The 57,671-nt window shown below is 34.2% G+C and carries 52 protein-coding genes, 1 riboswitch and 2 other annotated features (1 of these 55 cut by a window edge); of the genes, 13 read left to right on the top strand and 39 right to left on the bottom strand.

The features are described from left to right. The 5 genes from thrS to ACQVV1_RS00875 form a co-directional block, all read right to left on the bottom strand. Positions 1-1,305, bottom strand: the 5' portion of a protein-coding gene (thrS, locus tag ACQVV1_RS00895; RefSeq protein ID WP_431168445.1) for a threonine--tRNA ligase. 615 nt of this gene lie to the left of the window's left edge; the window shows 1,305 of its 1,920 coding nt (coding positions 1-1,305); it begins with the start codon at positions 1,303-1,305; its stop codon lies beyond the left edge, outside the window. A 44-nt stretch (positions 1,306-1,349) separates the two neighbouring features. Then, positions 1,350-1,571 (bottom strand) — a binding site (T-box leader). A gap of 35 nt (positions 1,572-1,606) precedes the next feature. After that, positions 1,607-1,826: a binding site (T-box leader), on the bottom strand. A gap of 123 nt (positions 1,827-1,949) precedes the next feature. Beyond that, positions 1,950-2,657: a 23S rRNA pseudouridine(2604) synthase RluF gene (rluF, locus tag ACQVV1_RS00890; RefSeq protein ID WP_063223359.1), complete on the bottom strand. Its 708-nt coding sequence runs from the start codon at positions 2,655-2,657 to the stop codon at positions 1,950-1,952. 186 nt (positions 2,658-2,843) lie between these two features. Next, positions 2,844-3,464, bottom strand: a complete 621-nt coding sequence (locus ACQVV1_RS00885) for a YdbC family protein (protein WP_242253127.1) — start codon at positions 3,462-3,464, stop codon at positions 2,844-2,846. A gap of 121 nt (positions 3,465-3,585) precedes the next feature. Next, positions 3,586-4,404 carry a nucleotidyltransferase gene (locus ACQVV1_RS00880; protein WP_242253126.1) on the bottom strand — a complete coding sequence of 273 codons (819 nt, stop codon included), beginning with the start codon at positions 4,402-4,404 and terminating at the stop codon, positions 3,586-3,588. A 145-nt stretch (positions 4,405-4,549) separates the two neighbouring features. Beyond that, on the bottom strand, positions 4,550-4,894 hold the full coding sequence (locus tag ACQVV1_RS00875; protein ID WP_063223361.1) for a hypothetical protein: 345 nt from the start codon (positions 4,892-4,894) through the stop codon (positions 4,550-4,552). A 134-nt stretch (positions 4,895-5,028) separates the two neighbouring features. On the opposite strand from ACQVV1_RS00875, the gene ACQVV1_RS00870 reads away from it, so the two are divergent. The 3 genes from ACQVV1_RS00870 (at position 5,029) to ACQVV1_RS00860 (ending at position 8,837) form a co-directional block, all read left to right on the top strand. After that, positions 5,029-5,604 carry a hypothetical protein gene (locus ACQVV1_RS00870; RefSeq protein ID WP_242253124.1) on the top strand — a complete coding sequence of 192 codons (576 nt, stop codon included), beginning with the start codon at positions 5,029-5,031 and terminating at the stop codon, positions 5,602-5,604. 218 nt (positions 5,605-5,822) lie between these two features. After that, positions 5,823-5,942, top strand: a riboswitch (glycine riboswitch). Between the two features lie 107 nt (positions 5,943-6,049). Continuing rightward, a complete protein-coding gene (locus ACQVV1_RS00865) occupies positions 6,050-7,417 on the top strand; it encodes an alanine/glycine:cation symporter family protein (protein WP_431168444.1) in 1,368 nt (455 codons plus the stop codon). Positions 7,418-7,643: 226 nt separating this feature from the next. Beyond that, a complete protein-coding gene (locus ACQVV1_RS00860; RefSeq protein WP_242253122.1) occupies positions 7,644-8,837 on the top strand; it encodes a S8 family peptidase in 1,194 nt (397 codons plus the stop codon). 100 nt (positions 8,838-8,937) lie between these two features. Here the strand turns inward: ACQVV1_RS00860 and ACQVV1_RS00855 are convergent, their stop codons facing one another. Both ACQVV1_RS00855 and ACQVV1_RS00850 read right to left on the bottom strand, forming a co-directional pair. Then, complete coding sequence (locus ACQVV1_RS00855; RefSeq protein ID WP_431168443.1) at positions 8,938-9,462, bottom strand: DinB family protein; 525 nt, start codon at positions 9,460-9,462, stop codon at positions 8,938-8,940. Positions 9,463-9,476: 14 nt separating this feature from the next. After that, positions 9,477-10,244: a DUF3891 family protein gene (locus ACQVV1_RS00850; protein WP_431168442.1), complete on the bottom strand. Its 768-nt coding sequence runs from the start codon at positions 10,242-10,244 to the stop codon at positions 9,477-9,479. Positions 10,245-10,449: 205 nt separating this feature from the next. Here ACQVV1_RS00850 and ACQVV1_RS00845 point away from each other — a divergent pair, with 205 nt between their 5' ends. Next, positions 10,450-10,722: an HU family DNA-binding protein gene (locus ACQVV1_RS00845; protein ID WP_001043907.1), complete on the top strand. Its 273-nt coding sequence runs from the start codon at positions 10,450-10,452 to the stop codon at positions 10,720-10,722. 37 nt (positions 10,723-10,759) lie between these two features. Here ACQVV1_RS00845 and ACQVV1_RS00840 read toward each other — a convergent pair whose 3' ends face one another. The 10 genes from ACQVV1_RS00840 to ACQVV1_RS00795 all read right to left on the bottom strand — a co-directional run bounded on the left by ACQVV1_RS00840 (position 10,760) and on the right by ACQVV1_RS00795 (position 27,360). After that, entirely contained in the window at positions 10,760-11,302 is a 543-nt protein-coding gene (locus ACQVV1_RS00840; RefSeq protein WP_063223367.1) for a hypothetical protein, read from the bottom strand. A gap of 35 nt (positions 11,303-11,337) precedes the next feature. Next, positions 11,338-12,087, bottom strand: coding sequence for a 4'-phosphopantetheinyl transferase Sfp (gene sfp / locus ACQVV1_RS00835; RefSeq protein WP_431168441.1), 750 nt, complete (start codon positions 12,085-12,087; stop codon positions 11,338-11,340). Positions 12,088-12,120: 33 nt separating this feature from the next. Continuing rightward, positions 12,121-13,563: an MDR family MFS transporter gene (locus tag ACQVV1_RS00830; protein WP_309260139.1), complete on the bottom strand. Its 1,443-nt coding sequence runs from the start codon at positions 13,561-13,563 to the stop codon at positions 12,121-12,123. After that, positions 13,563-13,787 carry an MbtH family protein gene (locus ACQVV1_RS00825; protein ID WP_431168440.1) on the bottom strand — a complete coding sequence of 75 codons (225 nt, stop codon included), beginning with the start codon at positions 13,785-13,787 and terminating at the stop codon, positions 13,563-13,565. The genes ACQVV1_RS00830 and ACQVV1_RS00825 overlap by 1 nt, the downstream gene beginning before the upstream one ends. Beyond that, complete coding sequence (locus ACQVV1_RS00820) at positions 13,784-20,941, bottom strand: amino acid adenylation domain-containing protein (RefSeq protein WP_431168439.1); 7,158 nt, start codon at positions 20,939-20,941, stop codon at positions 13,784-13,786. The genes ACQVV1_RS00825 and ACQVV1_RS00820 overlap by 4 nt, the downstream gene beginning before the upstream one ends. A 33-nt stretch (positions 20,942-20,974) precedes the next feature. Then, on the bottom strand, positions 20,975-21,868 hold the full coding sequence (locus ACQVV1_RS00815; RefSeq protein ID WP_431168438.1) for an isochorismatase family protein: 894 nt from the start codon (positions 21,866-21,868) through the stop codon (positions 20,975-20,977). Positions 21,869-21,892: 24 nt separating this feature from the next. After that, on the bottom strand, positions 21,893-23,509 hold the full coding sequence (locus ACQVV1_RS00810) for a (2,3-dihydroxybenzoyl)adenylate synthase (RefSeq protein WP_309260137.1): 1,617 nt from the start codon (positions 23,507-23,509) through the stop codon (positions 21,893-21,895). A 12-nt stretch (positions 23,510-23,521) separates the two neighbouring features. After that, positions 23,522-24,721, bottom strand: a complete 1,200-nt coding sequence (dhbC, locus tag ACQVV1_RS00805) for an isochorismate synthase DhbC (RefSeq protein ID WP_309260136.1) — start codon at positions 24,719-24,721, stop codon at positions 23,522-23,524. Positions 24,722-24,747: 26 nt separating this feature from the next. After that, on the bottom strand, positions 24,748-25,533 hold the full coding sequence (gene dhbA, locus ACQVV1_RS00800; protein ID WP_431168437.1) for a 2,3-dihydro-2,3-dihydroxybenzoate dehydrogenase: 786 nt from the start codon (positions 25,531-25,533) through the stop codon (positions 24,748-24,750). A 624-nt stretch (positions 25,534-26,157) separates the two neighbouring features. Next, on the bottom strand, positions 26,158-27,360 hold the full coding sequence (locus ACQVV1_RS00795) for an L-lactate MFS transporter (protein ID WP_431168436.1): 1,203 nt from the start codon (positions 27,358-27,360) through the stop codon (positions 26,158-26,160). Positions 27,361-27,835: 475 nt separating this feature from the next. Between ACQVV1_RS00795 and ACQVV1_RS00790 the strand changes: the two genes are divergently transcribed. Continuing rightward, positions 27,836-28,021: a YkvS family protein gene (locus ACQVV1_RS00790; protein ID WP_000646788.1), complete on the top strand. Its 186-nt coding sequence runs from the start codon at positions 27,836-27,838 to the stop codon at positions 28,019-28,021. 58 nt (positions 28,022-28,079) lie between these two features. On the opposite strand, the gene ACQVV1_RS00785 is transcribed toward ACQVV1_RS00790, so the two are convergent. Beyond that, on the bottom strand, positions 28,080-28,379 hold the full coding sequence (locus ACQVV1_RS00785) for an ArsR/SmtB family transcription factor (protein ID WP_063223377.1): 300 nt from the start codon (positions 28,377-28,379) through the stop codon (positions 28,080-28,082). A 330-nt stretch (positions 28,380-28,709) separates the two neighbouring features. Between ACQVV1_RS00785 and ACQVV1_RS00780 the strand changes: the two genes are divergently transcribed. Further along, entirely contained in the window at positions 28,710-28,889 is a 180-nt protein-coding gene (locus ACQVV1_RS00780; RefSeq protein ID WP_242253107.1) for a hypothetical protein, read from the top strand. 398 nt (positions 28,890-29,287) lie between these two features. Next, entirely contained in the window at positions 29,288-29,545 is a 258-nt protein-coding gene (locus ACQVV1_RS00775) for a hypothetical protein (protein ID WP_431168435.1), read from the top strand. A 316-nt stretch (positions 29,546-29,861) separates the two neighbouring features. Here ACQVV1_RS00775 and ACQVV1_RS00770 read toward each other — a convergent pair whose 3' ends face one another. The 4 genes from ACQVV1_RS00770 to ACQVV1_RS00755 all read right to left on the bottom strand — a co-directional run bounded on the left by ACQVV1_RS00770 (position 29,862) and on the right by ACQVV1_RS00755 (position 34,803). Further along, positions 29,862-32,951 carry an SbcC/MukB-like Walker B domain-containing protein gene (locus ACQVV1_RS00770; protein ID WP_431168434.1) on the bottom strand — a complete coding sequence of 1,030 codons (3,090 nt, stop codon included), beginning with the start codon at positions 32,949-32,951 and terminating at the stop codon, positions 29,862-29,864. Beyond that, positions 32,948-34,105, bottom strand: a complete 1,158-nt coding sequence (locus tag ACQVV1_RS00765; protein WP_242251893.1) for an exonuclease SbcCD subunit D — start codon at positions 34,103-34,105, stop codon at positions 32,948-32,950. The genes ACQVV1_RS00770 and ACQVV1_RS00765 overlap by 4 nt, the downstream gene beginning before the upstream one ends. Positions 34,106-34,120: 15 nt before the next feature. Then, positions 34,121-34,360 carry a DUF2584 family protein gene (locus tag ACQVV1_RS00760; RefSeq protein WP_242251891.1) on the bottom strand — a complete coding sequence of 80 codons (240 nt, stop codon included), beginning with the start codon at positions 34,358-34,360 and terminating at the stop codon, positions 34,121-34,123. A gap of 185 nt (positions 34,361-34,545) precedes the next feature. Then, positions 34,546-34,803, bottom strand: a complete 258-nt coding sequence (locus tag ACQVV1_RS00755; protein ID WP_431168433.1) for a hypothetical protein — start codon at positions 34,801-34,803, stop codon at positions 34,546-34,548. Positions 34,804-35,119: 316 nt separating this feature from the next. On the opposite strand from ACQVV1_RS00755, the gene ACQVV1_RS00750 reads away from it, so the two are divergent. Continuing rightward, positions 35,120-36,175 (top strand): enoyl-CoA hydratase/isomerase family protein, encoded by a 1,056-nt coding sequence (locus ACQVV1_RS00750; RefSeq protein ID WP_431168432.1) that lies wholly within the window; start codon positions 35,120-35,122, stop codon positions 36,173-36,175. A 223-nt stretch (positions 36,176-36,398) separates the two neighbouring features. Then, positions 36,399-37,031 carry a LysE family translocator gene (locus ACQVV1_RS00745; protein ID WP_431168431.1) on the top strand — a complete coding sequence of 211 codons (633 nt, stop codon included), beginning with the start codon at positions 36,399-36,401 and terminating at the stop codon, positions 37,029-37,031. Between the two features lie 71 nt (positions 37,032-37,102). Here ACQVV1_RS00745 and ACQVV1_RS00740 read toward each other — a convergent pair whose 3' ends face one another. The 8 genes from ACQVV1_RS00740 to ACQVV1_RS00705 all read right to left on the bottom strand — a co-directional run bounded on the left by ACQVV1_RS00740 (position 37,103) and on the right by ACQVV1_RS00705 (position 46,803). Then, on the bottom strand, positions 37,103-38,563 hold the full coding sequence (locus tag ACQVV1_RS00740; protein WP_242251889.1) for a CoA-acylating methylmalonate-semialdehyde dehydrogenase: 1,461 nt from the start codon (positions 38,561-38,563) through the stop codon (positions 37,103-37,105). A 37-nt stretch (positions 38,564-38,600) separates the two neighbouring features. Next, positions 38,601-39,491 carry an NAD(P)-dependent oxidoreductase gene (locus tag ACQVV1_RS00735; RefSeq protein WP_063223387.1) on the bottom strand — a complete coding sequence of 297 codons (891 nt, stop codon included), beginning with the start codon at positions 39,489-39,491 and terminating at the stop codon, positions 38,601-38,603. A gap of 16 nt (positions 39,492-39,507) precedes the next feature. Then, complete coding sequence (locus tag ACQVV1_RS00730; RefSeq protein ID WP_242251888.1) at positions 39,508-41,217, bottom strand: acyl-CoA dehydrogenase FadE; 1,710 nt, start codon at positions 41,215-41,217, stop codon at positions 39,508-39,510. Between the two features lie 154 nt (positions 41,218-41,371). Beyond that, complete coding sequence (gene prpB / locus ACQVV1_RS00725; protein ID WP_431168430.1) at positions 41,372-42,280, bottom strand: methylisocitrate lyase; 909 nt, start codon at positions 42,278-42,280, stop codon at positions 41,372-41,374. An 18-nt stretch (positions 42,281-42,298) separates the two neighbouring features. Then, positions 42,299-43,735 carry a 2-methylcitrate dehydratase gene (gene prpD / locus ACQVV1_RS00720; protein WP_000598133.1) on the bottom strand — a complete coding sequence of 479 codons (1,437 nt, stop codon included), beginning with the start codon at positions 43,733-43,735 and terminating at the stop codon, positions 42,299-42,301. A gap of 98 nt (positions 43,736-43,833) precedes the next feature. Beyond that, complete coding sequence (gene mmgD, locus ACQVV1_RS00715) at positions 43,834-44,955, bottom strand: citrate synthase (protein ID WP_060630752.1); 1,122 nt, start codon at positions 44,953-44,955, stop codon at positions 43,834-43,836. Positions 44,956-45,351: 396 nt separating this feature from the next. After that, positions 45,352-45,642 (bottom strand): HesB/YadR/YfhF family protein, encoded by a 291-nt coding sequence (locus tag ACQVV1_RS00710; protein WP_063223392.1) that lies wholly within the window; start codon positions 45,640-45,642, stop codon positions 45,352-45,354. Positions 45,643-45,657: 15 nt separating this feature from the next. Continuing rightward, complete coding sequence (locus ACQVV1_RS00705; RefSeq protein ID WP_242251887.1) at positions 45,658-46,803, bottom strand: MFS transporter; 1,146 nt, start codon at positions 46,801-46,803, stop codon at positions 45,658-45,660. A gap of 237 nt (positions 46,804-47,040) precedes the next feature. On the opposite strand from ACQVV1_RS00705, the gene ACQVV1_RS00700 reads away from it, so the two are divergent. Beyond that, complete coding sequence (locus tag ACQVV1_RS00700) at positions 47,041-47,322, top strand: hypothetical protein (protein ID WP_431168429.1); 282 nt, start codon at positions 47,041-47,043, stop codon at positions 47,320-47,322. Positions 47,323-47,422: 100 nt separating this feature from the next. Here ACQVV1_RS00700 and ACQVV1_RS00695 read toward each other — a convergent pair whose 3' ends face one another. After that, positions 47,423-49,948: a transglycosylase domain-containing protein gene (locus ACQVV1_RS00695; protein WP_431168428.1), complete on the bottom strand. Its 2,526-nt coding sequence runs from the start codon at positions 49,946-49,948 to the stop codon at positions 47,423-47,425. Between the two features lie 469 nt (positions 49,949-50,417). Between ACQVV1_RS00695 and ACQVV1_RS00690 the strand changes: the two genes are divergently transcribed. Beyond that, entirely contained in the window at positions 50,418-50,624 is a 207-nt protein-coding gene (locus ACQVV1_RS00690) for a KTSC domain-containing protein (RefSeq protein ID WP_097949322.1), read from the top strand. Between the two features lie 77 nt (positions 50,625-50,701). Here the strand turns inward: ACQVV1_RS00690 and ACQVV1_RS00685 are convergent, their stop codons facing one another. The 4 genes from ACQVV1_RS00685 to ACQVV1_RS00670 all read right to left on the bottom strand — a co-directional run bounded on the left by ACQVV1_RS00685 (position 50,702) and on the right by ACQVV1_RS00670 (position 53,164). After that, positions 50,702-50,914: a YqaE/Pmp3 family membrane protein gene (locus ACQVV1_RS00685; RefSeq protein WP_242251884.1), complete on the bottom strand. Its 213-nt coding sequence runs from the start codon at positions 50,912-50,914 to the stop codon at positions 50,702-50,704. A 156-nt stretch (positions 50,915-51,070) separates the two neighbouring features. Further along, positions 51,071-51,730, bottom strand: coding sequence for a DUF6944 family repetitive protein (locus ACQVV1_RS00680; RefSeq protein WP_309260130.1), 660 nt, complete (start codon positions 51,728-51,730; stop codon positions 51,071-51,073). 193 nt (positions 51,731-51,923) lie between these two features. Next, positions 51,924-52,631, bottom strand: a complete 708-nt coding sequence (locus tag ACQVV1_RS00675) for an SDR family oxidoreductase (RefSeq protein ID WP_242251881.1) — start codon at positions 52,629-52,631, stop codon at positions 51,924-51,926. 197 nt (positions 52,632-52,828) lie between these two features. Next, positions 52,829-53,164, bottom strand: a complete 336-nt coding sequence (locus tag ACQVV1_RS00670) for a hypothetical protein (RefSeq protein ID WP_063223398.1) — start codon at positions 53,162-53,164, stop codon at positions 52,829-52,831. 200 nt (positions 53,165-53,364) lie between these two features. Here ACQVV1_RS00670 and gerPF point away from each other — a divergent pair, with 200 nt between their 5' ends. After that, entirely contained in the window at positions 53,365-53,580 is a 216-nt protein-coding gene (gerPF, locus tag ACQVV1_RS00665; protein WP_001141565.1) for a spore germination protein GerPF, read from the top strand. A 217-nt stretch (positions 53,581-53,797) separates the two neighbouring features. On the opposite strand, the gene ACQVV1_RS00660 is transcribed toward gerPF, so the two are convergent. From ACQVV1_RS00660 to ACQVV1_RS00645, 4 genes are all read right to left on the bottom strand, one after another. Continuing rightward, positions 53,798-54,133 (bottom strand): YolD-like family protein, encoded by a 336-nt coding sequence (locus ACQVV1_RS00660; RefSeq protein ID WP_242251879.1) that lies wholly within the window; start codon positions 54,131-54,133, stop codon positions 53,798-53,800. Positions 54,134-54,586: 453 nt separating this feature from the next. After that, positions 54,587-54,994: a KH domain-containing protein gene (locus ACQVV1_RS00655; protein WP_063223400.1), complete on the bottom strand. Its 408-nt coding sequence runs from the start codon at positions 54,992-54,994 to the stop codon at positions 54,587-54,589. A gap of 277 nt (positions 54,995-55,271) precedes the next feature. Further along, positions 55,272-55,490, bottom strand: coding sequence for a hypothetical protein (locus tag ACQVV1_RS00650; protein ID WP_063223401.1), 219 nt, complete (start codon positions 55,488-55,490; stop codon positions 55,272-55,274). Between the two features lie 513 nt (positions 55,491-56,003). Then, positions 56,004-56,855: a peptidylprolyl isomerase PrsA gene (locus ACQVV1_RS00645; RefSeq protein WP_242251877.1), complete on the bottom strand. Its 852-nt coding sequence runs from the start codon at positions 56,853-56,855 to the stop codon at positions 56,004-56,006. Positions 56,856-57,253: 398 nt separating this feature from the next. Here ACQVV1_RS00645 and ACQVV1_RS00640 point away from each other — a divergent pair, with 398 nt between their 5' ends. Further along, positions 57,254-57,448 (top strand): hypothetical protein, encoded by a 195-nt coding sequence (locus ACQVV1_RS00640; protein ID WP_063223403.1) that lies wholly within the window; start codon positions 57,254-57,256, stop codon positions 57,446-57,448. The last annotated feature ends 223 nt before the right edge of the window (positions 57,449-57,671 follow it).

Genomic DNA, 57,671 nt, shown 5'->3' with positions numbered 1-57,671 from the left:
CAATTTATCATCACCCATTGAATCTTCTGGACGAGTAGAAAGTTCTACTTCATATTCGAATCCAAAAGTTTTATATACGTAATCAATTTGCGCCATTACGGATTTGATTTCATCTTCAATTTGTTCTGGAGTTACAAATAAATGTGCATCATCTTGGCAGAAAGTACGTACTCTTAATAATCCGTTTAACGCACCACTAAATTCATGGCGATGTACTTGACCAAATTCACACATGCGAATCGGTAATTCGCGATAAGAATGCAATTTGTTTTTAAACATCAGCATATGCCCTGGGCAGTTCATCGGTTTTAAAGCAAAACTTTTATTATCCACTTCTGAGAAATACATATTATCTTTATAATGTCCCCAGTGCCCTGATCTCTCCCATACTTCTTGGTTCATCATGAATGGAGTACGTACTTCTTGGTAATTGTATTCTTTTTGAATTCCTCTTAAAAATGATTCTAATTCATTACGAATAATTTGGCCTTTCGGTAAATAAAACGGCATTCCCGGAGCCTCTTCAGAAAACATAAATAACTCAAGCTCACTGCCTAACTTACGATGGTTTCTTTTTGCAGCTTCTTCAACGAAATGCAAATACTCTTCTAATTCTTTTTGAGATGAGAATGCAACACCATATATACGCTGAAGCACTTGATTATCACTATCACCTCGCCAATATGCACCTGAAACGTGAGATAATTGGAAGGCTTTCAAATAGCCTGTTGACGGTAAATGTGGTCCTCTACATAAATCTACAAATTCACCTTGTTTATAAAGTGTTACACTTTCCCCATTTGGAATTGCTTCTAACAGTTCTAATTTCAGGTGATCGTTCATTTCTTGAAACAGTTTTTTTGCCTCTTCTCGTGAGACCTCAACACGTTCAATTTTTACATTTTCATTTATAATTTTTTTCATTTCTTTTTCGATTTCCGATAAATCTTCTATGTTTACACTACTCGGAAGATCCATATCATAGTAAAAACCATTTTCAATAACCGGTCCTACACCAAGGTTTACATTACTATACATTCTCTTTACAGCTTGCGCTAAAATGTGTGCCGCCGAGTGTCTAGCAATTTCTACACCTTCATTTGAATCTAGAGCAATGATTTCTACTTCCGCATTTCCTTCAATATTACGGCGTAAATCATATAACCCATCATTTACTTTCCCCGCAACTGCTTTCTTTTTCAAACTACTGCTAATGGATCCCGCAATTTCTTCTAAAGTAATTCCTTTTACAAATTCTTTCACGCTACCATCTGGAAATTTAATTTCAATCATTTGTTCTTTCATTTTTCATCTCTCCATTTCATAATAAAAAGCACACTCATCCCTAAAATAGGGACGAGCGTGCTTTTACCCGTGATTCCACCCAGATTCCCATTACAAAATGCAATGGCTTCTTTTACGGTAACGTCGTTTACACGGCACTGAATACTTGATTTCCTCAGTGCAGCTCTAAGGTGGTAAGTTATTTTTCTGCGTTAGGAAGTTCTCAGCTTTCCTTCCTTCTCTGTATAACCGGGGAAAATAACTCGTGTCCTTTTCTTCGCTTATTATGAAATTGAATACAAAAAAGCATATCCATCCCTAAAATAGGGACGAATATGCTTATATCCGTGGTTCCACCCAGATTCCCATTACAAAATGCAATGGCTTCTTTTGCGATAACGTCGCATACGGCACTAGATACTTGATTTCCCCAGTGCAGCTCTAAGGTGGTAAGTTATTTTTCTGCGTTAGGAAGTTCTCAGCTTTCCTTCCTTCTCTGTATAACCGGGGAAAATAACTCGTGTCCTTTTCTTTGCTTTTAAAAGTACATCCATTTATTGTTATTCACTATATCTTATTCATTTTATTTTTGCAAGTGTTAAAAAATATTTTTTATTTAATAAAAAAGAAACCAAAAATAGATTTTTGGTTTCCCCTTCTCAATTTTACCAATCTTGTGGTTCGTAATTTAAGTCCGAAAATAGACGTCGCTTCTCTTTCTTCGTTAAATCTCTCCACTGTCCAACCGGTAAATTATTCAACTCAATATTCATAATTCTCGTACGTTTTAACGTGTATACTTGATAACCTAAAGCTTCACACATACGACGAATTTGGCGATTCAATCCTTGTGTTAAAATAATTTTGAATTCATATTTTGATAACTGTGTAATCTCACACGGAAGCGTTTTCGTTCCTAAAATTTTCACACCAGCTGCCATTTGCTCAAGAAAATCAGGCGTAATCGGCTTATCTACTGAAACGATATATTCTTTCTCATGCTTGTTTTCAGCACGTAAAATTTCATTAACAATATCACCATCATTCGTTAACAAAATTAAACCGTCTGAGTCTTTATCGAGACGTCCAATATGACTAATTCGTAAAGGATGATTCACTAAATCAATAATATTACCTTTTACAGCTTTTTCACTCGTACATGTAATACCTACTGGTTTATTTAAAGCGATATATACGTGATCTCGAGCAATACGAAGTTGCTCTCCATTTACGCGCACATCATCACCTGGATTTACTTGGTCACCAATTTTTGCAACCTTACCGTTAATAATTACTCTTCTCTCATTAATTAATTTATCTGCTCCACGTCGAGACGCTTTTCCAGCTTCACTAATAAATTTATTGATACGCAAATTAGGCACATCCTTTTCTAAAAAAAATTTCAAGCTCACACTGCTTCTACCGTACAATACAAAAGGGTAAGCCTCCTATTATAACTTAAATATATTAACATGAAAGGGTATATAACGTCTTCTATTAATTTCTTGTTTATAAGAAATTATCTTTATTATACATTCATTTATACACTTTTTCTGCGCTTAATATACAAGCCATTCTTCCTTACATACAACTTGTTTACCTCTTATATCTTCTATGTCTTCATGAATATTAGCTAGTTTATACAACTCAGGGAAAATCTCTTCTACATAATTTCGATGCGCCGTTTCATCTTTCCAATAAGTTAACACGATGTAACGATTTTCATTTTTCAAAGACTTTCCAAGTACTCCACCTAACATCCCTTTTGCATTTTCCATTCCTTTATTCCAAATTGTTTCTTGCTTATGTAAAAAATGCTTTTCCATTTCGATCTTTACATCACATATGGCAACTCTTACGAATGATCCTTCTATAACAACGTCTTTCAAAGGCGTATCAGTAACATCATACAACGTTTGAAATAATTCAATTTCACATGAAACAAACGTATCCTCTTGTTTACTATTTACATAAATTGTATCGTGAGCACCATTCATAAATGATTGATACGCACTTCTATCTTCCCATAAAGTAAATACACATGCCTCATCTTCATACCATCCGCCAAATTGTCCATGAAAACCATCTAAATACTTTATATCACACCATTGTTCTTGTGCGTTTGAAAACAATTCCTTTTTCTCTTCTTCTACTTTACAGTAGATTGTTTTTAGTAACATATTTAATTCCCCCTCATCTTACATTCCATTTCCCATTTGCAACACTTTCTACATTTCCACCTACACTAATATTAATTTCACTCTCTATCCCTTTTCATTTACATAATATAATTATATTATCCTAGTTATCTATAGTATTCAAAAAATCAGCCGCTCTTTCTATCAGCCATTCACCAAACGTACTTAAAAATAATAAAATTTCATTTATATCATTTATCGGCTCAATTACATATTGTAATGCCTTACTCATATTTTTTTCTTGTTCGGGAAAATGCTTACTAAATAATTCATATGCAGGATATAAGTCTCTGGAGTAAAGTCCTTCTCTCTCAATTGTCAATGCTAGACCTGACCTGATTATTATCTTCATAACCCAACGACAACAATCCGCTATATCATCCACGCCTTTATTATGAATCAACTCTTTACGAGCTTGTCCAATTTGTTTCCGCAATTGAAAAAGATGTTCATAGGCTAACTCCTGACTTACTTTATATTTAGGTAAAGACAATTTTACGTCTTCACCTAGTATACAAATACCATGTGTCTGTATAATAAAGCTTATAAAAGAAAAACGATTGAGATTGGTCACTTCTTTTTCACTGTAAAAACTTAACTCCACTCCTGATATACAATTAAACTTTTGTAAACTTTGATGTTCTAGCTTCTTTCGCCAACTTAGATCTATTAATTTTGGATCCTTTCGTACTAATATAATTACATCTATATCAGCAACTCCTTCAATTCCAATCCCTCTTGGAATTGAACCTCTTATATAAACACTGTGTAAATCACTCTGTAACAATTCACAACAAGTATTTTTCACTTCTTGTATTACCTCCATAAACATAGGTTGCACTTTGTCAATATGTGCATCATTTATAATATACCCTTCATCATCTGTAGGACAAAAACGTCCTATTTTTTTTATACTTGGCAAATTATCAACTCATCTCCATACTAAATATTATTTTATACTATACACATAGCAATTGTAATTTAAATAATTCAGAATTAAAAATCAAAAGAGATAGGAAGTAAACAATCCTACAATATCATTCACTTCCTATCTCTTTTATTATCAATTATTTTTCAAATATATAATACGTAATTTCTCCCGGATAATGTAATATCGTTACCTTCCTTTCCCCTTTTTTAAAACTAACAGTATGCCCGTTTTCACCTAAGTTCTCCCATCCACTTGCCTTTGTAATAGGCATTACACTTATATATTTATAATCCTCTTCATTATCATCGTTAATATGAATTGCTGACATTGGCACTGGAAAATCTTTAATTTTAGATTCTTTATTCATAAATATGAATGCAATTAAACCAACTAATAACATAGCCATTGAAATATTTGAAACTAGTTTTCTTCTATTTAGTTTCACTAAAAACCCTCTTTTCTTACATATTGCTTTCATCATTTTACTAATTTTGATTATTTACGTACAGATAAATAAAATATATTTAATTAATTCTAGCCTATATTACCTACCTCCAATAACATTATTATTGTATATTATAATTATAAGATTTTTTAAAATGGAGGCGTTACACTTTGAAGACATGGCTTTTAAATAAATGGACAGTAGTTATTGCTATTTTTATCATTGCCAGTACGATTTTCTACACAATTAAAGATAAAAATAATAACGAAAAAACTACTGCAGAAACAATTGATACAAAAACATTCAAAACTAAATTGCAACCTAAAATTAATGAATTAACTAATAATTATAATGACATCATCGAAAAAGATTGGTTGCCTGCTTGGGAAGAAATTAACACGAGCGGAGATTCAGTAGACAGAGATAAACTATTAGTTACAATGACTGCTGTTTCCAAACAATATGAAAACATTATAAACGAAATAGACACTTTGAAAATTAAAGAAAATATATCGGAAGTACAAATACAAGAACAACTAGTTTATTTCACAACTGAATTTAGAACTGCTTCTAAATTTATGAAAAACACGGCGGATTTAATTATAGACGGAGCAAACAACTCTACTCCATCCAATGAAACAATTGAAAATACTAGACATGCTTTAGAACTTGCGGATCAGCATATTGTCATCGCTTTATCAATTTTATCTGAAGTTGAAGAAAAATTAGGAATTTCGAAAAAATAGAATGCTTTACTATTTTAAAATAAAAAATGATTGCATTTTACTAATTGTATATCTATAATGTTTTTATTGATTCTATACACATTCAATGCGTATAAGTTATTAATTTTATAATTCGGATGAACCATTCAGGAGAAGATCTATTGATCTACCGACGGGGCAAAAAGTTGCTGAATCAACTTTGAAACTCTCAGGTCTTGGTTACAAGTAGAACTGCATGGGGACGAATCTCTGGAGAGACTCCCTCTCGCTTATATAGCGCGGAGGAAAACGAGCGCCGAAGGAGCAAATCCGTTATTTTAGCGGATAATCTCTCAGGTAAAAAGGACAGAGACAAGCGAAAGAAAATGCCGATTTGTATCGGTTTATTTTTCTATTCCTTGTTTCTCCAGAGACCATTTCATTTACTTGAAGTGGTTTTTATTTTTTCTAAAAAAGGAGAATAAAGATGGAGACAGTAGGTAAAGCATTAGAACAAATTAACCATTATGTGTGGGGATTACCAACTTTGTTGTTACTCGTTGGTACTGGTATCATTCTCACAGTGCGTTTAAAAGGTTTACAATTTAGTAAACTATTATACGCTCACAAACTAGCTTTTAAAAAATCAGAAGATACATCTTCCTCTGGAGATATTAGCCACTTCCAAGCACTTATGACAGCCATGGCGGCAACGATTGGTATGGGAAATATAGCTGGTGTTGCAACTGCTGTGACGATTGGTGGACCTGGTGCAATCTTTTGGATGTGGATTACTGCTTTATTCGGGATGGCAACAAAGTATGCCGAAGCAATTCTTGCGGTGAAATACCGTGTTAGTAATGAAAATGGCGAATATTCGGGTGGACCAATGTACTATTTAGAACGTGGTTTAGGTAAGAAATGGCTTGCTGTTTTATTCGCCATATTCGGTACAACTGCTTCTTTCGGTATCGGTAATATGGTGCAATCTAACTCAGTTGCAGAGGCAATGCGAATTAATTTCTCTTTCCCTCCTGCTCTAACTGGTATATTAATGTCGTTTTTAATCGCTATTGTTATTTTAGGAGGAGTTAAAAAAATCGGGAAAGTGACAGGATATATCGTTCCTATTAAAGCTTTCTTTTATATCATTGCTGGTCTTATTATTATTTTCTATCACTACGATCAAATTCCAGAAGCATTTTCACTTATTTTTTCTGGTGCATTTACTGGTACTGCAGCTGCTGGTGGTTTTATCGGAGCAACAGTTGCATCAGCTATTCAAATTGGAATGGCGCGCGGTGTATTTGCGAACGAGGCTGGTTTAGGGAGTGCCCCTATTGCCGCGGCGGCTGCCAAAACTGATTCGCCTGCAAAGCAAGCTTTAGTTTCTATGACTGGTACTTTTCTAGATACGTTTATTGTATGTACAATTACAGGACTTGTATTAATTACTACAGGTGCATGGAAATCAGGTAAAACTGGCGTTGAAGCTACAACACTAGCGTTCCAATCTGTATTTGGCACTGCTGGTAGTATGATTCTCGGTATCGCAATTATATTATTCGCCTACTCTACTATTTTAGGATGGTCGTATTACGGAGAGAAATGCGTGGCTTATTTATTTGGAGAAAGTGCTGTTAAATATTATAAAGCAATCTTTATCGTCATGATTGCTATTGGAGCTAATTTAAAACTAGGCATCGTATGGACATTCGCTGATATTGCAAATGGACTTATGGCGATTCCAAACTTAATTGGTCTTATTGGGTTAAGTGGTATTGTTGTCGCAGAAACGAATCGCTTTTTACAGGCAGAGAAATTAAAAGACAGTCATAAAAAACAGGCAAGTTAATCTATAAAAAAGGAATGACTCATACATAATGAGCATTCCTTTTTTCGTTTTCTTACTCAGTAAATATCATTAAAAATATATTTATATCAATCTTTCCCTTTTTTATTCCACTAAAAGTTTTTCACATAAATGACATAAATCGTATGGTCTAACTATATAGTTGAAAAGGAATGCGACATTAAAGCGTCGCTGAAAAACTTATCCAACAAAAGGGAGGAAAAATCTTTTGAAAAACAAAATCATTGTTTTCCTATCTGTTTTATCGTTTATTATCGGTGGTTTCTTTTTTAACACAAATACTTCAAGTGCTGAAACATCATCTACTGATTACGTCCCTAACCAATTGATCGTTAAGTTCAAACAAAATGCATCTTTAAGTAATGTGCAATCTTTTCATAAGTCTGTTGGTGCTAATGTTTTATCTAAAGATGATAAGTTAGGTTTTGAAGTCGTTCAATTTTCGAAAGGTACTGTAAAAGAAAAGATAAAAAGTTATAAAAACAATCCAGATGTGGAATATGCAGAGCCGAATTACTACGTTCACTCCTTCTGGACTCCGAACGATCCATATTATAAAAATCAATATGGATTACAAAAAATTCAAGCTCCACTAGCTTGGGATAGTCAACGAAGTGATTCTAGTGTAAAAGTAGCTATTATTGATACAGGAGTACAAGGTTCACACCCTGATTTAGCTTCGAAAGTAATTTACGGGCATGATTATGTTGATAACGACAATGTTTCTGATGACGGTAATGGTCATGGTACACATTGCGCTGGAATTACTGGAGCACTTACGAATAATAGTGTCGGAATTGCTGGTGTTGCCCCACAAACTTCAATTTATGCTGTCCGCGTATTAGATAATCAAGGAAGTGGGACTCTTGATGCAGTAGCGCAAGGTATTCGAGAAGCTGCTGATTCAGGTGCAAAAGTAATTAGTTTAAGTTTAGGAGCTCCAAATGGTGGGACTGCATTACAACAAGCTGTTCAATATGCATGGAATAAAGGCTCTGTTATTGTTGCAGCTGCTGGAAATGCTGGAAATACAAAAGCAAATTACCCTGCATATTACAGCGAAGTAATTGCAGTTGCTTCTACAGACCAATTAGATAGAAAATCTTCATTTTCTACTTATGGTAGCTGGGTAGATGTTGCAGCTCCAGGTTCAAATATATATTCCACATATAAAGGTAGCACGTATCAATCATTAAGTGGTACGTCTATGGCAACACCTCACGTTGCAGGAGTCGCTTCTCTTTTAGCGAATCAAGGTTATAGCAATACACAAATCCGCCAAATTATTGAGTCAACTTCTGATAAAATTAGCGGTACAGGTACGTACTGGAAAAATGGTAGAGTTAATGCATATAAGGCGGTACAATACGCTAAGCAATTACAAGAAAATAAAGCCTCTTAAGAAATAAAGTAAAACTCTAATCAGTCGTTCTACCATTAAAGCGGGATAAAATTGAAAGAGAGACTTTTACAATTAAAGTCTCTCCTTCTTACAAATTATATTACTCTCCCTCTTTCTGCACCATATGTAAATAAAGTACAAAATCCATCATTATCGACGAATGCCCAAGTTGGCGAAGCATCGCTGTTATATTTCCTCTATGATATGTACCATGATTTACGACATGTTGTACCAACTCTAAAATTGAAGTTTCTAATTTCCCTACATATGGATTCTCAATAACAAATACAGCATTCACGTCTTGTATTGTACTTAAAAAGTCTTTATATTGATTTGTCATATTTTCAAACATTTTTTCTAATTCATGTAACGATTTAGTTTCGATTTGTTTTCGTAAATTTTCTCGGTCTTGTATTGCTTCATTCATACTTTTACCATGCAATATGTGTAACCACACTTGATCTGTAATATAAATATGCGCAAATGTCTCTTTGATTGATGGAAATACACTCTGTATCTGTTCATTAAAAACAGTCTCATAATTTGGTAATTCTTTTAGTCGATTGAATAATCGTATATTAGCCCAAGCATGGTAATCCACCTGTTTTAACATGTACTCTTTCAATCGAAATCGCCTCCTTATTGTATGAAACGAATAGTTTGTTTCTTCATTTCTGATTCTCTATCAGCCTTTACAATTCCTTTTTCTTCAATTTCACGTTTATCTATAGTTTTATATTTTACATACGTATGAAATTCCGTTTGAAATGGAAACGGTGTAATCCGAATTGTTTCCTCATCTATCCATTCAGCTTGAATAGGTTTCCCCTCTTTACTATTAAACATTTCTGTTCCTTCAAAACCATCTTTAAACAAATCAATTTCATCTTTCTTTTCTACCCCTGGTTTATTCATACAGACATATAAAGAAAGTTCATCGCAAAACTTTAATAATCTATAATGTTTATCGAACATCGCAAATTGTTCTTTTGTTAGTGTTTTCAATATTCTTTTTTGTCGTTCCAATTCCCCTGTATAAAATGACATCATCTCTTCATCTTCCTCATTTAATGGAAATGATAAAAAATGCTTACTACAAAGTAATGCTCCGTATGGATTGGAATCTTCAATTTCATTCAAACCAATCGTATAAAAGACAAAGCGTAATGAACTTGGACAATCCATAAATGTATATGGGATATTTTTAGCATCATTCAAAATTGGTACTTTATCAAGTTCTATCCATCCTCTATCATGCTCATATATTGCATCAATTGTCTCTTTTAAATATGTGTCATCTTCAAAAAAATCTTTTTTTATATGCTTCGCAATCTCTCCAGCTAAAAAACCATGATCATGTTGACGAATTAATATACTTTCTTTCTCATCCTTTTCACGAAAAATCATCCGTATACTCCCCCTCATCCTCATATTACAACGTTTTCTATGCATCAATTCTTAATTAATCCCTAATTATTAGCAGGGATTCAGTTTCTTGCAACGAAATTAACATAACTATATAGCATTCTTTCTAACAATATAAATAGCTTTATCTTTACTAACTATTATACTAAATCATTCATTCCAAAAAATTTTTTTATGAGGTGAAAACATGAACAAAACAGAATTAATTAAAAATGTCGCACAATCAGCTGATATTTCTCAAAAGGATGCTTCTGCAGCTGTACAATCTGTATTTGACACAATTGCTACTGCATTACAATCTGGCGATAAAGTTCAATTAATCGGCTTTGGAACTTTTGAAGTGCGTGAAAGATCTGCTCGTACGGGACGTAATCCACAAACTGGCGAAGAAATTCAAATCGCTGCTGGTAAAGTGCCTGCATTTAAAGCAGGTAAAGAGTTAAAAGAAGCTGTGAAATAAACAAGAAACCAGCCATTTTATAGGCTGGTTTCTTGTTTTAATTTAGTAATTCCTTTATATTCTCTGCATGATACACTTCACAAATATAAAATATACATTTGCAGTTACTTACAATTTGATATTTTCTTGTTGGATACACATTCGCTGCAACAGAGCATCCATCAAATAATTCAATAATATTTCCAGAAGGCTGATACCCCTCGTATAATACGTTTCTTCTTACTTTCATCCTTTCTATAAGTTTTTCAACTGGAATGTTTCCACTCTCTAATTCACTCTTAATTGTATTTGGTAAAAACGAAGTGTCCGCAAAAATTAGATTTTCAGATAACACTTTTCCTTTATAACTAACATGAGATACACGGTAAAGAAATGTTCCGTTTTTATCAAAGAAATTCTTTGCTTCTTTCGGAATGTATTGTCTATCAAGTACCTCTTGTTCGAGGACATCAAACTGAACTGTATCATTCAATAACTTTTCTAAAGCATGAATAGATGATGTATCTCCAGCAAATAAAATATTTTTAATTGCTTGTACATTATAAGTGAATTCATTTGTTCTATTTTCCGCTACTAACATGAGGAACACCTCTTCTATAAGATATTTTATTAAACTTATTTATAATTTAAAAGCTCTACTGCGTCTATCTGTGTGATTTTAGTTACTTCTTTACTAAATATTGCAATTGAAGCCATATAATCTACACTTGGTCTTATATCTTCAATCATTGTAGTTTCTACTAACTCATGTCTATCCTTAAAAACTAACAAGTTTGGAGGATCATTTGGGGCTGAGATAGTAATATCCACTGGTGGAATCATTAGTCCTTCACCTGTCGCTTTGAGCACTGCTTCTTTTCTAGTCCAATATGTTAAAAAACCTTCTATTTTCTGTTCATTAGGTAATTTCATAACTTGCGCTATTTCAATGTCTGTTAATACGCCTTCTGCCATTTTCATAACATCTACATTTGGATTCATTTGTTCAACATCAACGCCTACAGGTGCAGACTTTGTAAATGCAACAACAACCCACTCACCTGAATGTGAAACCGATATTTGTGGCATTCCTTCTGATAATTGCGGTCTGCCATGTTGTAATTTACATACTGGGCACATTCGATCAATCGGCACTTGCACTGGCGACATAGAAAGTATCTTCCCAAGAACTAATCTACTAATTACGCAACCTATTATAAAACGGGCACGATCTGCCGAATAATGATATGAATTTGCTTTCTCTCGTTCAACGTCATTTAGTAAATAGTAATGCCATGATTGTAAATCTGAAATTCTCCCCCACCATATTTGACAATCATTCTCATTCAAAGTTGGTATAGAATCTACAACTTTACTTTCTATCATGTAAACTCTCCTTTATACAACGAATATCAATTGTTATTCATTGACAAGTGCTTTCTGTTTTTTTGATACGGATAACATTTTTTCTTTCTTCTTTGACATTACCTCTTTATCAGAAATACGTAAAGAAAATAGTAATGCTACGAGTAAAAATATTGCTGATCCAATTAATGCCGCTTGATATGGCAAGAAATCTGAATGAGCATTATGTTGTGCACTGTTATTTCCAAAACCGGCTAGTATACTAGCTAAAACAGCAACTCCTATCGCTGAACCTAATCGATTTTGCACATTGAATATAGTAGTCGCTCTCCCCATAGAAGGTGGTGCGATATTGTTAAATGCAGAAAATTGAACTGCTCCAACAGACTGACCTAAGAAAATACCGATGCCAAACAATAATGCCCGAATTTGCCATGGGTTCGTATCGTGATTTACAAAACTTAATAAAACAAAGATAATCGCCGTACAAATTAATCCAATAGAAATTACCTTTCGAGCTCCTAATTTCTTATATGACCATGGCACAATCTGTGACGATATCATTAACCCAATCGCCTCTGGAAATGTCGTAAGGCCTGATTCCAGTGCGGAAACTCCTATTACATTTTGATACATAAGTGGAAAAACAAATAACATTCCTAGTAAACCAGCGGATGAAAACAATGAAATAAGGCTCATTTTTCTAAAGACTGGTTCTTTTAATAATCGTAAATCTAACATCGGTTGCTTTACTCTAAGTTCTACAACGATGAACAATGTAATAAATACAATCCCAGCTATCCCAGTACTCATAATTTCTGGAGAAACCCAGCCTTTTGATGGTCCTTGACTAAGTGCATAAATTATCATCGCAAATCCTGGTGCTGAAAGAACAAAACCGAGAGAATCAAAACGACCAGCTGACTTTTCAATATGCTCTTTTAAAAATAGAAGACCGAATAGTAACACTACGATTCCAAACGGTAAATTAATATAAAATGCCCAGCGCCAAGACATTTGATCTACAAAAAAACCGCCAATAATTGGTCCTACTGCCGGTGCGACAGCAATTGGCAATACAATAAACCGTGAAATTTTCGGCCTTTCCTCTGGCGAAAATGTTCGGAATAACATCGCCATCCCAACTGGTGTTAAAAGCCCCCCGCCAGCACCTTGAATGATACGAAAAATATTCAATGAAGTAATATCGCTCGCTATTCCACATAATGCAGACGCAGTTGTAAATACGAAAAGAGCGATTAGAAATACTCTTTTCGTACCGAAGCGATCTCCCAACCAACCGGAAATTGGAAGAAAAACAGCTAAGCTAACTAAATACCCAACATTAACCGTCCCCATCGCAGATGGCGGCACTTGTAGTTCTTTACTTATCGTTTGTAATGCTACATTTACAATTGTTGCATCCATTGCAGCCATAAACATCGCTGTAATATAAACGATACTTACAACTACTTTTGGATTTATTTTTACCTTCATTATCGTTTTCCTACTAATATTTTTTCGCCAGCTTGATAACTTTTTGGCTTCAAATCTTTCCAGTTAGTTTCAACATATTGTAAGCAAACTTGTCTACTAGCTTCTTCATGTGCGACATTCCATCCAATAGGTACATCGAGAAAGGCAGGCCAGAGAGAATACTGGCCCTCCTCATTCATTAATACTTTATATGTGTAATTATCATTTTCAAATGGATTCGTCATACTGTACTTACCCCTTTCTTATTCTGCAAATATTCCGCTAATACTTGTCCAATTTCTGTAAGTGGTCCTGGTTGACATAAATCTTTATGTCTACAATCAATATCGTGTTGTACAATTTTCCCATCTAAGTAATTTAGCCACGTATTTGGAGAAATAGGATCAAACCAGTCTGGTATAACAGTAGATCTAAAGAATAAAATATCTCCGTTATAAACTTTCGGTACATACTTCCCTAACAACCCTACCGAATTTACATATGTTTCTTTCAAGTTCAAAATAGTCTCTTCCTCAAGACTTGCTAATGCACTTCCATCTTTACGAAGTATTTCAACTGCACTTTCCATCGTAAGTGGTTTACCATCCATGTTATCTGGATCATATCCACCTAAAGCAAGTAATGCGATTAACGCCTCTTCTTCAGTTGGTGCTTCCGTATTCGGTAGGAAGTGGCCAGGATAAGAATCTAGCATAACGAGTAATTCTACTTCTTCCCCTTCATTTTGTAGTTGCGCTGCCATTGCATGAACAACATTTCCTCCGAGCGACCAACCGAGTAAACGATATGGTCCGTGAGGCTGTACTTCACGAACGTGTTTTAAATAATCCGCTGCCATCTCCTCTAAACTTTTTGGAAGTTCTTCATTTTTAGCAATACCACGTGCCTGTACACCGTAGATTGGATAATCTGTACCTAAAGATTTCATAAGTCCTGCATAGCACCAACTTAATCCACCTGCTGGGTGTACACAAAATAGTGGTAATTGGTCTCCACTTGCTCGTAATGGAAGCAACACATCAAGTGCACTTTGTCCATTTCCCACTGCAAGTCTTTCAGCAAGACCTGCAACAGTAGGTGCCGCAAATAAAGTTCCGATATTTAGTTCAACCCCAAGTGCTTCTTTAATACGGCTCATAAGCTGTACTGCAAGAAGTGAATGGCCACCTAGATCAAAGAATCCGTCATCAATTCCAATTTGAGGCACACTTAAAACTTCTGTAAACAAGTCACATAGCATTTCTTCTTGCGGTGTTCTTGGTCCACGACTAGAAGATGATGCGATAAATTCTGGAGCTGGCAATGCCTTTCTATCTAATTTACCGTTTGGAGTTAAAGGCAACTCATTTACTATAACAAAAGCGTATGGAACCATGTAATCTGGTAAACTACCACCAGCATACTGACGCATTTCATTCGTATCAATCATTTCATTATTTGATGCAACGATATAAGCAACTAACCGTTTATCTCCTGGTTGATCTTCCCTTACAATAACGGCGACTTGTTCAACTTTAGGATGTTTCATTATTACCGCTTCTATTTCCCCTAACTCAATTCGGAATCCACGAATTTTTATTTGGTGATCTGCACGTCCTATATAATCTAGCGTCCCATCTTGACCCCAACGCGCTAAGTCTCCAGTACGATACATTCTTGTACCTGGCTTCCCAAATGGATCTGCAATAAACCGTTCTGCAGTTAAGCCTGCTCTTCCTAAATATCCACGAGCAAGCCCTGCACCTGCAACATACATTTCTCCAACTACTCCAGGTGGCACTGGTTGTAAATAGTTGTCTAACACATATACTTTAAGATCAGGTATACTACACCCAATTAAACTGTTTGCTCGTAAAGAGACTATTATTTCATCTAATTCAATATAACTAACATGTACTGTCGTCTCCGTAATACCATACATATTAATAAGCTTTGGTGCATTATGAGAATGTCGACTATACCAATCTTCTAATCGACTTAGCTCAAGTGCTTCTCCTCCAAAAACAACATATCGTAAAGATAATTTTTGGCCAATCTCTTCATTTTCACGATCTGCTTGCATCAATTGATAGAACGCTGATGGAGTTTGGTTTAAAACAGTTACCTTTTCTTTAACAAGAAGTTGTAAAAATTCTTTCGGCGACCGACTTACAGTATGTGGTACTACGACTAGACGCCCTCCATATAACAAAGGCCCCCAAATTTCCCAAACCGAGAAATCAAAAGCGTATGAATGGAACATCGTCCAAACATCGTCTGCGTCAAATTGGAACCAATGATCAGTTGCTCCTAAAAGTCTCACTACATTTTGATGAGGTATCATAACGCCTTTCGGTCTACCTGTTGAACCTGACGTATAAATAACGTAAGCAATATGTGAAGGAGTTAACGGCTTCACACGCTCCATTTCATCAATATTGTCTTCACTATATTTCTCAATTTCTTCTATTACTTTTACATCATCAACTAAAATTTTCAGTTCCTCATCACATTCAATTTCCACATTTGAATTTGTTAAAACACATGATGGTTTCGCATCGTGGAGCATAAATGAAATACGATCAGACGGGTAATCTGGATCTAATGGAAGATAACCTGCTCCTGCTTTAAGAACCGCAAGTAAACTCACAACCATATTTAAAGACCTCGGCATTGCTAAAGCAGCGAGTTGATCAGGACCGATTCCTTTTGCTATTAACAAACGAGCTATTTTATTTGCTTTTTTATTTAACTCTTCATAAGTTAATTTCTTATCTTCAAAGACAACAGCAATAGAGTTTGGATTTATATGAGCCTGCTTTTCAAATAATTGTGGCAATGTCATTTCTGGTGCAATTTGAAAACCACCATTCCACTTTTCTAATACTGTATTTTTCTCTGCTAAAGTTAATATTTCTAATCTGCCAATGGATTGATCCGGATTTGTCGCCGCATCATCTAATAACAAAATGAATCGTTCTATTAGTTTTTGAACCGTTTCACGTTTATATAAATCGGTACTAAACTCTAGTAATCCATGTAAACCGTTTGGAGTACCATCACCTTCGTTACTCTCACTAATTTCAAATGTTAAATCAAATTTTGCAGAACCGACGCTTTGAATTTCAAGGCTCGCTTCTAAATCTGGTACATTAAACGTTGCTTCTGGTGTATTTTGAAAAGCTAACATAACTTGAAACAACGGGTGGCTATTTCGAGTACGTACTGGATTTAACACTTCAACAAGTCTTTCAAATGGAACATCTTGATTTTCATAAGCTACAAGATTTACCTGCTTCACTCTATTTAATAATTCTTTAAAACTTGGATCTCCTGAAGTATTTGTACGTAACACTAATGTATTTACAAATAAACCAACAATATCTGAAAGTACATCATCATTTCTTCCAGCAATCGGACTTCCAATTGGTATATCAGTGCCTGCACCTAATCTTGTAAATAGTGCACTAAGCCCTGCTTGTAGCACCATAAACAAACTAACTCCATTTTTACGTGCAAGCTCTACTAACCTACTATGCATACCTTCATCTATATGAAAATGAATTGTTTCCCCGCGGTAACTTGTCTCAATTGGACGCTGGAAATCTGTAGGTAATTCCATTTGGTCTGGTAAACCTTTAAGTTCTTCTTTCCAAAAATCTAATTGTGTTGAAATAAGACTCTCTGGTGTCGTTTCATCACCTAGCAATTGCTGTTGCCAAAGTGCATAATCTGCGTATTGAACTGGAAGTGTCTCCAGCTGAACTCTGTCACCTTGACATCGTGCTTTATACGCTGCTGTAAAATCTCTCGTTAACGGCTGTAATGACCAGCCATCACCTACAATATGATGTAATAGAATTAATAATACATGTTCGTTTTCACTCACTGTAAAAAGTTGCAAACGAACTGCCGGCTCAAAATCGAGGTTAAAACTATATCTTACCGCCTCTGAAAGTACACTTTCTAATTCATCTTTACATGTATTAGTTATAACCATTTCTAGATTTAAGTTTTCCATATCTAAAATTTTTTGATAGGAACTTCCTAATACGTTAGGGAAAATTGTTCTAAGTGTTTCATGTTTCTCAACTACATCATAAAAAGCACCTTGTAATGCTTCCCGATTCAATATTCCATTCATACGAATGACTAGCGGAATATTATAAGTAGGACTTGGACCTTCTAAACAATTTAAGAACCATAACCTGCGCTGTGCAAATGAAAGTGGAACTTCATTTGGCCTACTTGCTTTCTGAATAGCTGGTCTTGCGCTTTTTGCATAGTCTAATTGTTTCGCCAGTTCGGCAACAGTTGGTGATTCAAATAGTTTCCCGATTCCTAATTCCACACTTAACGTTTCACGAATTCTTGCCATTAAACGAGATGCGAGAAGTGAATGTCCACCCATTTCAAAGAAATTATCATCAATGCTAATTCGAGAAACACCAAGTACTTCTGCAAATAAATCACATAATATTTCTTCTTTCGGATTTCTAGCAACCCTCTCATTGTTCATTCCATTAAAATCAGGAGCAGGTAATTTCTTTCTGTCAACCTTACCATTTGGCGTTAATGGTAATTCTTCTAGCACAACAAATGCCGATGGTATCATATAATTCGCTAAACTTTCTGAAACATAAGAACGAATTTCTGAAAGATTAATCGGTTCCTCTTCTTCTGCAACGATATACGCAATGATGCGTTTATCATTTGGGCGATCTTCTCGTACCATTACTACCGCTTGTTGAATATTTTCATGTCGTTGTAATACCGTTTCAATTTCAGCTAATTCAATTCGGAATCCACGGATTTTAATTTGATGATCTGCGCGACTAATGTACTCTAACGCACCATCATTACGCCATTTCACAAGATCTCCTGTACGGTACATGCGCTTCCCTGATTCTCCATAAGGATTTGCAACAAACCGTTCAGCTGTTAACTCAGGTTTCCCTAAATATCCGCTTGCAAGTCCTTCCCCTGCAATATATAGTTCACCAATAACTCCAGGTGGAACTGGTTGTAACCCTGCATCCAATACATACACTTCTGTATTGCAAATTGGCTTTCCAATAGGAGGTATACCCTTTTCACCTTCATCAATGTTCATAAAAGTAGACCAAATCGTCGTTTCAGTTGGTCCATATAAATTAGTTATTGAGCAACCTAATTCTTTTAATTTATTTGCTAAATGCGCTGGAAGAGCTTCACCACCAACAAGTATGCTTAGCCCTTGTAGCTTTTCTGGATAATCAGTTACTAACGCCTGCCAAAGCGTCGGTGTAGCCTGCATAATGGTCACTCTTTCTTCTTGTAAAAGTGTCGTTAATGCAGAAGGCTCTTGTATGTCTTCTTTTTGCGCAATTGTTAAACTTGCACCACTAATAAGAGGTAAATAAATTTCTAGAGCAGAAATATCAAACGCAAACGTTGTAACTGCTAATAAATGATCATTTTCATTTAATGAAAAATTTTGTTGCATAGCTATTAAAAAGTTGCTTAAACCTCTCATAGAAACAATTACACCTTTTGGGTTTCCTGTTGAGCCTGAAGTATATATTGTATAGGCTGGGTTTAAAAGTGATACATTATTCTTACATGCTATATTCATGCGAGAATATGTATGTAACGCTAGTTTCGTTTCTTCTTCATCTAATACAATTTTTTTCATATCATTTTCTATAACTAACTTAGATGAAACAGATGAATGTGTTATGATACAAACTGGTTTTGAATCATTTACTATATAATTAACTCTTTCTGCTGGGTATTCTGGATCTATTGGTAAATATGCTGCACCAGCCTTTAAGACTGCTAGCATACTAACTACCATTTCTATTGATCTAGGGAACACTAAAGCTACAAACTGGTTTGGTCGTATTCCTTCTTCTACTAAATAATGTGCTAGTTCATTCGCTCGTTCATTTAGCTCTTTATACGTAAGGTTTACACCGTCACAAGTAATCGCAAGTTTATTTGGATTTTTTTGCACTTGTTTTTCAAATGATATAGGTAGACTGATTAACTCATCGTCTTCCTTCGTTTCATTCCATTCCAATAAAACTTTATGATTTTCTTCAGGCAGAGTAATGTTTATTTTTCCAATCGACTCGTTTTTCTCATAATTATTTATTACTAATTCAAATAGATTCATAAATCTTTCTTTATGCACTGCTAGCTCCGCGTCATTATATACTTCGGGATTCGCATCAAAATGAATCATTAGCTCATTTTGATCAAAACATTTATATACATTTATCGATAAATCATCTACAGGTCCTGCTGATAAGTTATGCGTAATACCACGATTTCCAGCAAAATTAAGCCCGTAATCAAAAGGCATAACATTCACTAACGGTCCAAACAACCTTTGATTTTCACCTAGTAACTTTAAGTCTCTTCTTAATTCCTCATGACGGTATTTATGATGGCGACGTACATCTCGGATTTCTTTAGAAACTTGCTGTAATAATTCCGCAAGAGTTATATTTGGAGTTACAGTGAGGCGCAGTGGTACTAAATTCATTACCATACTTGGTGTATGAATAGATACAGAACCTAGACGTCCCATCATCGGTAAACCTAAAACAATATCATTTGCACCTGTTAATTTATGCATATAAATACTTGTTACAGCGACAATGAATTCCGGCCAACTTGTTAACGAAATATTGATATCTTCTAATAAAGTTTTCGTACTAGAACTAGATAAATACGCTGTTTCTCGTAAAAATCCATTTGTTGTTCTCGGTGCTCGTTCTGCTAAACTTATGACATCCGGTTCATCTGCAAACTTCTCTAACCAAAAAGCACGATCTTCCTGAAATTGTTTAGATTCACGATACGCAATACCTTCTTGCACAACTTTTGCAAGAGAACCAAATGGCTTTTCATTCTTGTTTGTTTCTTCAATAAGTGATGTATACTCATTCGCTACCTTTTGGCTAAGAAGTGAAAATCCATAGCCATCCATCACAATGTGATGGATGCGCTGATACCAAAAGAAACGATTATTTTCAACTTGAATAAGTGCTTCAGTAAATAAAGTATCTTTTTTCAAATCGACTGGCATAGATAAATCATTTTTCATCCATACTTTAGCAGCTTCTTCAGGGTTTTCTTCTTTACGAACGTCAATAAAATGCATATGAAACTGTGATTCTTCAATAACTTGCCATGGGCCAATTTCATCCTCTTCGAAGCGAACATGAAGTGCTTCTGCTTCCATTACAACTTTACGCACAGCTAGTTCGAAAATTTCTTGATGAATATTTCCGTTTATTTCTACATATTCCCCAGTATTATAAATTGGATTAAGCGGATCTAATTGTTGCGCAAACCACATACCAGACTGCGCTGATGATAACGAATGACGAATCTTTTGACTGTTAGGCATTCTTTACTACCCCTTTATTATGTAGTCTATTTGTTACAGCACCTGTGCTGTTTGTGAAGATAGTAAACTGTACCAATCGGAAACAGTTGGGCGTTCTGCTAAATCTGCAAAAGTGATTTCTTTCCCTTCACGACGCCACTTCTCTACTAAACTCATAATTCTGACCGAATCAAGCCCTCTATTTAGTAAGTCCTCATCAATATCAATACTCTCTACTGGCTCACGAAGTAGTTGTGCAACTAGTTCATGCACTTCCTGTATAGTGATTCCTTCACTCTCATCACCTTTTACACTTTGTAAATCGTTTAATAGTAGGTTTGTTGATGTCGTTACTGCACATCTATTAGATGCATACTCCAATGCTTGTTTATGATGCTCTAGTGAAAAATCAGCAACTGCATCTGCTACAAAGAACGGCTGAATTCCATCCATAAATGCTTCACAAGCTGTTAAAAGGCAGCCAATATGCGCATAAATACCGCAAATAATGAGTTGATCTCTTCCTTGTGCATTTAAAATTTCTAATAGATTTGTCTTTTTAAATGCACTATATCTCCATTTTGTTAAGAATATATCATCCTCGTCAGGAGTAAGTTCATCGACAATTTTCTTTTTATCTGGTCCAGCAGGAATACCGTCACCCCAGAAGTCTTGTAATAACCCTCGTTGTTCTAACGTTTGTCCACCAGGTTGTGCTGTATAAACAACTGGTATGCCAAGTTCCTTACATTTTTCTCTTATCACCTTGATATTTGAAATGAGCTCTACTTTCGGTGACTCTTTATCGCTATATGCATCAAGAAAATATTCTTGCATGTCATGAATTAAAAGTACTGCACGTTTCGGGTCTGGTGTCCAATTCACTTTATTTTTTGGTAGTTCTGATTCAATTGGCATTTTATATACTGAAATAGATGGAATAGCCATCTAATCACTTCCTTCCGGTTTTTATTATTGTTTTACTGTAGTAAGTTTTTCAGCAATGACTTTACGTAGTTCTTTTTTGCTGACTTTCCCGACTCCTGTTTGCGGGAATGATTCAATAAATTCAATTCGATCTGGAATCTTATAAGCTGCTATACCGCGTTCTTTTAAAAACATTTTTAATTCACTTACAGTCGGAGCTTGTCCACGAGCTATAATAAATGCACAAATACGTTCTCCTAAATAATCGTCAGGCATAGATACAATCGCTACATCATGTACTGCATCATGTGCTAATAGATGATTTTCAATCTCTTCCGCAGCTACTTTCTCACCACCACGGTTAATTTGATCTTTATCTCTTCCTTCTACAATGATGTAACCTTGTTCATTTACTTTTACAAGATCACCTGTACGATAAAATCCATCCTTTGTAAATGATCTTGCATTATGCTCTGCTGCTTTATAATAGCCACGAATTGTATATGGCCCTCGTGTTAATAAACTACCTATTTCACCTAATTTAACGTCGTTATCATTTTCATCAACGACCCTTACTTCATCGAATATAGACATCGGTCTACCTTGTGTATGAATAATGATTTCTTCCGGATCATTTAATCTTGTGTAATTTACTAACCCTTCTGCCATACCGAAAACTTGTTGCAACTTGCATCCAAATGTAGGTTGTATACGTTTTGCAACTTCAGCGCTAAATTTAGCACCACCTACTTGAATTACTTCTAGGCTCGATAAATCGTTATTACGAGAAGATGCAGCATCAAGCCATATCATTGCTAATGGCGGAACGAGCGCTGTAATTGTAACTTTTTCTTTTTCGATAAGAGCAAATGCCTCATCTGGACTACCACCAGTTGCCAATACCACTTTTCCACCTGCATAGAAAGTTCCAAATGTCCCTGGAGAACTCATTGGGTAATTGTGTGCTACTGGAAGAACTGTCATATAGACGCTTTCTGCATTCAAATTACAAATTTCAGCGCTAACACGTAAACTATAAATATAGTCATCATGTGTTCTAGGAATTAATTTAGAAAGACCGGTTGTCCCTCCTGATAATTGGAGAAATGCAACATCACTTGGCTGAACTTCTGGTAATGAGACGGGATCCATATACAGATCATTTATGTTCACAAACTCTTCTTCTTCTCCCACTACAATTACATGTTGTAAATTTGGCACTTTCTCTTTCACTTCTCTTGCTAGTTTTCGATAATCAAAACCGAGAGCCTTATCTGAAATAACGTAAGCGCTCGCCTCGCCAAACTCACAAAAATAACTAATTTCACTGCTTCGATGTGAAGGCAGTGCAAAGACAGGAAGCGCTCCAATTCGAAATAGCGCAAAACATATTTCAAAAAACTCGATAATGTTAGGTAACTGGATTACAACTCGGTCCTCTTTCTTTATTCCTAAATTCAGTAAGCCTGTAGCTAAGCGATCTACCTTTTTATTAAGCTCACTATACGTTATATGCGTATTACCACTTACAACTGCAATTTGATCTCCATATGTTTCAGCACGCTCTTTTAACATCGAACCAAATGTTTCTCCAAGCCAACAACCTTCTTCTCGGTAACGATTTGCAAATTCTTTTGGCCATTCCGTATAACCTTCTAACATTTTTTCTTCCCCCTATTTTTCATTAAGTGAACTATCATTTAACCCTAAAGCTTTCAACATCGTTTGAAATTTAGCAGAGGTTTCTGCTAACTCATCTTCTGGCTTTGACTCAGCAACAACTCCCGCTCCTGCAAATAATCGAAGTGTATTTTCTTGCACTTCAGCACAGCGAATTGTAACAATCCATTCACCATCTCCATTTAAATCGCTCCACCCTAGCATTCCTGTAAAGAACTCGCGGTCAAATGGCTCAATATGCTGTATAGCCTCTCTTGCCTTTTCCATCGGAGTTCCGCAAACTGCTGGCGTAGGATGAAGGGCAATTGCTAATTGTAAAGAAGAAGTATCTGGATCCTTAAGTTCACCTTTCACTTCTGTAGACAAATGCCACATCGCTTCACTATGAATAACTGATGGCTTTTCTGGAACATGTAATGTATGACAATACGGACGAAGTGCAGCGGCAACCGCTTCAACTACTACCGCATGTTCATGTAAATCTTTTGGAGAAGAAAGTAATTCCTCTGCTCTTCTTTTATCTTCTACTGGGTCCTCACTACGTGGCCTTGAACCAGCTAACGGGTTAGAAATAACTTGCATACCATTACGTGAAACAAGTAATTCAGGGCTTGCTCCAATTAACGTCTTACTGTTCTCTTTTTTATCTTTCGGTAAATTCACAGCAAATGTATAACCATGCTTATTATGCTCTGCTAATTCTCGAAGAAGTTTTTGCTTATCAATCTTTTCGGAAGATTTAACATCTAACGATCTAGATAGAACGATTTTCTTTAAATCACCGTCCTGTATTTTTTCAATTCCTTTCTTCACACCATTCATATACACTTCAGGGTCTGGTACTGGCGTCATTTCAAATGTTAAATTCTCATTTATTTCAAGCTGATTTGTTGTATCCAATTGTAAACGCTCAGAAATTCTGCTATATTCTGGTACGATAAGTTGGACTTCTTTTCTACGATCAAATGGCAAAGCACCCACAACGATAGGATTTGGATTTCCAGCTTGTTTCGCATTACTTAATGTCGCTTGCACAAGCTCTGGGAAACTTTCAATTTCAGGATGCTTTACTGTAGTAAACTCTTCTTCTGCTAATATCGTTCGAGTTGGTGAAGCAAAAAAGAATGAAGATTCAGTCTTATAATCTTCTAAAAGTTTTTCTGACAATTCCTTTACAGCTGTATGTTCATTCATAGTATAATTACCTCCTGAATTTTTTATTAAACTCCTAACGTAGCACCGCCATCGACACATAAATTATGCATTGTAATATGACTTGCTCTATCTGAAGCTAAGAATAACACTGCTTCAGCAACTTCTGAAGGTTGTGCGATTTTTTGTAATGGAATTCCGAGTCTATATGTATTTTGAGAACCAGTAATTATATTTTTAGCTCCATTCTCATCAGCCCATAGTAATCTTTGCATCTCAGTTTCAGTAGAACCTGGTGATACTAAATTACAGCGAATATTGTAAGCTGCAAGTTCTAAACCTAAACACTTCATAAACATCGTCGTGGCAGCTTTTGATGCAGCATACGCTGCCATCTCCATTCTCGGGGTATTTGCTGCATTTGAACCAACTGTAACAATTGCCCCTGACTTTCTTTGCATCATATATTTACTTACTGCTCGGGACATATAGAAAACTCCCGTAGAATTTACAGAGAATGTTTTATTCCAATCTTCATCACTTAAAGAGTGAATCGCTCCCATACGTAAAATCCCAGCAACATTTACTAATATATCTATTGGTGCTATATCATTTTCAATACGCTTTACTATACCTTCAACAGCGGTACTATCACTCACATCTAAACGAAGTGTTTTCATACGTGTTTCATTTAATTCATTTTTATTAAAAAGTACGTTTAACCCCTCTTCATTTTGATCAACCGCAATAACTGTAGCTCCTCTTTCTAAAAACATTTTGGCAACAACACTACCTATACCTTGAGCTGCACCTGTTACTAAAACAGTTTTCCCATCAAATTCCCCTAAGTTCATTTCCTCTATCCTTTCATTTGAAAATTAATCTAATTAAACAAATAATGATAACGATTATCATTATCGATGTAAAAAATAATACACTTACTAAACTAATTGGTCAAGTGTACTTTTCATTAAAATATTATTCATTGATAATGCTTTTCATTTAACGTTCTTACATCGAAATGATAATCTTTCTCAATAAACTTGTCAACCTATTTTTATTTTTCAGATAAAATATTTTAGTGATTTTCAATACAATTACATCTAAAAGTATTAATAAGTACTTACATTATAAATAAAATTCAAACTCCTCATTTTAAAATTGAAGAATATAAACTATAGATACGTTTATTTATAATGCTTTCTGAAAAACTCAAGTATTTATTTTCTCAATATTTTTCTGAAAATATATCTTGCAAACATCAATGAATGTTTTCTTTATTATTTAAGATTTAATACATATTTCAAATACGATGTATCGATTTATTATATTCCAGTATAATCCAAATGGATATTTCACTCGCTTTCATATGCAAAAAAAACCAAAAAGTAATTTAACCTTGTTAAAATAACTCAAAAAAGCACCCTATTTAACAGGATGCTTTTTCGTAATTATAGTGTTATAGAAGATTTATATACTTATGCTACGCTGCGATACTCTTCTTCTTGTTCTTTTTTCTGTTTAGGTGCTTGAATTAAAATTGCGATAATGAATGACACGACACATAATACACCGATCACCATGAAGGTTGGTTTGAATCCACCTAGAAGTGCACCGATAAAGGAACCTGCAAGCGCCCCAAATCCAAATCCTTGATACACAATTCCGTAGTTCTTACTATGGTTTTTCATACCGAAGAAATCACCAACAATAGCTGGGAAAATAGTGATATTTCCACCAAAACAAAACGCTACACTTGCTACACATACGAAGTAAATACCATAATTTAAATCTACAAAACTTAGAACTAAGACTGAACTCGCCATAACAACAAAAGTACCAGTAACGATTTTTAAACGGCCAATTTTATCCGATAATGGTCCTAGAATAATACGACCTAATGTGTTGAATATTGCAACCATAGCCACTGCATTAGCTGCTGTTGCTGCGCTAAGTCCTACAAGTTGAACACCGATGTCTTTTACCATACCAATTAAGTATAAGCCACTCATACATGATGTAAATAACATAATAAATAATAAGTATACTTGTTTTGTGCCTAACATTTCTTTCGTTGTATATTCCTGAGTTTTCGTTTCATGAACTGCTCCTTGATCTGAAGCTTGATGGATTAAGCAAGCGCCAATTACAATCATAGCTGTAACAATCAAACCCCAGTATATAAACGCTTGTGATACACCAACTGATTCAATCAACTGTGCGTTAACGTATTTAAAGATTAAGCTACCTGAACCATATGCAGAGACAGAAATACCAGCAATTAAACCTTTTCGCATTGGAAACCACTTTATTAAATTGGATAGTGAAGTGATATATGCTGTACCATCTGCATACCCTACAACAACTCCTGCTAGTACATAAAGCAATATTAATGAGGAAGCTTGTGAACTAAGTATTAATCCTAGTCCTAATGCTAGTCCAGCTACCATAATAAGTTTACGAAGTCCCCATTTTTCTTGCAATTTACTCGCAAATAAAGTTGAAAATGCTAAGGAAAGACTAGTAATTGAGAAAGTTATAGCAACTGCGTTAAGACTCCAACCGTATTTACTAACTAAAGGCTGATTGAATAAACTCCATGTATATATCGTTCCAAGCCCCATTTGTACTATGACTGTGCCAAGGACAACAAGCCATGGATTAACAGTTGATTTTTTCATACCTTTCCGCCTCCTCTTTCTATTTCAATGCTTTTCGCTAAGTCTTGTTTTTTTATGTTCATTTTGGTCACCTCTTTTGATTTAACACCTTCATTGTATAAGATGTTCCCGCTTATGTAAGCACTTACAAGATAGAGCGTCAAAAACATGGAATCAGTTACAGAAAACGAAGGACGAAATACAAAAAACTACTGATTAAATACGTAAGTAGCTTTTATCATGGTTAGCTTCAATGGGGCTTACAACTTTTTTATCATCTTCTTTTATAAAAATTATGTCTCATTTTATACCATTGCTAGATTGTAAAACTTTAAGTTTCCGATACAAACAGAAATTTTTTTCACACTACGATGTACTTTATTTAAAAAAACCACAAATATTTTTTTGATAAATAAAACTAAATATTCACTAATATACCTATACGTGGTTTAATATATATAATAAAAAATATTTCTGTCTTTAATGAGGAGGTACTATGAAAGCAAACGTAGGGGATACTATACTTTTTCAACGAAATAATTTAAAGATTACAGGATCTGTACTAAAACTATATACTGAATCGGTCTTAGTTGAAATTACAGATGTAAGCGGTGGTACTTTTGAATTTGATCGAACAATTGTAAATCATAAAAACTATAAAATTTTAAATACGAATACATAATACAACAAAAAATAGCCCCTGCTCACCAGCAGCGGCTATTTTATATGAAAACACTTCATTAGTTTATATATCCTAAAACACTTACAATCTTACTCGCTTTTAAATTGTTAATGTGATAATAAATTTCTAAACCTCTTCTCTCAGCTCGTAACACTTTACCTTTCATTTTTGATAAATGTTGCGAAACAGTCGATTGTGGAATATTCAGTAATTCTGTTAATTGCGTTACATTACAAGTTTTTCTCGTACTTAATTCATTTACAATTTGTAAACGGATTGGGTGTGCCATAATTTTTAAAATATCTACATCTTCTTCTGAAACTGAACCTTTTCTCATTTCACTCGTATATGTTGTCATAAGACATTCCCCTTTTATATGAATTCCTTTTATTTAGATCTATTTCCAAAATATTTAAAACTCCGATGTGAAACCTTTATATAAAAATAATAGAATTTTAAATTTTTAAAAACAGAAATACATTCAATTCACTTTATTTATTTGGTACATATACATAATACAATGTTAATATGTGCTCTATGTGAAGTTAGCATAAATTTGTAATGAAGATTTTTCAAACAATTCACCTCTAACTATATACTTCCTCCTAACACTATCCAGTGATTTTAACATATTTTAGGCGTTTGTATATACTATCTACAAAACAAATGTTGTTTAGAGGGAATTCAAATGCCAACAATGTTACAAGAAGAAGTTGAAGAATCACGTGAAACGTATGTTAGTCATATCATATTGGTCAGTGGGTCAGCTTTATTTTTAGTGGGTGGTGTTGGTGTTATATCAGCAAATTCGGCTTTTAAAGCTTATAATCGTTTGGAGAATACACCGCGTTCTACAGATAACTCCTAAGTGAGTTATCTAATTCTAAATAACAAATAAATGCCTCCTCTATAAAGAGGTGGCATTTATTTTATTATAATAAGTTCTATACTAGAAAATCATAAACAATACTTTGAGCATGATTCTTTTCCCCTATCTACACATCACACTTTACTGCCCAAACACAGCTTTCATTCTCCGCATAGCATGTACTAAAAAGGAGGTACGCGCTTAATATGTCAAACTATTATTACGATCGTTCACATAAGTACTATCGGAAGAATTGTAAAAATTTCGCGTATACATAGGCTTTATTTACAATAAGGTAGATTTTATTTTACATAAATATCATTGTACTAATCTAAAATTTCTGTATTTACATTTTTTCTTTTTATCTTATAATTTTAACCAATAAGGAGATTGATAATATGGGAGTTTGTGTAGACTTATTTAAAGAGTATGAAAATAAAGAGGAAGTCGTTTATCGTTTTTTCCCTTGTGAAGATGAAGAAAAAGCAGGGAAAATTCAATTTAATAAACTAGAAAAAAAATCTGTAGAATTAGAACCAGCTAAAGGTGAAGGGGCAAATTATTATTTTCTTAAAGTAGTTGGTGCTATCCAAAAACATGTAAGGAATTCACCTGATTCAGTTGAATTCCCTGAATTCTTATTTTCACAATCGTAAAAATAAAAACAAGCTCTCAGTATGGAGAGCTTGTTTTTATTTTATTACTAGTATACGTACAATTTACTTTCCGCCAATTTTGGTTGAAGAACTAAAGTCTCATCGTAAGTTTATAGAATACGAAAAAGAAAACGCTAGTGATAAATACACCGACTTCAACCTAACTCTTCCTTCCACGTTCGATTCTCGTAGCACCCGATATGCAACATTCTGTAATTGAAAAACTCGGCGAAGTATTCGAAAAATGTGACCGCCAGTGTGACTCAGGCCTAAAATATCGTTAAAAACGCTGGATAAATTAGACAGATTAAAGGTGTTACTTCACCACAAACCGCGTCTGACTACACCCATCCTTCTGCTTCGTTACTTCTAATACAGCTGGCATTGCGTTTTTCAGCTCTTGAACGTGTGAAATGACACCGATAAATCGGCCTGATTTTTGTAAGTCAATTAAAGCGTCAACTGCTTTTGTTAATGACTCCTCATCCAATGAACCAAATCCTTCATCGATAAACATCGTTTCGATGGAAATACCACCTTCATACGCTTGAATGACGTCTGCCATTCCAAGTGCTAAGCAAAGGGATGCATTAAATTTCTCTCCGCCAGATAATGTTTTTACATCGCGTGTTTGACCAGTATATGCATCGTATACATCTAGCCCTAATCCACTTTGACGATTTCTCTTTTCTACTCGTTCACTTCGTTTTAAATAAAATTGTCCGTTTGATAATTTACGTAATCGTTCGTTTGCAATTTGAACAATTTGTTCTAAATACTCTATTAAGATGTAACGCTCAAATGATATACGGCTTTCGTTATCACCTTTCATTACTTCATATAAATCAACAAGTTCTTGGAACTCTTTTTCTTCCTCATGAATTTGCTCATCAATACGTTTAATATTTTCATGTAAATCAGAAATATATGTTACCGCATTTTGCACACGTTGACGTTTTTCTTTAATAATATCGAGATTAATTTGTAATTCTGTTATGTGTTCACCTAACGCTGTAATATCCATATACTCTTTATCTTTTAATTCCGCATGTAACTCTTCAATTTGTTTTGCAAGCACTTCAAGAGATGAATAATAACCTTGAATTTCTTTTTGTAATATCTCCATCTCGGCATCACTTAATTTTGCTTCTTTATACGTGATTTGATCTGCAAATCCGCTTTGTTCAAGCTCTTTCATAAAGCGCGCGAAAGTCTCTTCTTTTTTCAATTTTGCACTTTCAAATTGATTAGAAGCACCTTCTTGTTCTGCTTGTATACGTATATGTTCATTTTGCCAATGTTGATACGCTTCCTGCACTTTCTTCCATTCATCTTCCATTAACCTAAGTTGTTGCGTTGCTTGGTCAAACTGAACTTTCCAAGCTGGTACTGTTTGTAAGTTATCTGGAATATTTTTCTTATCATGTTCATATGACGTACGAAGCTGCATACAATCCATTTCTATACGATGCTGCTCTGTTTCTACTTCACGCTTTTGTTTCTGGAGTGCATCTACTTTTTCTTCTACGCTTTTTATATTCACAGCTGTTTGCTTACGCATTTCTTCGCTTGCTTTTAACGTATTTACTTCAGTTGCTAATTGTTTTCCTTTTTGAACAAGTGCACTGTATGTTTCAGCTAATTCTTTCGCGCGATGGCCTCGCTTCTTAACCTCTTCTATTACTTGTTCATATTGAAGATGATAGAAATTCCATTTCTCCTCTAATTGAACATGTAATTTTTCAGCAAGATTCTTCTTATCTCTTAAATCATTTAACTCTTTTTCATCGATTGCATCACTTTGCTCTGTAGCTTTTTTCGGATGGTTCGTGCTACCACATACTGGACAAGATTCGCCATCATGTAAATGAAGAGCTAATATTCCAGCTTGTTCACTTAACCAGCGGCGTTCCATATTTTCATATGCGTTAACTGCCTCTTGCATCTTAGTAAATGCAGTTTCTTTTTCTTGCTCAAATTTTTGTTTTTCTTGCCAAACATCATATGCTTGCTTTAAAACTTTTGCATCTTCTCGCATATTCGTTAGTTCTTCTACTTTAGCTACATATTGCTCAAGCGCTTTTTCTAGTTGCTCTAATTCACTATACATTAGCTGTTTTTGATTTGTATGCTCCTCTAATTGTCGATCTAAGTTTTGCATACTTTCTTTTAATTTCCCTAGTTGAATTTCTGCATTTTGTAAATGCAACTGTTTCTCAGCTAACGATGCAATAATCGGTTGTAACTCTTCTAATCTTTGAACAAGTTTTTTTGCATCTTCTCTCTCAGGTTCTTTATTCTTTACTGCTTCATATTTCTCCTGAGCAAGTTCAAAGCTATTCGTTATATTTTCTTTTTTAGCGATTATCTGTTTTAACAAACTTTCAGCCTTCTGCTCATTTTGCATTGCTTCTTCGTACCATTGTTCAAATGGTAATAAGCGCTTCGCTTGTTCCGCACGTTTAAAAGATGTTTCTTTCATTTCAATAACTGAACGGTTTTCTTGTAAAGTATTATATTTCTCATTCTTTTGTTGCAAATCTATAAATTTCTCATTTACAGATTTCGCTGTATGAAAACGTGTTTCAGCATCCTTTAATTGCTTTGATTGAACATCTTGTTCTACTTGTAATTGCTCAACCTCTGCCTTATACGCATTTGTTTCTTGCTCTAATGCTTCTACTACTTGATGTGTATTTACATGTTCTTGTTCTACTAATGTCTCTAATAATGCTCCATCGCGGATTGGTAATTTAAAAACATTACGGAAGTATAACTCTCGCTCTTTCTGCTTTTCTTGTAAGACGTCTTTCCATTGTTTTCGTTTTTGATCAAGTAACTCACGCATTAGCTTATAACGATCCGTTTTAAAAATACGACGCAAAATTTCTTCTTTATTTTCTGTCTCAGATGTTAATAGTTTTCGGAATTCCCCTTGCGGTAACATAACAATTTGGCTAAATTGATGTTTACTTAAACCAATTAAATCTTCTACTTTTTTATTTACATCCGTTACATGGAAACGATCAACAGCTGGAACCTTCTCTTCATCAATCACTTCATATAATTCTACTGCATGTCCCGTGATCGTCTTGTTCCCTTGTTTTTTATGCCCAAGTTGTCGTTTTATTTCATAGCGTTTCCCTTTTAGCTGAAAGGTTAGTTCTACACTTGTATACGTATTATCATCAGCAAATTGACTGCGAAGCATGCTCGTATCACTACGTTCTTCTCCGCTTGCCTCACCATATAACACATAACAAATCGCATCAAAAATCGTTGTCTTTCCAGCTCCAGTATTCCCAGAAATGGCGAAAATACGATGCTCTCCGAGGTCATCAAAATCGATTACTTCTTTCTGTTTATATGGCCCAAATGCCGTCATAATTAGCTGAATCGGTCTCATCCTCGTTCACCTTCCCGTTCTTGCACTGTTTGTAATACTTCTACAAATAGACGCTCTTTCTCTTCTGATAAATCTAAGCCTTTCATTTCTTTATAAAAAGCTTTTAAAAGAGATAAATCATCCGTTTTATGTCTTGAAACAGTTACTTCATTTGACTCTATGAACTCTCGTCTTTGAATGGACCTTTCAACATGCATTGCATTTGGATATACAGAGCGTATTTTTTCCATTGGCTGCAAGACAGGATTTTCATCTAATAATTTTACAAACACGTAATCTTCACTTACTGGATTTTGTAATAATTCATCTATTTTAGCTTCTACTGTTCGCATTTTACGACGTGGTGTAAGTAACCTTTTTTCAATTGTTACTTCCCCTGTTTCGTCCAGTTCCACAATATAATAACCTTTTTTATGTTTTTCTTCAGAAATAGAATACGCAAGTGGCGAACCTGAATATCGAATTGTCTCATTACGTACGAAATGCGCTTGATGTAAATGTCCAAGCGCTGTGTAATGAAACTTATCAAAATAATGACTATTTACGTATTCAGCACCCCCAATTGAAAGTGGTCGTTCTGCATCACTTGTATTCTCCTCCGCTTCTCCTGCAGAAGTTACAAATGCATGACCAACAAATACATGTCTAGCTTCTTTATCCATCGTTTCAGAAAGCTCATTCATAAAAATACGCATCGCATCATCATGAGAACGTATGTCTTCGTTTTTCAATACATGTCTAACTATACTTGGATCCGCATATGGAACGAGATGGAAGTGAACCTCGCCATATTCATCATTTAATATAATTGGCTCATACGGAAATTGAAATTGTCCCACAATAAATAATCCTTGTTTCTTCATTAAACTACTTCCAAAATGAATACGATCTGGACTATCATGGTTTCCTGCAACCGCAATAACTGGTGTTTGTAAATCAATCACTATTTTTTGCAGCACATCATTTAATAAGTCTACTGCTTCCGTAGGTGGAATTGCTCGGTCGTATAAATCCCCTGCAATAATTACGGCATCTGGTTTTTCTTCTTCAACAGCTTGTACAAACTGATCTAATACAATCTTTTGATCTTCAGTCATATACACGCCATGAACAAGCTTTCCTAAATGCCAATCCGCTGTATGAAATAACTTCATGGTTTCCTGCTCCTTTTAATTTACTGATTTTAGTGATATAAGTTGATAGTTAATTGTAGTTTTCCCGTTTTCCCACTCTAACTTTTGTATCATTGCACTGCCAATTCTTTCTTCATTTGATTTATATAAAGGTAATATTTCTTGAACTGTAAATAAGTGATAACCATCCAATTTTAATTGAAATATGTTTTCTTCTATATGTAATCTTACTTCTTTTTCATTTGAAATAATTTTTGTGTGCATCTCAAATTTCATGATAGATACAACCCCTTTTTCTAATCTCTCTCTACAATATTAATAGTATATTGGCTATGCAAGATTGACAAGTAAATACACGGCAAAGTACATACTTTTCTATTTCTAAATGTTTTTTATTTATATATAATGCGGTATGTGAAATTTTATTCGTTACAAAAATAAAAATGTCTACCGCGACATCTTTATTTTTGTATAAAGTCTTTCATTATATAATATAAAACTGTAATGAAAACGATCGCTACAAAAAATGAAAATACTGCAACAATGTATCCATCCTTATTTAATAGAATGCAAAAAGAAAGAGATATGATAAAAATCGGAAATACAAGCCGTACTTTATCCTTCACTTCCTCTGTCGTATCTGTATGATGAAAATACTGAGTTATCCCTATTATTAAAGAAGACAAAATAATCACCGACAATAGTAAAGGTACTGGCATTCCGATTTCTCCTTTCTCTATTTCTAATGAAAAGCAATTTTTCTTTCATTTTAATCACTTCAAATACTCTTTTTAAAGTGAGGATTTACAATTTACACATATATAATAGCGTGTTTATCATGGTAAATTCAAATAATTACAATTACAGTAATGTTGTAATATTCATTTTCAATCTCCAAAATCCTGCAAATATAACTCGTCAAAATATGCAGTGGACAAATTAACATGTACCGTCAACATTAGACAAAATTTATAAAGGACATTTCAGTATGTATCAAGAATTAAGAATAAGAAGATATATAAGGGAGGATGAATTATGACTGAACACGTTTTATTTTCTGTTAGTGAAAACGGCGTTGCATCAATTACTTTAAACCGCCCAAAAGCACTTAATTCTTTATCTTATGACATGTTACAACCAATTGGGCAAAAACTGAAAGAGTGGGAAAATGATGAGCGAATTGCGCTTATCGTATTAAAAGGAGCTGGCATAAAAGGTTTTTGTGCAGGCGGAGACATTAAAACTCTTTATGAAGCGCGTTCAAATGAAGTTGCATTGCAACATGCGGAACGTTTTTTTGAAGAAGAGTATGAAATTGATACATATATTTATCAATATAAAAAACCAATCATCGCTTGTTTAGATGGAATTGTAATGGGTGGTGGTGTCGGTCTTACAAATGGTGCGAAATATCGAATTGTAACTGAGCGTACGAAATGGGCAATGCCAGAGATGAATATCGGCTTCTTCCCAGACGTCGGTGCTGCTTATTTCTTAAATAAAGCTCCAGGTTTTGCTGGCCGATATGTCGCTTTAACAGCATCTATTTTAAAAGCTGCTGACGTATTATTTATAAACGCTGCTGATTACTTTATGACATCTGATTCATTACCAAATTTCCTTACTGAACTTGAAAGTGTAAATTGGCATAAAGAAGACGATGTACATACTAATTTAAAAGAAGTCATTCGTACATTTGCAACTACTTCAAAATTAGAAAGCGAGCTTGCTTCTTCATTAGAAGAAATTAATTCACATTTTGCTTTCGATACAATTGAAGAAATTATCCATTCATTGGAGAAAGATCAAAGTTTCTTTGCTTTAAAAACGAAAGAAACACTATTATCAAAATCCCCTATTTCATTAAAAGTAACATTAAAACAGTTTATTGATGGACAAGATAAGTCCGTTGAAGAATGTTTCGCTACTGACCTGGTACTTGCTAAGAATTTCATGAGACATGAAGACTTCTTTGAAGGCGTACGATCCGTTGTCGTTGATAAAGATCAAAATCCGAATTATAAATATAAGCAGTTAAGTGATGTTTCAGAAGAAGATGTAAATCGGTTCTTTAACTTACTTAATGCGTAAAGAGAAACTTTAATAAGTGGGATTCATCGCCCACTTATTATTGCCCCTTACCAATCGTCCGTTCATGCGGGATAAAATTGAGGCTATACAGTAGTGGAATTCCACTACTGTATAGCCTCTTTATCATTTAATATTTTTTAATAAAATTTAATTTTATTAAATCAAAATGTGTGCTACACTAATTTTAATCAAATATTCTAAAAATAAAAAAGGAGGAGCGACTATGATTGAAAATTTTTTTCTTTTCATCATTATGTCTATTTGTCTTATTATTTTACCCGGTCCTGATACTGCAATGGCTACAAAAAATACATTAGTTGCCGGTAAAGTCGGTGGAGTGAAAACAGTGTTCGGTACATGCGTTGCACTATTGATTCATACTTTAGCAGCAGTAATCGGACTTTCCGCACTTATTGTAAAATCAGCTCTTTTATTTTCTATTTTCAAGTACGTTGGAGCTCTATATTTAATTTATATTGGTATTAAAGCCCTTTTAGCAGTTAGAAACAAAGAAAGCGTTGATACGAACGATATTTTTTTGAATAATGCAAACGAGCATACTTCTTGTTTTCGCCAAGGGTTTCTTACAAATTTATTAAATCCTAAGATTGCAGTCTTCTTTTTAACTTTTTTACCGCAATTTTTAAATCCAAATCATAACACGTTTATCCAACTTCTCGTAATGGGCCTTACTTATCTTATTTTAACAGTTATATGGTTCGCTTTTTATATATTTTTAATTGATAAAATTAGTGCTTTTATGAAAAAACCGAAGACGCAACGTTATATTCAAGGGTTAACTGGAATCGTCTTAATTGGTTTTGGTATTAAACTAGCTTTTGAAAAAAGTAATTAACAAGACGAAAAACACCACATCTTTAGAGTGGTGTTTTTCATTTAACAACCGATTTGGCTTTCTACTCTTTATTAAAACCAACGCTCAGTTACAACTTTTTTACGTGTATAGAATTGAACGCCATCTGTACCATTTGTACCTAAATCACCAAAGAATGAAGCTTTGTTTCCTGCAAATGCGAAGAATGCCATTGGTGCTGGAACGTTTACGTTTACACCAATCATACCAGCATCGATGTTATCACGGAATGTTTGTGCATGTTTACCATTTGACGTATAAATAACCGCACCATTTGCAAATTTAGATTGGTTTGTTAGTTTAATACCTTCTTCTAAATCTTTAACTCTTACGATACTTAATACTGGAGCAAAAATTTCATCTTGCCAAATTTTCATTTCTTGATTTACGCCATCAAAGATTGTCGCACCTACAAAGTAACCTTCACCAACTTCTTCCTTAATTTTGCGGCCATCTACTAATAATGTTGCTCCATCTGCTACACCGCTATTAATATAGCCTAATACACGCTCTTTATGAGATTCACGAATTAATGGTCCAACATAATTATCTTCGTGGAAACCGTCACCTACTTTTAGCTTCTTCGTCTCAGCTACTAGTACGTCGATGAATTCATCTGCAATTTCATCAACTACTGCTACTACTGAACATGCCATGCAGCGCTCTCCACTACTTGCGAATGCAGATCCAATTACACCTTGTACAGTTTTTTCAAGATTGCAATCTGGCATTACAATCGCGTGGTTTTTCGCACCAGCTAACGCTTGTACACGTTTCCCGTGTTTTGTACCTGTTTCGTATACGTATCGAGCTACTGGTTCAGATCCTACGAACGAAACTGCTTGAATATCTTTATTTTCTAAAATGCTATTTACAACATCTTTTCCGCCTTGTACTAAGTTTAATACCCCTTTTGGAAAACCAGCTTCATAGAATAGCTCTACAAGTCGCTCTGCTAAAAGTGGCGTTCTTTCAGATGTTTTTAATACGAATGTATTACCGCAAGCAATTGCAAGTGGGAACATCCATAATGGAATCATCATTGGGAAGTTAAACGGTGTAATACCAGCGACAACTCCAATTGGGTAGCGCCAAATTGATCCATCAATGCCGCTAGCAATATTCGGAAGTGCTTGTCCCATCATTAAATTTGGTGCTGATGTTGCAAGTTCTACTGCTTCAATACCACGTTGTACTTCACCAGTTGCATCCGTTAATGTTTTACCATTTTCTAGCGTAATGATTTTTGCAAGCTCTTCTTTGTTTTCTTGTAAAAGCTGTAAATATTTATATAATTGTCTTGAACGATTCGGAACTGGTACTTTAGACCATGTTTCATATGCTACTTTTGCTGCTTCAACCGCTTTTTCAACATCTTCTTTCGGAGATAGTGGAACGTAAGCGATAATTTTTCCAGTTGCTGGATTTGGAACTGCTTCTACTTCTGTACCAGTAGATTCTACCCACTCACCATTAATATGATTTTTCACTCGTTTAATTTCAGTTGTAATCATTATATTCTCTCCTTTTTTTATGATGTTTATCAATCTATTATTTTTGATTAGAAATTAATTGTTCACTAACTTTCTTATATAAAGCAGCCATATCGTTTTCACCATACCCAGCTTCACTTGCTTCTTCATATACGTTTAATAACATTTCGCTTACCGGTAAGTGAAGTTCACTTTCTTTCGCTAAATCGACTGCAAATCCCAAATCTTTCTTTAATAAATTTACAGTAAAGCCTGGCTCGTAGTTTTCTGATGCAATGAAACTTTTATAATTGCGCTCATAAATTCTACTTTGACCGTAACTTACATTTAAAATATCAAACATTTTATCTAAATTCATATTGTTCTTTTTTGCTAATGTTAAAGCTTCGCTCACACCAGCTGTATAAAAACCAATTAATAGGTTATTAATTAATTTAACTGTTGTACCACTATCAATCTGCTCACTAACATGGAAAATATTCGCTCCTAGTACGCTCATGATAGATTCCGTTTTATCATATACCTCTTTTGATCCACCAACCATAAACGTTAATGTACGGTTTTCGGCTCCAATTACCCCACCACTAACAGGTGCTGCTAAGAAGTCTACTTTCTTTTCCTTTGCAGCTTCCTCTAACTGTTTGTTTAACTGTGGAGATACAGTACTTGTATCAATTAAAACTACATTCGAGTGACTATTTTCAAATAATCCTTCTTGTCCAAAATATACTGCTTCAACAGCACGAGGTGAAGGTAAACTTGTAAAAATCACATCGCATGTTTCTGCTAGTTTTGAGATTGATAAGCCAATAATTCCTCCTTCTTTTTCAAAGGAAGCTTCAGCATCTCTATTTAAGTCCACACCATATACTGTGTAACTTGATTTAACTAAATTTTTAGACATTGGAAGACCCATGTTACCTAAACCGATAAAACCAATCTTTTTCATATCGCTTTCCTCCTATTTACACAATATACTTTCCGCGATTTATAATAGCTTTCGCAATTTCTCTCTTTTTTGTAAATACGTTCGTGTATAAAGGCACTAATAATTGACGAATTTCAGTTAAAATCACGTGTCTATCTTGTTCTTCTGTGACAGCCGCTGAAAGTATAGAAATCGCCGCTTCTTCTACTTTGCGATAGCCTTCTTCACAAATAACGTCAGTTATCATTTGTTTCGTACGCTCTTTCTCTTCACCATTTTTACTAATTGCTTTACTCGTACGTAAAAATGCTGATTCCATGACGTACACGTCCGTTAACATATTTGATAATACACGTGAATATTCTTGCTCTTGATCAATTTTTAATCCTGGAGTTTTAGAGAGCGTTTTCAAAGATTGTTTCAACAATTTTTTTGCTAATAAAATGTAACGATGGTTTCTTTCTACATTCGCTAAATCAATTTCTACTTTAGTATCTTCTATTTGCTCGATTTGCTTCATTAACATTTTGGCAACTGTTAATCTATTAATTTCGTTCGTTCCTTCAAAAATACGACTAATTCTAGCATCACGATATAATCGTTCTACTTCATATTCTTGCATATAACCGTAACCACCATGAATTTGTACAGCTTCATCTACGATATAAGCAAGTGTTTCAGAAGCGTTCACTTTATTCAGTGCACATTCGACTGCAAATTGAGACATTTTCTTCATAAGATCTTCATCACTCTCATGAATTGCTTCATCAATTACACCTGCTGTACGATAAGCTGCACTTTCTGCTCCATATGTAGCAATGATCATATTTGCAATTTTCTCTTGAATCATCGTAAAATCTACTAATTCCGTTTGGAACTGTTTTCGCTCTTTTCCATATTGAACCGACAAACCAATTGCTTGTTTTGCTGTTCCAATATTTCCAAAAGCAAGCTTTAGTCTAGCAAAGTTAAGAATATTAAGAGCTACGTGATGCCCCTTCCCAACTTCCCCTAAAACATTTTCAGCAGGTATTACTACATCTTCTAGAATAAGCGTTGCCGTTGAAGAACCTTTAATCCCCATTTTCTTTTCTTCTAGTCCAATGGATACACCTTCACATGTTCTTTCGACAATAAACGCTGTCATTCCTTTATTTGTCTTCGCAAAAACAACGTATACATCTGCCATATGAGCATTTGTAATCCACTGCTTCTCACCATTTAACTTCCAAGCAGTACCATCTTCATTCAATACTGCGCTCGTTTTTGCACTTAATGCATCAGAACCGGCATTTGGCTCAGTTAAAGCATAAGCACCAACCCATTCTCCTGATGCAATTTTCGGCAAATATTTTTCTTTTTGTTCTTTCGTTCCATAATATATGTAAGGCAATGTACCTACACCAGCGTGTATATTAAATGAAACGCTAAATGCACCAGCGTATCCCATTTTTTCTGCTACAAGCCCTGAAACTGCCTTTCCTAATTCGAATCCGCCATATTCTTCTGGGACCTCGATACTTAATAATCCAAGTTCTCCAGCTTTCTCAAATAATTGACGAGAAACTTTATAGTTATGTTGTTCAATATTCTCCATTTGTGGAACAATTTCTTGTTTAACGAATTGTTCTGTCGTTTTTGCAATTAAATCTTCATCTCCTGAAAAATCTTCTGGCGTAAAGAAAGCATGATTCACATCTTTATTAAGTGAAAAAAATTCATCCCACGGTAACTTCGTTTTCTCCATCTGAATCCCCCTATCATTTCGGCCTTACTTGCTACTACATATGCTCGTCTACGATGAGTGGAATATCTTATTTTTGAAAACAGAAGGCGATGAATTTTCACATCAAGCAGTTCGTTTTGCCAAAGATGTATTCTCATCGCCTTAGTTGTTTTATCTATTGATCCTCTGATAATACTGTTTTTGCAATTCCAGTATCTAGTTCTTCAAAGTCATGATATGAAATTGTTTCATATAACTCACTTCTCGTTTGCATATTTGAAAGTGCATCTTTTTGAGAACCTGTTTCCTTAATTAAAGTAAACACATTTTCATACGCTTTCGCTGCAACACGAAGTGAAGTTACAGGATAAATAACCATTTGGAAGTTCATATTCGCAAATTCCTCTGCGCTATAATACGGTGTTTTTCCGAACTCAGTCATATTCGCAAGTAAAGGTGCATTTACTTTACTATTAAATAGACGGAACTCCTCTTCTGATTGAAGCGCTTCAGGGAATATCGCATCTGCACCTGCTTTTACATAGGCGTTCGCTCTTTCAATCGCTTCATCCAAGCCTTCTACGCCGCGAGCATCTGTACGCGCTACAATATATAAGCTTGGCGCAACTTCTTTAATTGCTTTAATCTTTTGAACTAATTCTTCTGTCGTAACAAGTTTCTTACCATTTAAATGTCCACATTTTTTTGGTAATTGTTGATCTTCAATTTGAACAGCTGCTACTTTTGCTTCCAACATTTCTACCGCTGTTCTCGCTACGTTTAGTACACCACCAAATCCAGTATCAATGTCAACAAGAACTGGTAAATCTGTAGCTCTTACTAAATCTTTTGCTCTCTCTGCTACTTCAGTAGACGTCACGATTCCTAAATCTGGTAGCCCTTTACTTGCAGTATAAGCAGCTCCCGATAAATAAAGAGCTGAAAAACCTGTATTTTTCGCAACAAGAGCTGCCATTGCATCATGAGCACCTGGAATTTGTAAAATTTCATTTGCTTCTACTAAAGCTCGGAAGCGATTCGCAAGCTCTTCTTGTGTTGACTGTTTATCCACAACCCAAGCCATTTTAGATTCCCCCTATTATTAAATTAAGAATAGATCTACAAATTCGTTTACATTCATATTTTCTAGTTTTTCTTCATTTAAACAAACTTCATGAATTTGTTCTTGTTGCTTATTAGAATAATGACCTGCCATATTTGCAGTGAATTTTTGAACAACTTTCGGAATTGCTTCGTCTCTACGGAAACGGTGTCCAAGTGGATATTCACATTCCACGCTTTCTGTTACAGTGCCATCTTTGAAATGAACTTGAACAGCGTTGGCGATTGAGCGCTTGTTCGGGTCAAGGTAATCTAAACTGTACTGTTTGTTTTCAACAACAACCATCTTATTACGTAATTCATCTACACGTGGATCATTTGCTACTGCATCCTCATAATCATCCGCAACGATATCTCCTTTTAATAAACCAATTGCCGTAATGTATTGTAAGCAATGATCACGATCAGCTGGGTTATTTAATGGACCTTCTTTATCAATAATACGAATTGCTGATTCATGAGTTGTAATTGTAATTCGGTCAATTTCATCTAATCTTTCTTTAATTTCCGGATGTAATTTTACAGCACATTCTGCAGCTGTTTGTGCATGGAATTCTGCTGGATATGATACTTTAAATAATACATTTTCCATTACATAAGACTCTAATGGTCTTGCTAATTTTAATTCTTGTTTATTAAATAATACATCTTGGAATCCCCAGCCTGGTGCAGATAATGCTGTAGGGTAACCCATTTCACCTTTTAGAGCAGTCATTGCAAGATGAACACCGCGGCTCGTTGCGTCACCTGCTGCCCATGATTTACGTGATCCAGTATTTGGAGCATGACGATATGTACGAAGACTAGAATTATCAATCCACGCATGCGATAATGCATTAAAGATTTCTTCACGTGTTCCACCAAGCATTTTCGCAACTACAGCAGTTGTTGCTACTTTTACATATAATACGTGGTCAAGACCAACACGGTTTAAGCTGTTTTCTAAAGCAAGCACACCTTGAATTTCATGAGCTTTAATCATCATTTCTAATACTTCACGTACTTTTAACGGTTCTTTTCCTTCTGAAATACGAACTCGGCTAATATAATCTGCAACTGCTAAAATTCCGCCTAAGTTATCAGATGGATGTCCCCATTCTGCTGCAAGCCAAGTATCGTTATAGTCTAACCAACGGATCATACATCCAATATTGAATGCACCTTTCACTGGATCTAGTACGTAAGACGTTCCTGGTACACGTGTACCGTTTGGCACGATTGTGCCTGGTACAACTGGTCCTAATAATTTCGTACACTCTGGATATTGAAGTGCTAAAATTCCGCATCCAAGTGTATCTAATAATACATAGCGAGCAGTACTAAATGCTTCTGCACTAGTAACCTCTTTATTTAATACATAATCCGTAATTTCTTCTAATAATGCATCTTTTTGTTTAATTTCATTTGTTTTAATCATGCTAATCTTCCCTTTCTGTCGAAAATTCGTTATTATTAATGATGGGTGTCGGTCAAACACCCATCTGGCGGGCGGCGCTAACAACTCCCCAGTTGTTCTTATTTACTAAGCACATGTCGCTCGCCAATATAATTTACACGCGGACGAAACAATCGATTATTTGCATGTTGCTCAATCACGTGCGCACATAGTCCTACTGTTCTAGAGCTAAAGAAGATTGGTGTGTAAAGTTGAATTGGAATACCAAGCATCCAATATACTGGAGCTGCATAATAATCAAGGTTTGGATAAATTCCTTTTTCCTTCTCCATAATCTTTTCTCCAGCTTCACACATTTCATATAGTGTATAATCACCTTTGACATCACATAACTGCTTTAAAGCTTCCTTCATCATTAAAGCTCTTGGATCCATTTTCTTCATATAAACACGGTGTCCAAAGCCCATAATTTTTTCTTTGTTATATAATTTCTTCTGTAACAACTCTTCAAACTTCTCAACATTACCAGCTTCTAAAAGCATGTACATAACCGCTTCATTTGCACCACCATGTAAGCTTCCTTTTAGTGATGCAACCGCACCAGTTAAAGCACCATACAAGTCAGATTGCGTTGATGCAATAACGCGTGCTGTAAATGTAGAGTTTGGCATTTCATGTTCACTATATAAAACAAGGGAACGATCAAAGATCTTCTCCTCAAGTTCCGTTGGTTTTTTACCTGTTAACATATAGAAGAAATTCGCGCTATATGATAATTCCTTAAGAGGTTCGATTGGGTCTTCATTATTTAAAATATGATAGCTATTCGCTACAATGTTTGGTACTTTACTTAACAGCTTGTACCCACGGCTTTTGTTTACTTCTAATGAACGGTTTTCGATATCATTATCATAACCAGCTAGTGCGGACACACCTGTACGCAATCCATCCATAGGGTGCGTTTCTTTCGGCAATGCCTTTAATACGTTGAATACACCTTCTGGTACCGCATATTCTTCTTTTAATTTGTTTTCAAGTGTTGCTTTTTCATCTTCATTCGGTAGATGTTCTTCCAATAAAAGGTGCACAATGTCTAAATACTCTTTTGTTTTTGAGAGTTCGATTAAATCATACCCTTGAATTACAATTTCACCTTTCACTGTGTCAAGAAACGAGATCTTCGTCTCCGCTGCCACTATACCATCTAATCCCGGGGAAAATTTTTCTTCAGCTTTCATCATTATTTCCTCCAATCCTAATAGATCTTCGTGCACATAACTGTAAGCCTTTACAATGTTGTGAAACTACATTTCTATTTCAATGTATCAGAGTTTTTAGAAGATTTCAATTTATTTTATAATGATAAGTTTCCTATACTTTTATCGATGTAACAATACAATTTTTCAAAAATAATTTTCATATTTTATAAAGAAAGGACAGACTTCTCTCTACCTATCCTTAAAACAAAATATAAAGTTGATTCATATAATCCCATTAAATATATCTATTTTATAATTCCTTTTACTAAATAAAAAAACGAACTGTAAACATATACAGCTCGTTTTTTGCATTATATTTATTTCACTATTCTCTAAATATAATTTTCATATACAATTTATTTATTTTTAATAAAGTTATTATTTTACGTAATTAAATTGAATTTCTTCTGTTTCCTCATGATAATCTACAACTAAATCATAGTTTTGAAAGTACCAAAGATCATCAACATCCACAAAAAATAGAATGCCTTCTTTCTCAACTGACACGATTCCCCCATCTGGTTTCTCCGCAACAATCCCTAAAGAATAGCCAGGCTGAATCGAGCTATCTCCACCGTATCTTACATTAAACCGTATAGATTCACCATGCTTTATACGTAACTCTTCTTTAAACCATTGTAGAGCTTTATGATCAATTGAAATTTTCATCTTTGTTCCTCCAGTTTACGCAAATTCTTTTTTACTTAATCGTTGTTTTACAAGAACGATAAAAATAATTAAAGCAATTAATCCTGAAATTGCACTACCCGCAAATAAAATACGGTAACCAAACATTTGCGAAACAACTCCAAGTAAAATTGCACCCAATCCAATTCCTAAATCAAATGCAGTAAAAAATGAAGCGTTAGCAACCCCTCTTTTGCTCGAATCAACTATTGTAAGCATCGCCGCTTGCAAAGCTGGTTGTGCTGAGCCAAATCCAATACCGTATAATATCGCTGCAATCATTACACCCGTCAAACCATTGGAAAGAGTTAATACAACGATAGCTAAAATAGTAATGCATAATGCTGGGAGTATGATGAATACTTCTCCAAATTCATCTAATAGTTTCCCTGAAATTGGTCTTATAATTGTTAATGCAACTGCATATACAAGAAAGAATGTCCCAGGATTCACATCAATTGACGATGCAAATAGCGGTAAAAACGTCGTAATCCCTCCATATGCAAACGATAAAAAGAAAACGACAATCGTAATGGATAAAACGGATTTTTCAAACAATTGCATTTTCTCTTTTTCTTTTTGTGCTGTAAATGGCATTTTCGTCATTAACGATAATACGACTGCCATAAAGGATAAAAGAGTTGCTAACAAGAAAAGGCCGTGAAATGAATAATTTTGTACAACCGATAATCCAATCATCGGGCCGATTGCCATTGCAATTGTCATAGCCATCCCATACCAACCCATACCTTCACCACGGCGTGAATCTGGAATCATATCAGTTATCGCTGTTCCAACAGCTGTTGTAGAAACAGCCCATGTTACTCCGTGAATAACACGTAAAACAGCTAAAAGGACAATAGTCGACGCTAAATTATAAGAATACATCGTTAACCCAAAAAAGATGAGTCCGAAAATAATAAAAGATCTTCTACCATATCGATCTAACATCCCTCCAATAACCGGTCGTATTACAACTGCAGCTATTGTGAACATTCCCATCATAAGTCCAACTTGTGATTCATTGCCACCTATCTCTTTAATAAAGAGCGGGAGCGTTGGAACAAGTAAATAAAATCCTGTAAATAAAAATAACATTGCGAAAGTCATTTGAATAAATGATTTCGTCCATAATCTTTCCATTAGAATTCCTCCATAAACACGTAAGTTATTGCAATTAACACCTCCATTTTACAGCTTCTTTGTTCCTTTGCCTTCCGTAAATAGACGTATCTTTTTATAATAAATGGTCCATCATCATTTTAAATTGGTCTTACAACTTTATATGTATGTTTTAGCCTAAAGTCCTATCTATATGTACCTTTATATGTGTAAAAAGAATATACTACTTTATTATCACAAATTAGGAGTGATTATTTTATGTGGGTATCTTCAAGAGTAACTGCCGTAGTCCCTTCGACTCCTGGGATACACGTTCCTGCAGTCCATACTGCTAGTTCCGATGTAGGAATTGAACTTCCCCCAACTTGGCAACAATATCAAATTCCCGGTCAAGTTACTCCCTCATTTTGGCATCATGACGCACATCCAAGTAGTACCACCTTTCATAGCCACAGTTATCCTCCACTACCTCAGTCTCAAGTTTTTTATCATTTCCCTTCAATTTATTTCCAAAACTTCTATGGTACATTTAATATTTAAAATATATCGTCTCATAGCTACTGCATTTAAACGAAAAAAGCACTTAAGATTGTAATTTTTACAAATCTTAAGTGCTTTTTAATATTTTCATGAAATTTTCTTATTGTCCATTATTAGCAGGGGCTTCTCCTGCATTACCACCTGTATCTGGTTGTGTGGTCACTGGTGGCGTTGTATTTCCTTGGCCTCCTCCATTATTTGCTGGAGGTGTCGTATTTCCTTGGCCTCCTCCGTTATTTGCTGGAGGTGTCGTATTTCCTTGGTCTCCTCCGTTATTTGCTGGAGGTGTTGTATTTCCTTGGCCTCCTCCGTTATTTGCTGGAGGTGTCGTATTTCCTTGACCTCCTCCATTATTTGCTGGAGGTGTCGTTCCTTGACCATTACCATTATTTTGTTCATTTTGTTTCTTTTCTTCTTCTTGTTTCTTTTGCTCTTCTTGTTTCTTTTGTTCTTCTTGCTTCTTAAGTTCTTCTTGCTTCTTAAGTTCTTCTTGTTTCTTTTGTTCTTCTTGTTTTTTCAGTTCTTCTAGTTTCTTTAATTCTTCTTGCTTTTTCTCTTCTTCAGTTTTTTGCTGCTGATCTTGTTTTGGTTGTTCTGTCGTGTCTGGTACGCTCATATTTGGAGAAGAATCACGTTTTTCACCTTTTATACGTAACTCACTGCCTTCTTGAATTACACTACTTGGCATTTTAAAGCGTGATTTGTCAGTAGCAAACTCACTCATCATTTCTTTAAAGATCAACTGTGCGATTTTCGTATTTTTACTACTAATATACTCGTCTTTACCATCTTTCATATATCCAGTCCATACCGCCATCGTATATTGCGGCGTATAACCTGCAAACCAACTATCACGAGTTGCACTTTCTGGAATATTAAATTTCGCTAATTGTTTTGAATCATAGTTTGTTGTACCCGTTTTACCAGCTACATCTAAAGAACTAATATTTGCCGCTGTACCAGTACCTGATGTCACTACTGAGCGAAGCATATCAGTAATCATATATGCTGTAGAATCAGCTATAACTTGTTTTGGTTTTTGTCCAAAACTTTGTGATTTGCCGTCTGGATAAACTACTTTCTTAACAAAATGCGGTTTCGTATACTTTCCACCATTACCAAATGTCGCATAAGCACCCGCTATTTCTGTTGGTGATACTTCGTTTGTACCAATAGCTGTAGATTCTGCCGGCGCTTTATTAAATGTAATACCTAATTTCTCAGAGAATTCCTTTGATTTATTAAGTCCTACTTCTTTTGCAGTTTTAACTGCTGGAACGTTACGTGACATTTTTAACGCTTCACGCATAGTAATTGGGCCTAAATGACTTCTGTCCGCATTTCGAAGTTCTTGTCCAGTTGAATATTTAAATGGAGAATCATCAATTTGATGATACGTAGCCCATTTTAAATATTCAATTGCAGGACCGTAATCAAAGATTGGCTTCATAGTTGAACCAGCTGCACGATCTAATTCAATTGCCATATTATGCCCTTTAAATACTGCTTTATTTTCACCGCGCCCACTACCTATAGCACGAACCTCACCTGTTTTCGTATCCATAAATGTGAAAGCACCTTGGAATTTATCATTTGGATAATTAATAATATTAGTATCTAATATCCTGTCGGCAGCCTTTTGTGCTTCTATGTCTAAAGTTGTATAAATTTCTAAACCGTCAGAACCAATATTAGCATCTGGCAATTCCTTTTCAACTTCTTTCACAACCGCATCCATAAATGCAGGATATGGCATTGCTTGTACAGTTGCAGTCTTAAGTCCATCTGTTACTTTAACTTTCGAAGCTTCTTCCATTTCTGCTTTCGTAATATAACCATGTCGATTCATTAATTTTAGTACAACATCTCTTCTTTCTGTTGCTCTTTGAATATTTTCTGTTTTCGTCGGATCATAGTTATTCGGTGCTTTTGGTAAACCTGCAAGCATCGCAACTTCTGGTAATGTTAAATCTTTTAATTCTTTACCATAGTAGTTTTGTGCTGCTGTTGCGATTCCATATGAACGGTTTCCTAAGTTAATTTTATTTAAATACATTTCTAAAATTTCATGTTTTGAATACTGTTGTTCTAGCTTATACGCTAAATATATTTCCTGAACCTTACGTTTTGATGTTTTTTCCATCGATAAGAAGTAGTTTTTAATAACCTGCTGTGTTATCGTACTTCCACCTTGTGAACCGTAATCTCCTTTAAGACTTACCAAAACAGCACGTGCAGTACCTTTAAAGTCTACTCCGCTATGTTCGTAAAAACGTGCATCTTCTGTTGCTAAAAATGCATTTTCTACTAATTTAGGAATTTGATCATACGTAACATTCGTCCGTTTTTCTTTCCCGTATTCATATACCAAATCGCCATTTTTATCATAAATTTTTGAGGATAACGGATTAACAAGTTTTGCTTTCTCAAGTTTTGGTGCATCCTTAATCATTACGAAAAAAGTAGCAACCCCCGCCACTAAACCAACAATACCAAGTAATAAACAAGTAATTAAAAACTTGCGAAAGAATGATGTTTTACCTTTTGGTTTTTGTGTTTTAGAAGCTGGCTGTTTTTTCTTTTTAACTTGTCGTCGCTCCTCTCGAGAACGATAATTTTCTGACATGTTACTTTCTCCTGCCTTTCAATTCTCCCGTTGATTTACTTCAAAATATTGAGGTCACTTTCTAAAATGAATTTAATTAAAAAAGTATATTGACCTGGAGCATTCAATATTTTCCTAATTCACAGATTATAAATTTTAGAATACTTCTTATACAAACTATTTTCACTTCCATATTTCCTAATAATGCTGCCCCTTAAAGCATAGAATGTAAAAAGTGAATTTTTAATACCTCGTATAAATAATATACCTTTTTTTCAAATGGTCAATATTTTCTTATTTATAAATCAAAGGTGAAATAAAAATAGCACAACGATATGTACTTCGTGTGAACTTCCTTATGATTACGTATAACGAACATTTAATATATTGCATATAAGTATAATACCTCTTTAATTATAAGGATTTCAATACCACAACCTCAATATCTACTAGAAATCATCAAAACTGAAAAATAAGGAGTTGCGTAAGAATGAAATTATCTCCCGTTATCTCAAAAAATATAGTTGCTGTTGGCTATAATCCTTTTTCAATGATTTTACGCATTCAATTAAAGCATGGAATGTATGATTTCTTTAACGTACCTCAAAACATTTACACTGGTTTATTAAACGCACACTCTAAAAGTTATTATCACAATACTTATATTAAAAATTCTTACCGCTACACAAAAATTTAAACTTAACCACTATATAAAAAAGAAAGGAGGATAATAATATTATCCTCCTTTCTTTTTTATATAGTTTCACGATCCAATTACCTTCTATCCCTCTTATTAATTTCATCATATGCTTGAATTTGTTTTTTTAATCGCCGATCTGCTTTTTTATCATGCACAACTAATATCGCATGTATAACCCCTGGAACCCAAAATATTAATGTTAATATGAAATTAATTATTGCTTGAAATGGTTTTCCACAAAATAATACGGCTACAGGTGGAAGAATAATTGCCAATACATACATCATCTCTTGAAAACTCCTTGTTTTGTATTTTTTATCTCTCTTCATACACTAATAACTTTTCTACTGTATATATTCTATTCCAATGCAAAAAAACCTACCACTTCAACATTTCTACGTATGTAAAATTGTAATTTTACATACCCCCTTAAAAAAACAATTTCATATTTTTATTTTTTCTAACCTTTCTTCTTTCTCTATTATAGTTAATCCAATTGCAGAAATAATAGTTCCTATTGCTTGTATCCAAATACCAATAAGTGCTATTATTCTCTCATTTTTATTATCAACCATATTATCGTCATCTTCTATTCCATTCTTCAATACATTAACAATACCTTGATAAGCTTGAAGTCCAGCGCCTAAACTTTGCAAAGAATTGCCTAGTATTATAATTCTCTGTATCGCTTTCATCTGAAGTAAAGCCGCTTCTACTCCTAAAAAAGCTCCAATCGATTGTAAACTATTCCCTACAATTATGAGATAATCATTCTCTTTCAATTGTTCATTTATGTTAAAATATGTTCCTATTACATTTGATATATTCCCTAATGCCAATAATTCAATGCCCATTTTATCGAGCATTTCACTCTTATTCTCCAAACACTTATTTTGGTTTTCTCTTTCAGCTTCATCTTCGTTATCATTACTCGCTATAATTTGTAATATATACCCGAGGGCTTGTAACGAGCTTCCTACAATTACAAGATCTGATTCAACTTCCTCTTCTCCAATAAATCCTCTTGTAGTCCCAATAGCCGCTGTAAGATTTCCTCCTACTTGAAACCACGCTCCTGTCACTTTTAAACCGCTTAGGTTCATTCTTATCACCTATTTAAAAATTTTCTAATACTTTCGACATACACAAATGGCATCCTCTATCTCATATTTATTTTCTATATGTAATTTTGTGCATTCTATAATGTGTTACTAATACAAAAAAGCACCTTTAAGGTACTTTTTTTGAGCAAAGCGTTTATCGCTAATAATATAAATACATAAAAGATACTGATTTTCATACACATGCTGGACAAGTCAATGAATATCCATTTTTATCTATTGTTATATTCAATATATATTGAATTGCATGATGTGACCACATTTCAGGTGTAGGCGATTCATTTACATACTGTGGTGCACATGAATATAGCATTGGCGTGCTAATACTTCCACCCGGATCTAAAGCAACAACAGCCATACCATGAGGCAATTCCAGTGCCATTGATTTCGTGATACCTTCAATTGCAAACTTCGAGGCACAGTATGGTGCAAGCTCAGCTTCACCTTCTCTTCCCCAGCTAGAACTCATATTAATAATAATTCCTTCTTTCCTGGCTACCATCGCCGGAACAAATGCTCTTATTACATTTACTACACCATTTACATTTACATTCATTATATTTTCAAATTCTTGAGCTGGAACTTTCCACAATTGCGCATTTTTATTAACGATCGATGCGTTATTTATTAATAAATCGGGTGCTTTATTACTATTAAGTATATAGTTTGCCCAACTACTTACTTGCTGAGAATCTGAAACATCAATGATTTGAAAATCATGTGTCTTACCGTAATATTTTTTCAATTCTTCAATTTTATCTTTTGAACGTCCACAGCCAATTATACTCCATCCCAATTCATGAAATCGATCAACCATTGCACGACCTAAACCTTGCGTCACTCCTGTTATAATTACAATTTTCCCAATGTTGTTTCGCTTCAAGCCCATCTCCTCCTTTACAATATTTTACACTCACCCTTTTCATTCAACCATTTACTAAAGTATGAAATCATTTCATACTTTAGTAAGAATTTTTATATAAACAAAAAGAGTAACCATAACAGTTACTCTTTTTGTTTATATATTAAAGAATTCATTATTTATCTCGGTATTACTTTTAAAATCTTCATCTAGTCTCATCACATACTTTTATTTAATTTCTCAATCTCATATTGCAACTTTTTAAATTGTTCAAAATGCATGGTGATAGATTGACTGTTTCCATACTCAACACTATGCTTCACCAATAAAACACCAGTGTCATGAAAAATTGCTTCAAGTTCTTTTCTGATAGATACTTTCATTATATGCGCTGTTTTAATAGATGATAAAATTGCAATTTCATTAAACTTTAATTTTATTTCATTTGGACAAAATGCTTCTTCAACCAATATAACTTCATTGCTATAAATAAGTGCAACAAGATTACTTGATTTTGCATCTGTTAAATCTACTTTTTTTATAACATTATTCATTACATTTTGCCTCCTTTGTTTTCGTATATACTAATTATACAATTGTATTTTAGTTACTAAACCTTACATTCAGTTTAACACACTTTTATTATGAGCTACACTTCAAACGTTTTACTATTCCACAATTTTTTCACATGAACCATTTGGACTATAAGACCATATAATAGTGTTAACCAATGATTATAAAGTGGGTGAAAACTATGCCCTCAGTTGTAGGGAATTTAGTTGTACAAAATAGTAACGGTTCATTTAACTTAGGGGATTTCTACAACGTCTCTCCGAAAGAAAATACGAAGGCTTATAATGGATCTGGTGCTTCAAACGTTGGTTTTGTTGTTAATACTTTTAACGGTGTGAGTGCGACTAATACATTTGATTCTGACCTTGCAGATCAAAATCAAGTTGGTACAGCCTAACCCTATTTTTTCATCGTTCTGTTTAAAAATTTAAAATTTGTCTATACTATAATCAGGCTGTTACACAGCTATTGTTGATTTTTGGAGTACCCTATCTTTTTCTCCCTTTCCCTGGGGCTCAGCAGCTAGTATGAAGCTAGCTGCTTTTTCGTTTCATTTTTTCTGTTCCACATCTAACATAACGTAAAGAAAGCTAAAAGTTAAATTTCAGCTTTCTTTACGTTATTTCAATAATATCCGTAGTATTAAATACGTAAGTTTTATAAAATGCGTCAGTGCACATTATAATGTGCTTTAGCGGATTTATATGTACCACTGTCATGTAGCTAGTAAGGATGTAGCCATTTTCAAAATATGTCACCAATATTTCTTTCTCAGCCAACAATGACATTAATAATTTATCAGAAATCCTCTCTTTTTCTTCTTTTGTTAAGAGCGGTTTTTTTACTTTAAATTTCTCTCCAATAACTTTTCGCATACTTAACAACTGTTCCGACATTACTGTAAATGGAACCCATTCTCTTTCTTCTTTTTGCACCTTTACATCATTCATTTCTTTATCTCCTTGATCATCCATTCACTCTCACACATATTATTCCTTAATTATTCTTTAATAATTGCTGGCTCATATTTTTCACGTATAAGCAGACAATATAGCTCCCACCTCAAAATTCAGCACATGCGCGAAAATCAACTGCCCATAAACGCCCAATTGGTGAAAGCTAATAACCAGTAGACGATGCCCACCGCTAATTACAGTTTCACTATATTTCTAATTCTTATACTATCTGCAACCGAAAGAACATCCGTTCTAATTATACACGAACCTACGTTCCTTTGAGAAGAGATATATTTATATTTTTAATAAAATATAATTTAAATCATTTATTTTTTCTTCATCAAATGCGTTTCTTACTTCCTATTTAATAGGACGTTCACGTATCAACTAAAAAAGCGACTTCATACAAAGTAAAGTCGCTTTTTTTAATAACGTATATTTCTATATTTATTTTTCTATCCTGACAAGTGTTCTTTCTGGAATACAAATTTCATCTATATGAAAATGATTTATTTTTAATTTTAATTCTCCCACTCGTTCCTTATCTTCATCACCAACCCAACAACTGAATAATTCAAAATAGTCCCCATCATTTAAATACCCTTCCATAATCGAGCATAAAGTTAATAGCTTTTTCTTAGCTTCTTTCTTCTCCTTTTCATTTTGCCACTCATGAAGTTCAATGCCCCACATTGTTGAAATCTCATACGTGTAACTTGTTTGAAATTGAAACTCTTGTACAATTTTAAGCATACTTTCATCTGAAAAACACGGTCCAAAAACAATTACATCATTAGAATCTGCATCTGTTAACGGAATTTCTACATTGCACCCAATATAACTTGCTAAACTCATCTTTACTCCTCCAATATCCGTATAAAAAATACTTAATGTAAACATTTATCTACTCAAATATAAAATCCCTGCCTAAACTAAAAAGTTATAATGTTTCGATTTTATTAACCATCTATAAATAAAAGCATATATTATAAAGAACGAACTCACAAAATTTAGGAGATTTATAATGAACCACAATTCGTTCCTTATAAATTTCTATGAAAAGAGAGCAATTTAAACACTCTCTTTTCGTACATACTGTAAAACACTAATAATAATTAATTAATCCTTATTATTAAATATATTTCGGTTGTACTATTATATGTAATTCCCTCTCTGTTACTGCTTTTTTGGGGTGACGAAAATACTCTAATTCGTATTTTAATACCTCATAATCTACCATCCCGATCTTAATCCCTTTCGTTTCTTTTAAAATAGCTAATAGGTTACTTATATCTTCATCATACGACTCAAAAATTTTCCCTCCGCCTTCTCTTTGAAAAATTACTTTCACATTTTCTCCCCCTATATAATTTATTTATCTATTCAATAATTCACTTAAAAGTATTCATTCTTTCCCCTGAAAATTTCATACTAAAAAGAACATCCATTTTAATAGAATGTTCTGCTTTTCAATTCATTTAGCATTAATATTTTTTCAATAATATTGTATGTTTCATTCTGCAAATTATGTTTATCCACTACAATAAAGGAAAAGTAAAACTTAAATCAATTAAGGTTTTGTTCATCCTCCCACTAAAAATGAACCCACGCCAATCAAACTGCCTGCAAATAGCGGGATAAAATTAGTAAATTCGTTTTATATTTAATGAAATTAAAAAAACAAAACATTATAATATCAATATTTTATGAAGTAATGATCATTCCACCTTAAAACAATTACATAAATTCCCATTGTAATTCTTAATATTTAAATGTAATATTGTATTGTCTTACTATCTATTTATAACTCACACACTAACTAGAAAAGGGAACCTATATAGGTTCCCTTTTCTAATTACAGTCATTATTTCTTTTCTAGAAATTCAAATGTATTTTTAAAGTCTTTATCATTCACTTTAATATCAGCATCTTTCAATAAATCATTGACTACTTGCTGTTTCCATTTACCTGTTGTATCTTGCAGTCTTTGCTGTTCTAAATCTTTACGGATTTGATCTTTTACTTCATCATATGGCTTCAATTCTTTTTTATCTGTCACTTTAATAATATGGTAACCATAAGTTGTTTTTACTGGCTCACTTACTTGTCCTGCATCTAATTTATATGCAGCTTCCTCAAATTCCTTCACCGTTTGCCCTGGAGCAAAACCAGTTATTTCTCCGCCTTGTTCCTTTGAACCAGTATCCTCTGAGTATTGCTTCGCTAAAGCCGCAAAGTCTTCACCATTACTTACTTTCTCTTTCACTTCTTTAGCAGTCTTTTCATCTTTTACTAAAATGTGACTTACCTTCATTTCTGGTTTATAGTTATCTTTTACATCTTTTTCTGTAACAGTCGCTTTAATCGCTTTCTCAAATGCAATTTCTGGCTTCATTTTTTCTTTTAATTCATCTTCATTTTTCAATCCAACTTGCTCTAAAGTCGATTTGAAGTTGTCACCCATTTTATCTTTTGCTTCTTCTACTTGTTTTTTTGCTTCCTCATCTGAAACTTTATATTTATCTAGCAACGCCTTACTTAACACCATTTGGTATAAAGTACTTTCCCCATATTTTTGTCTTAATTCTTTACTTAACTCTTTCTCTGTAACATTTCCTACTTTCGATGTTACTACGTTGTCTGAGGAACCACATGCAGATAATGCCAGTACTACGCATGAAATAATTGTTCCTAAAAATAGCTTTTTCTTTTTCAATTCAAAATACCTCACTTTTATTATTCTACAGGAATAACAATACAGTGTACTTGTGTAAACAATGTGTTTTCCACATGTAATTCATTTCATTTGAAAAACTATGTATCATATTCTTTTTGTTCAAATAGTAAAGGTCATCTTACTATGTACCAGAAATATGACCATTTACGCATCCCGAAAAACATGTAACTACTTATAGATACTTAATACTAGCTATCTATAATATAAATAAAGAGAATCTATATTATTTTTCAAAATATACAATTTTTACATTCTGATCACATCATAAAACTCCATACCATTATCAAATCAACTAAAATTTCATATTATACTAATACGTCTTTATAATCTAAACGAAAAAGCGCAGTATACCATACTGCATCTTAGGAGCTGATTTCATGGAAAAAAAACCTATCGTGCTCAAAGTTCCACCAAATTCAAAACTAAAAGTTACATTTTTCGGTCCTTGTAACGAGGTAATTACAAATGTTTCTATAATTAATCAACTGTCCACACCTAAATGTCAAACTATTACACAATATCCAAAATATAAAAAATACGAAACTGAAGTGCGATCATTATCCAATTGTTAATCTGTTCTATTCACAATCCTTACAATTTATTTAGCTAGACGACTCCGGTAATAGACTAAAATTACTCATTTTATGATATTTCATTGATAATCTATTGGTTTTCTACACGTTTTTATTAGCCGAGCATATATTATCGTATGGAGATTACCCACTCATAAAACCTATCTTTCTTTAGAGCGTACTTTGTATGTATGCTCTTTTTTATTTATCCCTCATTTTGTAC

Source organism: Bacillus basilensis (assembly GCF_050630465.1).
Lineage (GTDB): Bacteria > Bacillota > Bacilli > Bacillales > Bacillaceae_G > Bacillus_A > Bacillus_A basilensis.
This window is presented reverse-complemented; position numbering and strand designations above follow the sequence as displayed.

Bases quoted from the DNA above. Each gene is read 5' to 3' on its own strand.
- gerPF (WP_001141565.1), top strand. From the start codon at position 53,365: ATGCCCTCAGTTGTAGGGAATTTAGTTGTACAAAATAGTAACGGTTCA.
- ACQVV1_RS00865 (WP_431168444.1), top strand. From the start codon at position 6,050: ATGGAGACAGTAGGTAAAGCATTAGAACAAATTAACCATTATGTGTGG.
- mmgD (WP_060630752.1), bottom strand. From the start codon at position 44,955: ATGATGAAAGCTGAAGAAAAATTTTCCCCGGGATTAGATGGTATAGTG.
- ACQVV1_RS00755 (WP_431168433.1), bottom strand. From the start codon at position 34,803: ATGCCAGTACCTTTACTATTGTCGGTGATTATTTTGTCTTCTTTAATA.
- ACQVV1_RS00820 (WP_431168439.1), bottom strand. From the start codon at position 20,941: ATGCCTAACAGTCAAAAGATTCGTCATTCGTTATCATCAGCGCAGTCT.
- ACQVV1_RS00735 (WP_063223387.1), bottom strand. From the start codon at position 39,491: ATGAAAAAGATTGGTTTTATCGGTTTAGGTAACATGGGTCTTCCAATG.
- ACQVV1_RS00775 (WP_431168435.1), top strand. From the start codon at position 29,288: ATGGGAGTTTGTGTAGACTTATTTAAAGAGTATGAAAATAAAGAGGAA.
- sfp (WP_431168441.1), bottom strand. From the start codon at position 12,087: ATGATAGAAAGTAAAGTTGTAGATTCTATACCAACTTTGAATGAGAAT.
- ACQVV1_RS00845 (WP_001043907.1), top strand. From the start codon at position 10,450: ATGAACAAAACAGAATTAATTAAAAATGTCGCACAATCAGCTGATATT.
- prpD (WP_000598133.1), bottom strand. From the start codon at position 43,735: ATGATTAAAACAAATGAAATTAAACAAAAAGATGCATTATTAGAAGAA.
- ACQVV1_RS00810 (WP_309260137.1), bottom strand. From the start codon at position 23,509: ATGTTAGAAGGTTATACGGAATGGCCAAAAGAATTTGCAAATCGTTAC.
- ACQVV1_RS00875 (WP_063223361.1), bottom strand. From the start codon at position 4,894: ATGATGAAAGCAATATGTAAGAAAAGAGGGTTTTTAGTGAAACTAAAT.
- ACQVV1_RS00655 (WP_063223400.1), bottom strand. From the start codon at position 54,994: ATGAGTTTAGCAAGTTATATTGGGTGCAATGTAGAAATTCCGTTAACA.
- ACQVV1_RS00750 (WP_431168432.1), top strand. From the start codon at position 35,120: ATGACTGAACACGTTTTATTTTCTGTTAGTGAAAACGGCGTTGCATCA.
- ACQVV1_RS00745 (WP_431168431.1), top strand. From the start codon at position 36,399: ATGATTGAAAATTTTTTTCTTTTCATCATTATGTCTATTTGTCTTATT.
- ACQVV1_RS00780 (WP_242253107.1), top strand. From the start codon at position 28,710: ATGCCAACAATGTTACAAGAAGAAGTTGAAGAATCACGTGAAACGTAT.
- ACQVV1_RS00690 (WP_097949322.1), top strand. From the start codon at position 50,418: ATGAAATTATCTCCCGTTATCTCAAAAAATATAGTTGCTGTTGGCTAT.
- ACQVV1_RS00680 (WP_309260130.1), bottom strand. From the start codon at position 51,730: ATGAACCTAAGCGGTTTAAAAGTGACAGGAGCGTGGTTTCAAGTAGGA.
- prpB (WP_431168430.1), bottom strand. From the start codon at position 42,280: ATGGCTTGGGTTGTGGATAAACAGTCAACACAAGAAGAGCTTGCGAAT.
- ACQVV1_RS00765 (WP_242251893.1), bottom strand. From the start codon at position 34,105: ATGAAGTTATTTCATACAGCGGATTGGCATTTAGGAAAGCTTGTTCAT.
- ACQVV1_RS00705 (WP_242251887.1), bottom strand. From the start codon at position 46,803: ATGGAAAGATTATGGACGAAATCATTTATTCAAATGACTTTCGCAATG.
- ACQVV1_RS00660 (WP_242251879.1), bottom strand. From the start codon at position 54,133: ATGAATGATGTAAAGGTGCAAAAAGAAGAAAGAGAATGGGTTCCATTT.
- ACQVV1_RS00825 (WP_431168440.1), bottom strand. From the start codon at position 13,787: ATGACGAATCCATTTGAAAATGATAATTACACATATAAAGTATTAATG.
- ACQVV1_RS00850 (WP_431168442.1), bottom strand. From the start codon at position 10,244: ATGATTTTTCGTGAAAAGGATGAGAAAGAAAGTATATTAATTCGTCAA.
- ACQVV1_RS00815 (WP_431168438.1), bottom strand. From the start codon at position 21,868: ATGGCTATTCCATCTATTTCAGTATATAAAATGCCAATTGAATCAGAA.
- ACQVV1_RS00640 (WP_063223403.1), top strand. From the start codon at position 57,254: ATGGAAAAAAAACCTATCGTGCTCAAAGTTCCACCAAATTCAAAACTA.
- ACQVV1_RS00760 (WP_242251891.1), bottom strand. From the start codon at position 34,360: ATGAAATTTGAGATGCACACAAAAATTATTTCAAATGAAAAAGAAGTA.
- ACQVV1_RS00700 (WP_431168429.1), top strand. From the start codon at position 47,041: ATGTGGGTATCTTCAAGAGTAACTGCCGTAGTCCCTTCGACTCCTGGG.
- dhbC (WP_309260136.1), bottom strand. From the start codon at position 24,721: ATGAATGAACATACAGCTGTAAAGGAATTGTCAGAAAAACTTTTAGAA.
- ACQVV1_RS00885 (WP_242253127.1), bottom strand. From the start codon at position 3,464: ATGTTACTAAAAACAATCTACTGTAAAGTAGAAGAAGAGAAAAAGGAA.
- ACQVV1_RS00795 (WP_431168436.1), bottom strand. From the start codon at position 27,360: ATGAAAAAATCAACTGTTAATCCATGGCTTGTTGTCCTTGGCACAGTC.
- ACQVV1_RS00695 (WP_431168428.1), bottom strand. From the start codon at position 49,948: ATGTCAGAAAATTATCGTTCTCGAGAGGAGCGACGACAAGTTAAAAAG.
- ACQVV1_RS00840 (WP_063223367.1), bottom strand. From the start codon at position 11,302: ATGTTAGTAGCGGAAAATAGAACAAATGAATTCACTTATAATGTACAA.
- ACQVV1_RS00730 (WP_242251888.1), bottom strand. From the start codon at position 41,217: ATGGAGAAAACGAAGTTACCGTGGGATGAATTTTTTTCACTTAATAAA.
- ACQVV1_RS00785 (WP_063223377.1), bottom strand. From the start codon at position 28,379: ATGACAACATATACGAGTGAAATGAGAAAAGGTTCAGTTTCAGAAGAA.
- ACQVV1_RS00790 (WP_000646788.1), top strand. From the start codon at position 27,836: ATGAAAGCAAACGTAGGGGATACTATACTTTTTCAACGAAATAATTTA.
- ACQVV1_RS00685 (WP_242251884.1), bottom strand. From the start codon at position 50,914: ATGATGTATGTATTGGCAATTATTCTTCCACCTGTAGCCGTATTATTT.
- ACQVV1_RS00740 (WP_242251889.1), bottom strand. From the start codon at position 38,563: ATGATTACAACTGAAATTAAACGAGTGAAAAATCATATTAATGGTGAG.
- ACQVV1_RS00770 (WP_431168434.1), bottom strand. From the start codon at position 32,951: ATGAGACCGATTCAGCTAATTATGACGGCATTTGGGCCATATAAACAG.
- ACQVV1_RS00670 (WP_063223398.1), bottom strand. From the start codon at position 53,164: ATGAATAATGTTATAAAAAAAGTAGATTTAACAGATGCAAAATCAAGT.
- dhbA (WP_431168437.1), bottom strand. From the start codon at position 25,533: ATGAACTTAGGGGAATTTGATGGGAAAACTGTTTTAGTAACAGGTGCA.
- ACQVV1_RS00830 (WP_309260139.1), bottom strand. From the start codon at position 13,563: ATGAAGGTAAAAATAAATCCAAAAGTAGTTGTAAGTATCGTTTATATT.
- ACQVV1_RS00710 (WP_063223392.1), bottom strand. From the start codon at position 45,642: ATGAAAATTTCAATTGATCATAAAGCTCTACAATGGTTTAAAGAAGAG.